We start from the raw sequence: 57,671 nt of genomic DNA, 5'->3' as shown, positions 1-57,671 counted from the left end.
CCTAGTTTACGACCATGAGAAACACGACCACTGATACTGTAGTCACGCCCTAGCATGGTAGCACTAGAAGCCAAATCATTGGCCGCTAACGCATTTCGTATCTCAGTACTGCTTACTCGTAATTGGTTTAAGCAATAGCTCTGGGTGCTCACCACCTCAAAACCATACTTCTCGCCCGCTTCTTGAAGCATAGCGAAATTACCAGTACGACCCTTACCGAAGCAAAAATCGTCACCGACAACCAAGAATTTCACGCCAAGCTTATCAACCAAAAGGTCTTTAATGAACGCTTCCGCAGACAAGCTTGCAAAATACTGATTAAAATTCACACACAATAAACGACTAATATCTAGCTTACTCAGTTGCACGTATTTATCTCGTAAGCGAGTTAAACGTGCTGGTGCTTTACCTTTGGCAAACAACTCCATAGGTTGCGGCTCAAACGTCATGACAACAGAAGGGAGCCCTAATGCTGCAGCTTGTTTAGAAACCTGACTCAGAACCTCTTGATGCCCTAAATGAACACCATCGAAGTTACCTATGGTTAATACACAGCCATGATGCTGTGCTTTAATATTGTGTATACCTCGGATCAGTTCCATTGTGATCAGCTAAAACCTGTTATTTGCATCATTTATTGTGTGAAACCGACGGATTATATACTAATCAGTATTAATCTGTCGCTGCTTTTAAATGTTTTACTCGGATACCTAAAACCAGTATCGACACAATATAAGCAAAGGCGCCAAGTGCGATCAACCCTGTTAGTGTCAACGCTCTTTGGTTAAAGCCCCAATCAAGCCACAATTGCATATTGTCTAACTGCCATAAAATCACGCCAACCATTACCGTACCTGAGATCAATAATTTAAGGCTAAACAACAAGGTAGTCTTGGTTAAACGATAAACACCCGCTAAATGCAAACCACGATAAAGCAGAGTCATGTTCACGAACGCAGACAACGCCGTTGCGATCGCCAAACCAACATAACCATAGAAATAAGCGAAGATTGCGTTGAACACCATGTTAGTCACCATCGCAATGATGCCGTACTTCACCGGTGTTTTGGTGTCTTGACGAGAGTAATAGCCAGGAGCCAACACTTTAATGAGCATGAAATTCAGCAAGCCTGAAGCGTACGCCACCAAAGACATGGAAGCCTGATTAACATCATGGGGAGAAAACTCACCGCGCATAAATAGCACCATCAGCATCGGTTTTGCTAACACGATAAGACCGAACATCGCAGGAATGCCTAGCAGCAGCACCATGCGCACACCCCAATCCATGGTATGAGCAAATCCTTCACCTTCAGAATCAACGTGCTTACGAGATAAAGCAGGAAGAATAACCGTCGCAATGGCAATACCAAACAAACCGAGTGGAAATTCCAATAGTCGATCCGAGTAATAGAGCCAACTGATAGAGCCCGTCGCTAGAAAGCTGGCAATAAAGGTATCGAACAACAAGTTGATTTGACTTACTGACACACCAAACAAAGCAGGGATCATTAGCGTGCGGATCTTAACCACGCCCGGATCTCTCCAACCCCACTTAGGCTTAACCAATACTCCTGCTTTGATCAAGAAAGGCATTTGGAACAGGAATTGAACTAAGCCTCCAAGAAAAACACCGATGGATAAACCAATTTCAGGCTGTTCTAAATTAGGAGCAAGAAACCAAGCACACGCAATGATCATTACGTTCAAGAACACAGGCGTAAATGACGAAACCGCAAATTTGCCCATGGTATTGAGGATTGCACCTGATAAGGCGACAAACGTAATGAACCATAAATAAGGAAAAGTAATTTTCAACATTAGGCTGGCGAGTTCAAATTTAGGCGCTGAGGGGCCGTCATTAAGCCAATCAATAAACCAACCCGCACCGAACATTGCGGTGATAACCCCAGAGCCTAATACCCCAAGCACCGTAACAATAGAAACCAACACCCCAAGTGTACCGGACACCTTTGCTATCAAGTCTCGAGTTTTATCTTTATCACCGGCGGCGTGATATTCCGTTAATACTGGTACAAAGGCTTGAGAAAAAGCGCCTTCGGCAAACAGGCGACGTAAAAAATTAGGAATTTTATTGGCGAAGAAAAATACGTCTGCACTTGCTCCTGCCCCCATTAAGTTTGCTACTACGACATCACGCACTAGCCCCAAGACACGGGAAACAAAAGTCATTACACTGACAATCAGCCCTGACTTTAATAGTCGTTTACTCACAGAAACCTCTGACACTGGTTGATTACTTTCAAGCAAGGATAAATACTATCCTATCCTTAGAAGCATAATTATTAGCATTGGTCTAAAAATGCTGTTAGAATCCCCGCCATCTTAACCGCGATGACCTTTCCATACCAAAATTTGTTTGGCTGAGATTGGTTTTTGCACAAATCATTTGACAATTAAGCGCCTATGAGGGATAGTCCTCGCCCTTAAATTGTCACCGAACTAAGTTTTTGGGAGTTAGACCTTGGCAAACAGTAAATCTGCTAAGAAGCGCGCTATCCAAGCTGAGAAACGTCGCCAGCACAATGCTAGCCGTCGTTCTATGATGCGCACTTACATGAAAAAAACTATTGCAGCTATTGAAGCTGGCAATAAAGAAGCTGCAACTGCTGCTCTTGTAGAAGTTACACCTCTTCTAGACCGTATGGCGACTAAAGGCCTTATTCATAAGAATAAAGCTGCACGTCATAAGTCTCGTTTCGCTGCTGCAATCAAAGCTCTTTAATAGAAATTTGATTACAACGCAAAACGAAAAAAACCGGCCTCGGCCGGTTTTTTTATATCTGAAATTTAGCGAACACATCTCGAAGTCTTACTAATAGCTGTCTAAGCCTTGTTAATAACTGCCTAAGCCTAGCTAATAATGGTTCTTAAGCCTCACTAATAAATAGCGACACTTCCTTGTGCCTATCTTATTTCTGATAGGAAATGAGCTAATCCACCAGCAATAAGCTACTTGCAGTACATACCATGCAGTAGGTTAATCATCGCTTTTACTTCTTCACTGCTCAATGTGTAATACACCGTCTGAGCTTCTTTACGAGTTTCGACTAAGCCATCTCTTCTCAACCAAGCAAGATGTTGAGATAACGCTGATTGACTCAATTCCAACTTGCCACATAACTCTCCGACCGACAGTTCTGTACCATGCAATAAGCACAAGATCTGTAAACGTCGCTCGTTGGCCATGGCTTTGAGTAGAATAACGGCCTGCGCCGAGTTCTTCTCCATCTCTTTTAAGTTCATAGTCTGGCTCCCAACGACTTATTACGCCAACTACGGGCTATCAGTATTTACGGCATATTGCTTGGGTATGATAATCGATATCAATTCATTAACAAACTAACTCATTCGAACAATTTACTAAAATCTGCGTCACATACATTTTTTACTGCTGGATGTTGAATCATCCTTTCCGCAAATATGACGTAGTACTCTTCTTTTAACTCTTCAATATCACACAAAAGTTGCAAAGAGGTGTCTTCTTCCACTTCAGACATATAAAGAGTAGGAGCAAGAAAAATGGCATCATGGTGATAACGCGCAAAAGCTTTCATCAAAGCAACATCATCAAACTCGCCCAAAATGTCGGGTTTTAAACCCTGCCTATCAAACCACTGCAGTACTTTTCGTCCCATAGAAGTTCGACTTCCGGGGATCAAAAGCTTCCTTTGTTCTAACACAGCAGGAAAACTAATCCCTTCTACTTTGCCAGAACAGAAGAAGCTCATTCCGCTCTCACCCAGTTTCTTACTAAAAAGGCCTGGGCTTTGGCTTGAATCAACGGGACAGTCGGAAAGAATCATATCGAGTTTATGTTGAGAGAGTTGTTCGAGTAGCATTTCATGGGTCGACTCAAAACAGCGTAAATGAATGCTGTTATCGGGCGGGATAGTCGACATCAATATCTTACTGACCAATCTTTTGGACAGAGCATCCGCAACGCCAACATCAAACAGAATATTGGAATGCTGGCTATAATTCACGATATCCAGCATTTCATAACTCAGGCCAAACATGCGATCGGCGTACTTGAAGACCAACTGGCCAAGCTCGGTAGGCTCAACACTGCGCCCGTTACGCTTTGTTAACTTGCCATCCATACGTTCTTCTAACGCCTTGATCTGGCCTGTTACCGTTTGTGGCGTTAGAAACAGAGCTTCTGCGGCTTTAGTAACAGAGCCTTGTTTGCAAACCATCCAGAAGTAATAAAGATGGTTATAGTTGAGATGCGACATAAGTGCGCCGTAGTAAAAGAGTAGATAACCTTTTATATCAAATATGACACCTTCGCTCAACAAACTCGGAAAAACCTAACCTAAATGGCTATTACCACTTACTTTTTCGAAGTGTGTGATTTCATAATGTAATATTTGAGCGATTATTTTCAATTTTTTTCTAACTTTTAAGATCTATATCACCTATAGAAATACCATTAAAAATCAAATAAAAACATACACTTAAAATATCCACATTAGCTATAGGAATATTTAAAGAGTAAATCATCACAAAAAAGTCTTACGTAAACCAAAATGTAATATTACTGAAATATTTCCCCTCTAACATCACGCTCAGATTAAACAAACAGACCAAACACAGACTTAAACGGTCCAATGGAGAAAACATTATGAACCAAGCTACTACTGCAGCAGCGCCTATCTCGAGCACAACTCGTTGGCTACGCTGGGCTAACTTGGCATTCATGCTTTACCTACTATTACTTTCAGTTTCAATGGTTGGTACAGGCTTCAAATGGGCAACAGGCGAGCAAGCAAAGGTTCTTTTCGAATTTGCTTCACACCCAGTTGCAGGCTTAATGATTGGTTTAGTGGCAACAGCACTTATTCAATCATCAAGTACAGTTACTTCAATTATCGTTGGCCTTGTGGCAGGTGGTTTACCTGTTGAGCTAGCAATCCCTATGATCATGGGTGCAAACATTGGTACTACAGTAACCAATACGCTAGTTAGCCTTGGTCATGTTCGTTGTAAAGATGAGTTCAAACGTGCATTCGCAAGTGCGACGATTCACGACTTCTTTAACCTATTAGCCGTTGCTATCTTCCTACCACTAGAGATGGCGTTTGGTATTCTAGAGAAAATTTCTCACTGGTTAGTATCACCGATGCTAGCAACAGGTGATATGAGCATGGGTGGACTAAACTTCATCAAGCCAATCACTAAGCCTGTAGTCAGTGCGATTAAAGAGCCACTATCAACATTTGGCGACACTGTTGGCGGTATCATGCTTATCGTTCTGGGTATCGCGACTATCTTCGTAGCTATCACCGTAATGGGTAAGCTAATGAAGAGCCTAATGGTTGGCCGTGCTCGTGAAATTCTAAAGAACGCAATCGGTCGTGGTCCTATCCACGGTATCGCTTCTGGCTCTATCGTTACTATCCTTGTTCAGTCTTCTTCAACGACAACAAGCTTGATGGTTCCACTAGTAGGCTCAGGTGTTCTTAAAGTACGTGACGTTTACCCATTCACTCTGGGTGCAAACATCGGTACGTGTATTACCGCTCTATTAGCAGCAACAGCAGTATCTGGTGAGTTCGCAGTATTCGCACTTCAGATTGCTCTAGTACACTTGGTGTTCAACATCATGGCAACGGTATTTATCTTCGGTATTCCGTTCCTACGTGAACTTCCAGTGAAAGCAGCTGATATCATTTCTGACATGGCTGTGAAAAACAAAGCTGTAGTGGCTGGTTACCTTATTGCGGTATTCCTTGTACTGCCGGGTAGCGTGTTAGCACTGACTGCTTAATAGCAAAACAAACATCGTTTATAGCAAAGCCCGCAACCTAGGTTGCGGGCTTTTTCTTTTCTGTACTGCAGATACGGGATGCGAGTGAACGAGTAGCGAAGAGCCAGAAGCAGATTAGAGATACGAGAAAGCGAGTAACGAAAAACACGAACTGTGATAATCGTATTTGGTATATCGCCGACTCAAACCTAGATATGTTTTTCGTATTCCTAATTTCATTTACTCGCTTATACTCTTAGCTCTTCGCATCTCGTATCCCGTTTACTCGTATCTAGCTACCCTACTTACCTTGCTCATTACGCAGGTACATAATGGCAACCATGCTAAAGCCGATAAACTGCCATAAGTACTGCCCATCGCTTGCACCTGTCATAGTTTGCGTAAATGCCATACAACTTGTCACGAACAGAGAGGAAAAAGCGGCATAGAGTAACCACGGGCGTTCTTTACCTGCCATGAATTCACCTGCGACCACCGAGCGAAGTACCAATAAAAAGGGTAAACATTGCAGTGCGATTAGAACTGGAAACATAAAATCAAACGTTGGGCTAAGTAGAATATGGCCAACTTGGCTCTTATCCCAAGTGCCGACAATATAGCCTTTCCAGCCAGCCCAAGTGTCACCTGAATAAGCGGTATCGGGTGTAATGAAGCCAAGTAGCACGCCCATCACTTTATCGATAAAGCCATTCTTGAACCAAAAGACGAATAAGAAGATCTGAATTGGAATGATCTGAAAAGCCAACTTCTTCAACATGTGTGTACCCCAAATATTAAATGATTTGGTTACCAGTATGTGGAAGTCGACCTTTTTACTTTTGATGCAAGGCAATAGAGTTTGAGTCCAAACAAAAACTAAACACTGAATACGCTAATTAAGATAGACAAATATCACCGAATACCGTTGCCATCAGCTGTCACTCACACTTTCACTGAAAGCATATGTTATGGTTTAGGAAAGGTTTGTTTTTTATAAAGATTCAATAAGATCAAACAGTTGACCGGTATGCTCTTTTTTTACTTCGGTATAGCGTTGATAGTTGTATTGCGAACCTTTTGGGTTGTCCGACAGCTTATCAGCCACACTAAGCAAATAGAAACTGATAGGGCTCGGTGTGCTTTCAGCAGCGTAAGAGAGATAAGGGAAAGCTTGATTGGCATGTTGATTGATTAACAGTGCAAGACCCAAAGTAAGATTAGCGATATCACAACGCGGGTTCATCTCGAAGGCTTGCTTTGCCAATAGCAGTGCTTGTTCACGATCTTCTTGCTCATGACTTTGTAAATAAGCCAAAGATTGCGAATACGACAGTAAAGCATTAACCAGATAATTATCTCGCCCTTGTTGTTGAATCGTATCCAACTGAAATGCTATTTCCTCAAATGGCTGACCACCTTTACCTTGGTAGAACAACGATATCCCCTCAGAAATAACACTCCAATCATCGTAGTTATCAATAGAAGTCACTCGATGGCTTGCCACTCCGTACTCTGCATTCATTGGCGCAATAATGGCTTTGATCTCGAGAATGACATCTCCAATAGCGTCAAAGAAATTATCTTGGCTAAAGGTCTTTTCCACTTTCTGACTTTGATTCGGTTGGCGATTGTTTTGCACAAGTACGCTCAGTACATAACCGTCGTCCTTCTGTTTCAGCCAACTTTTAAGTTCAACACCCTTGTTAGCAAGTGATTGCTTACTCTGCTTCGAAAGCTGAGAGAAATGGTAACCCGATAAGTTTTTAGCCGAATTCAGTCCATAGAAAAGATAGTTGTATACGCTTTCCGACATCTCATATTCATTCGTAGAATCGAGTGTTATGTCATGGATATAAACGGGAATTACATCACTTTGATGAGCGGCAATAGCCACAGTATCATTGGTTGGGACGTTGATTTGCCATACCCAAGTTGCTATCAAGCCAACCGAAAGTACTGCAGTTGTAATTAGGGCGATGGTTTTCTTTTTGGACTTAGTAACAAGAGTTTTAGGTTGGGAGGCGTTCTCGACGGGAATTGTCTCGACGAGAATTGATTCGACACTCGGCTGAGTCACCTCAACATCAAACAGATAACCTTGCTTAGGAATAGTCTCAATAATGCGATACGGACGTGACTTATCCTGAAGCTGACTGCGCAGTAAGCTGATGACCTGTCTGACCAAGTTGTCAGACACTTGAGTTCTTTGCCACACATCAGCGGCTATCTGCTGAGTGCTCACTACTTGCCCGCGATTTTCGATGAAATAACTGAGTAACTTTGCCTGTAATGGCTCTAAATGAATCGCTTCACTATCAACCACCAACTGATTTTTTTCAGGGTAGAAAGCAATAGGAAAGTCGTGTTGCAATACAAAGCAATGCGAGCGAGTCATAGTAATTCTGTAGTTAGAAAAGACCACACAAGATTATTGGTTTTACAAATAGTAAGCAAGCCAAGCATAACAAATAAAAAAGGCTGCACAGAGGCAGCCTTTCAATCAAACAAAGCGAATTAGATTAAACCGAGAACGGGTACTTAATCGCTTCGTGGCATTCGTAACCTTCAACCCAGAAATCATCCATCGTTACCCACGTTTCTAAATCTTCTAGAGACTTAATTTCAGGATTGATATGGAATGTAGGGCCAGCTAGAGGCTCACGCTTCAACTGAATATCACGCATTGGTGCAAGTTGATCTTCATAGATATGAGCGTTAACAAGCTTGTGGTAAGCCACACCCGCTTTCTTGCCGGTGATCTGCGCCATGATAGCGAGGAACACATATACTTGAACCATATTGAAATTCAGGCCTAAAGGTACGTCACAAGAGCGCTGAGTACTGTTTAGGTACAGAGTGTCACCAAGCAGAGAGAAGTGGTGACTGTACATACACGGACGCAAACAACCCATGTGGAACTCGCCTGGGTTGTAGAAGTTTAAGATCTCGCCACGGTCATCAATACCGTTCGTTAGATCATCAACAATCTTCTTCAGTTGGTCGATATGACCACCATCAGGTTTCGCCCATGCACGTCCTTGAACGCCGTAAACACGGCCCATGTCGTCTTCACCCTTACGGTAAGGGTTATTCAGCCATGCTTCGTTCAGGTTCGAATTCGCATCCCAAGTTTTAGTCCCTAGCTTGCGAAAATCTTCAGCATTATCGTAACCACGGATATAGCCAAGCAGTTCAGCAACTGCCGCTTTCCAAAAGCTTTTACGCGTTGTTACCAGTGGGAATTGGTTATTACCAACATCATATTCAAGGTCAGCATTGATCACAGTTAGGCAGCGCTTGCCCGTGCGTTCATTTTCAATCCAAGTACCGTCATCAACGATACGCTGACAGAGATCTAAATACTGTTTCACACCAATTCCTTACTTCGTTTGTTGTGGTAATTCGTCTTTGTAGTGACCGCGTTTGTATGCCCAAACCATCATCAGCACACCGATGATAACCATTGGCAGTGACAGGATTTGTCCCATCGAGATAAATCCGCCGAACAAGCCAAGATGAGCATCTGGTTCACGTACGTATTCTACTAAGAAACGGAATGTACCATATCCTGCTAGGAATAATCCTGATACAGAACCAAGAGGACGTGGCTTTTTGATAAACCAGTTCAAGATAAAGAACAGCACAATACCTTCAAGCGCCATTTCATAAAGCTGAGATGGGTGACGAGGAAGTGGCCCACCATTCGGGAACACGATAGCCCATGGCACATCAGTCACTCGGCCCCAAAGCTCACTGTTCATGAAGTTACCTAAACGACCCATGCCCAAACCAAATGGAACCAATGGCGCGATCATGTCAGCAACACCAAAGAAGGTTCGACCGTTCTTTTTCGCATACCAGAACATCGCAGTGATAACACCAAGCAAACCACCGTGGAAAGACATACCGCCGGTCCATACCTTAAAGAGGTACAGTGGGTCTGCTAAGAAAAGGTCAAAATTGTAGAAAAGCACATAGCCAATACGACCACCAAGCACCACACCAAGGAAGCCAGCAAACAGCAGATCTGATACTTGCTCTCGAGTCCAACCACTATCAGGTTGATCAGCTCGGCGGTTTGCTAACCAAAGCGCAAACATAAAACCGACTAGGTACATTAGGCCATACCAACGAACTGAGATTGGTCCTAGTTCAATAAGAACAGGATCGATATTTGGGAATTCGATAAAACCCTGAGACATACTTGGCTCTCTATCTAAATAATAAACAATGGGTTAGCTACTTCACTGAAGTTAAGCGACTCAGTAAAACAACCAACGGAGAAATACACTACAGCAGCATCATCGATGCTATAAACATTAAAAATACCGCAAAGAATTTTTTCAACACTGGCGTTGGCAGTTGAGTCGCCAACTTAGCGCCAATTCGAGTGGTCAACACTGAGGTGCAAGATATCGCAACCAGAGCGGGTAGATACACGTAACCTAAACTGAAAGCGGGTAAATCGTTAACCGATGAACCATGCCAAATAAATCCAAGCATTCCTGAAATCGCAATGACACAACCGCATACTGAAGAAGAACCGACGGCTTTGCGCATTTCCACACCGTGATGATTCAGGAAAGGTACAGATAAAGAGCCTCCACCGATACCGGCTAAGCTCGATACCACACCAATTCCGCCGCCATACATCATCGTCTTCACCGAACTAGGCATTACTTTTTGGCTTGTTGAACGAATCGATAGCAGCATTTGCAACGCCAGTACCAAGACAATCATACCAAACACCTTCGGCAGATATTGCGCGGGAATAACGTCTGCGATGAAAGAACCTAGGAAGCCACCGACCACCACTCCAGGCATCAGCCACTTCACAACAAAGATCTCGACATTGCCGAGCTTTAGGTGATTAATCGCAGAAGATCCTGACGTAACAATAATGGTTGATAATGAAGTCGCTAACGCCATCTGCATTGCAAACTCTTGAGGAATACCCGCTTTAGGAAGTAAAAACAGTAAGGCTGGCACCACCAGCAAACCACCACCAATGCCCAGTAAACCCGCTAAAACACCAACAACAGCACCAAGGCCTGCTAACAAGCCAATGAGTTCGTATGACACGTTAAATCCTATTTTTTACCCGCTCGAATGAAGCCTGTAAACTCACGCTCTTCGAAATAGTTGAGCATCATACTATAGATGTCACTTCCATACGGTTTTGATAGCGCCTCATTTGCCAAATCTTGCAGTTCACTAAGCTTAGATTGACGAATCAAATACTTAGTCCTTGCGACATTTGAGGTATTCATACTTAACGTCTCATACCCTAATCCAATCAAGAGCAAAGCGCCCATTGGATCACCCGCAAGCTCTCCACATATACACACAGGCAATTGATATTGCTTACAAGTATCATGGATGTGTTTCAATGCCATGATCACTGCAGGGTGCATGGATTCATAGACATCAGAGACGCGGGAATTGTTCCGATCAACCGCCAATAAATATTGAGTTAAATCATTGGTGCCCACCGAAACGAAATCAACTTTATCCGCAATCAGCGGAAGAAGGTAAAGCATGGATGGCACTTCAATCATGATACCGATACGCGGCATACGAACTCGATTGTCGAGCTCATGCACTTCATCGTAGGCTTGCTCGATGAGTTGAACAGTATCATCCAGTTCTTGAGTGCTAGAGATCATTGGCAACAAGATACTCAAGTTCTGGCTATCACAACTCGCACGTAACATCGCACGCAATTGGATAATAAAGATGTCAGGGTGATCGAGTGTAAAACGAATACCACGCCAGCCTAGGAATGGATTGTCTTCTTCTATTGGGAAGTAAGGTAACGCCTTATCTCCACCGATATCGAGTGTACGCATCACAACTTGCTTTTCAGGGTAACTCGCGAGCACAGATCGATACTGCTTGAACTGTTCGTCTTCTGACGGGAATCTCTGCTGCAACAAGAAAGAGATTTCTGTTCGATACAGACCTACGCCATCCACCCCTTGGTTGATCGCAATATTGGTATCGGCACTTAAACCCGCATTAAGCAAGATCTCGACTTGTCGGTCATCTTGGGTTTTTGCCGGTAAGTACAATTCTCGGTTAACCATAGAGGAGAGCTCACTCTCTTCTAGAATTAGCCCTTGGTATTCGCTCAGTAGGCTCTGAGTCGGCTCAATAAAGATCTCACCGCTGTAACCATCAACAATCGCTTGTTTGCCATTGGCTTGAGCTAAGTTGAGATTTACCCCCATTACCGAGGGAATGCCTAACGCACGAGATAAAATAGCCGCGTGCGAGTTCGCCGCCCCTTCCAAGGAAACGACAGCTAATAACTTCTCTTTTGGAATCGACGCTAAGACTGAAGCCGTTAACTCACGCACCACCAAGACAATCGGTTTATCTAGCGTCCGCAGCTCATGCTCTGAGTTATGAAGGAAATAAAGCAGCCTTTGACCCAGCTCGCGAATGTCTTGCGCCCTCTCTCGAAGGTAGACATCAGACATACGGGCAAAGCGGTTAGAGTAGCTCTCAACAACCTGTCTTAATGCCCAATCGGCCTTATCGCCTTTTTGAATTTGGCTTTTCAGGTCCTTACGCAACATAGGGTCGTTGAGTAAGTGGGTAAACAAGTCAAAGATCGCCAGCGCATCTTTGTTGATTTCACTGTCTAGGCGCTTTCGCATGCGCTTGAAATCGTTGAGGGCATTTTCGACCGCAACCGCCAACAACTCATGTTCTCTTTCAACATTGAGCGTCGATGCCGGGTAAACATCGGTTAATTCAGGCTGGGTGTTGTCCCACCATAAATCACCGATAGCGACACCGGATGATGCAGCAATACCTTTAATCGCGGGCAGCTTTTGTTGTTCAAGAAGCCAATGGCCTTGAGTTTGGGCATGCGCCACAATAACCGCAAGTTGAGCAGAGAGAGTGACAAGGAAAGACTCTTCCATTTCACTGAATAAACGAGGAGATTTCTGTTGAATAACCAAAACGCCAAGCACTTGCTTGCGATGGATAATCGGCGTGCCTAGAAAAGAGTGGTAAACACTTTCTCCTAGTTCTGGAAAAAACTTATAAGCTGGGTGAGCAGATGCTTGTGCAAGGTTAATAGGTTCAGCACTTCTTTTGACAAGGCCAACTAAGCCTTCGTCAAAACCAATGTGAATACTATTCCCTTCAAAGATCAGGCCTTGAGTTGCCATCAACTCAAGGCGCTGCATATCATTATTCGCTAGATACACGGTGCAGCACTCTGTCTGCATCGCACTGCATGTCTCTTTCACCAAAATATCAAGAGCCGTCGACACATCTTCAACTCTTGATACGTGTTCAACTATTTCCCTTAGTTGGCTGAGCATGCTTAACCTCTACGCAATTTGCGTTTTCCTTTTGTTTTTCGCTCTTTAAACGGCATTGCTAAAGATGCGAATTCTTTCATCGCTCGACGGTAAACATCTCGCTTAAAAGAAACAACTTGTCGAACTGGGTACCAGTAACTCACCCAACGCCAACCATCAAACTCAGGTGTACTTCCACGCTGCATATTGATATGCGATTCATCGCAATCTAAGCGCAAAAGGAACCACTTCTGTTTTTGTCCAATACAGACAGGTTTCGAATCCCACCGAACCAGTCGTTTGGGTAGCTTATAGCGTAACCAATGACGACTTGTCGCGACGATTTTTACATCCTTTTTTGTAAGGCCAACCTCTTCATACAACTCACGGTACATTGCCTGTTCCGGAGTTTCACCTTCATCTATTCCCCCTTGAGGGAATTGCCATGAATGTTGCCCGTATCGTTTAGCCCAGAAGACCTGACCATGGTTGTTACAGATTACAATACCAACATTTAATCGGTAACCATCGCCATCTATCACTGGCCAACCTCTATCTAAATTTTTAATTACACTGATTTTTCCACATATCCCCAATTGGAGCAAACTTAGTGACGTGACAAGCGCTATATTTATGAATATTAACTAAGAATATGGATAAGTTTTGCTCAAAACCTAGTTACCCACACAAGAGTGAGACATAGACCACATTTATTCACCTTTTCTGTGAATAACTATGTGAAGAATTACCCGCAATCGTTTTTTTTAATCCATACATTCATCAACACCGAAAGTAGCCCTCTCGCCATTAACAATAAAAAACACTTAAAATCATTAACTTAAAAATAAAATCATAAAATAAACAATCTTCAAAAACCAAAAGATCTTTTCAAAATCAAACATGGTTAAAGATCAACCACTCCGCTGCTTATCCACACTGATGGGTCAAAGATTCATTTTGAACCCCATTTAGCAAGCATTTTATCCACCACAAACCCCTGTTTATTTATACACTAAATTAATATTTCAATTAATTACCTTCATGACCTGTGGATAACCATGAGTTTGATCCCTTTCATAGCAATGAGATCATTTCTTAACCAGTCAGCATTTGGTGATAACTTCTGATAAAATCATTTTTTTGATCATGCCTTTTATTATGAAACCAGAACCACAAACACAACAAGAGCTCTTAGACAGAGCGTATGCTATCGCCGGAATGACATTCAAAGAGCTCGCAGATGAAGCTGAGATGATCATGCCAAACGATCTTAAGCGCGATAAAGGCTGGGTTGGACAACTATTAGAATGGCATTTGGGTGCAGCAGCAGGCAGTAAACCAGAGCAAGATTTTGCTAAGTTAGGGATCGAGCTAAAAAGTATTCCTATTGGTTATTCTGGCAAGCCTTTAGAAACAACCTTTGTCTGCGTAGCACCGCTAATGGGAGTACAAGGATTAACATGGGAAACCAGTCACGTCCGAAACAAGCTGTCTAAAGTGTTATGGATCCCCGTAGAAGGTGAGCGAGAGATCCCGCTAGCAGAAAGACATGTCGGATCCCCATTACTCTGGACGCCAACCCAAGCAGAAGACGAAATCTTAAAAAGAGATTGGGAAGAGCTCATGGAATTGATCGTGTTAGGCAATGTTGAGCAGATCACAGCAAGACACGGAGAAGCATTGCACTTACGACCAAAAGCAGCGAACAGCCGAGTGTTAACAGAAGCGTATGGTGCGAGTGGAAAACCTATCAAGACCAAACCTCGTGGTTTCTATCTACGAACCCAGTTCACCCATAACTTGCTCACAACACACTACGCATAAATAGTTCACAGCCACTGTGCCTAGCGATTAATCCTTGTTTCACCAATGACTAACGCAATGGATGGCATGGGTTGTCGTGTGTTACAGAGGCGTTCTAATGCGACTTTAGAGCTAGCTCTATATCACAGTAGCTTTGGCTTGGTTCATTACCAAACTCGTCATACGCATTGTGCAAACGCAGGTATGCCTTTTCAAAGCCCAGCCGGAGCAACTCCTCTTTCACTTGATCCAAGGATCCAAAGTGAAGCGGTTCTCCGTCTTGCTTAACGGGTTCCAGCTTGTGTTTATATTCTACCGCCAATAGATATTCCGAGATATCGGAACACCCTATAACGTACACTTTAGGTGTTTGATAAGAGTCTTTATGCTCTCCATGTAACCACATGTCTAATTGATGCTTTTGCATAGCCTGCCTCCATTGCTACATAAAGCTTAGTAGAACTCTTTTCCTTTACTAGATAACGACTTAAAAAATCATACATAACGGCTTAAAAAAGCAAAAAAGAGAAGCAAGTGCTTCTCTTTTTTGGCCAGTTCTAGTTCAAAAGCTTGTGCTTTCGACGCCATAACCATCGCTGATCTTTATCTTGTGGGGTGAAAGGCGCTATCACCCCACAAGATTACGTCGGTATTCGCGCGCTTAAGACTCGACGAAGATGACGAACTCGACGTTCAATCGTGACTACTTCAGGTTCAGAAAAACCAATTGGTCGACCATCGGCTTCAAGGCCAATATCTCTCAATAAGTGGGTATTGTTCCATGGTAGATCATATGAACTACGACGAACTTTTCGTTGCCATTCACGTTCTTCACGACGAAGGTCTGCACGGATAAGGACTGTTGCTAGTTTTAAATAGACTGAGTGACGCATAATAATTCTCCAGTTGTGGAATAAACTGAGGAAAAATAGCGTTCTAGATAGTATGAGGGCTTCTCACTTAGCTGCTATTTTTCCGCAGCCAAATAAGGGTACGGATCTATTAGTTAGGTTTATCTTGGGTGTTTCGATCGGCCATGGCTGATGCTTGTGACATAACAGTCACCATGTCAGTACACGGATCAAACGACGCGCAAATATGCTGTATAAAATCGAAATGTTTCATTTGCGCCTCCAAACTAACTAAAAAATCCAAAAAGAAATGGGGTAGTAAAAGCAGACAAGTCTTTGTTAAAACGCTGCTTTCACGGTTAAAGTCTAACCAAGTGAGTATATTATTCAACCGATAATTAATTAACAATTTCAAAACAAATGATTCACCCAAAATATTGGTTGCATATCACTTTATATATAACATATTCACTATGATTATATAAAATCACAGAATATCTCTCTTAACGACCTAACATCCAATAGCTCAATCTATCAGCCAGCAACTGCTAACTGGAAGATATAGCGATGAGTAACAAAAAAAGCCACGCATGATGTGTGGCTCTTAGATTGACACTAACCGGATAAAATCGATTCATTGAGAGTACTAAACAACACCTTCAGAAATCAGGCTATGTTTGTTCAGTAATCGGTACATGGTTGCGCGCGAAACTCCAAGTTCCTTAGCAGCCAACGATACTTGACCACCATAAGATTCCAGAACAATCAGCAACGCATCTCGCTCTGAACGCTCACGGATACTTTTGAGGCTACGGCGCTCATCATTTTGCTTAGGTAAATCCAGCTGATGATCGTCAATGATCACCGAATCCGACATCAACACAACGCGTTTGATTTGGTTCATCAATTCACGGACATTGCCCGGCCAGTGATAACGATTCATCGATCGAAGCGCTTCGTCAGAGAAGCTCTTAGCTTGAGCATTAAACTCTTTTGAATACTGACGTAAGAAATGATTGGCCAACACTGAGATATCACTAACCCGCTCTTTTAAGCTCGGAACCTGAATTCGTAGAACATTGATGTAGTGGTAAAGCTCTTCATTGAAGTCACCCTCAATCAATGCCTTTTCAATATCAGAAGAGTTAGCCGCCAGAATACGAACATCCACCGATTTTGACCCAGTCTCCGTCTCTACCTTGCCTTCTTGCAAGAAGCGCAACAAATTCAACTGTTGATTGCGGGGCATCGCTAACACATCATTGAGCAATATCGTGCCACCATCAGCCTCTTCCAACATACAAGGTGCAGCACCAAGCTGAGCTGAAATGCCGAAGACTTCAGACTCAATTCTCATCTCAGACAGAGCTCGGCAGTTGACCGTTAAAAATGGCTTTTGCGCGCGCGAAGAATTTTGATGAATAGAGCGTGCAATCGTCTCTTTGCCTGCCCCACTCTCGCCATAAATTAAGATGCTGACATCAGTCGGCCCAATACGCTTTACTTGGTCTCTTAGGCGCTTTACTGCAACCGAGTCGCCCAACAAGCCCATATTGTTGTTAATGCCGTAGTTTGGCCATACTTTCTGCTCAAGCTTAAGCATACCAAGCTGGTGACCAATGGTACTCAGTAGCTGCGCATCTGGAATGGGTGCCGTGAAAAAGTCGATACAGAAGTTAACGATAAACTGGCAAATAGTATCGGAGCTTAATTGCGATTCACGGATAAAGGCGAGCCATCTAACCTGCTTATTGTTACTCACCAAGTTTGCAATGCCATTTAGGCTGAACTCATCATGGCTAAGGTCCACAATACCAATGCATGGGCCTATGTCGGCAATCAATGCATCGGCTTTTCGTAAATCTGCACACTGGGTACACTGCCAACCCACTTGTTCTAATACAGATAACCAGGGTTCGTACGCACCACCAACGACGATAAGAGAACCTGGTAAGGAATCCATCTTAAATTGAGTTCCCATCCTTCTTCCTTATTCTATTTTTATTTAAATCAGGCTAATACGAGTCACTGCTTCATCGTTCGACAAAAATGCCGCGAGATCGTATTCAGCGCAGAGACGTATAGTAGTGAGACTATCTTAGATTTTTTGTCTCAATAGTAAGACTATGTCAGAAATAATGATTTTTCGAATCAAGAGTGCGGTACAGGCAAGGTTTTGGACACTTAGAAACAGAAAAAGCCACCCGAAGGTGGCTTTTAAATTGAATCGGCTGTTACGGCCTGTCAGCGAAAATTACGCTTGAGGACGCATTGCCGGGAACAAGATCACGTCACGAATTGTGTGCGTGTTAGTAAATAGCATCGCTAGGCGATCGATACCAATACCTTGACCCGCTGTTGGCGGTAGGCCGTGCTCTAGTGCAGTAATGTAGTCTGCATCGTAGTACATAGCTTCGTCATCACCCGCGTCTTTTGCGTTAACTTGCGCTTTAAAACGCTCGTCTTGGTCTTGTGCATCGTTAAGCTCAGAGAAACCGTTCGCTACTTCACGGCCACCGATGAAGAACTCAAAGCGGTCTGTGAAGAATGGGTTGCTGTCGCTACGACGAGCCAGTGGAGAGATGTCCGCTGGGTAGCCAGTGATGAACGTTGGTTGAATTAGCTGAGGCTCAGCCGTTTCACCAAAGATCTCTTCAAGAAGCTGACCACATGTCCAGAACTTCTCAACGTACAGACCCACTTCTTCTGCAATTTTAACCATCAATTCTCTGTTCTGAAGATCGTCTTCAGTCAGAGCTTGAATGTTTGCATTTTCAGGTGTGTAGTGTTTGATTGCATCGAACATGCTCATGCGAGCGTAAGTGCCACCGAACTCAACCGTTTCGTCGCCGTAAGGCATAGAAGTCGAACCAAGAACGTCCATCGCTGCTGTGCTTAGCATCTCTTCTGTTAGATCCATTAGATCTTTGTAGTCAGAGTACGCTTGGTAGAATTCCATCATTGTGAATTCTGGGTTGTGACGTGGAGAAAGACCTTCGTTACGGAAGTTACGGTTGATCTCGAATACACGGTCAAAACCACCAACTACTAGACGCTTAAGGTAAAGCTCAGGTGCAACACGTAGGTACATGTCGATGTCTAGTGCATTGTGATGAGTGATGAATGGACGTGCTGTTGCACCGCCTGGGATCACGTGCATCATTGGCGTTTCAACTTCTAGGTAGCCTTTTGAGCTCATGAAGTTACGGATTGAAGACACAAGCTTAGAACGCACGATGAATGTGTTACGAGAGTCTTCGTTCACGATTAGGTCAACGTAACGCTGACGGTAACGCATCTCTTGGTCAGTTAGACCGTGGAACTTCTCTGGCAGAGGACGAAGTGCTTTCGTTAGCAATTCAAACTCTTCCATGTTCACGTAAAGGTCGCCTTTACCAGACTTGTGAAGCGCACCTTTAACACCGATGATGTCACCGATATCTAGGCCTTGGTACTTCTCTTTTAGTACTTTTTGAACGTCTTTCGCTGCGTATGCTTGGATACGACCAGAAGTTTCTTGAATCGCAAGGAATGGACCACGCTTCGCCATAATACGACCAGCGATCGCAACGATGTGGTTAAGCTCTTCTAGCTCTTCCTTAGTCTTCTCACCGAATTCCGCTTGAAGGTCGCCAGCTAGGTGCTCACGACGGAAGTCATTTGGGTGACCGTTAGCTTTGCAGTTCAGGCGGATGTGATCCAGCTTGCTGCGGCGCTCAGCGATTAGTTTGTTCTCTTCAGGTGAAGAAGCTTCTTGTGCGTTTTCGTTTTGAACAGCATCAGTCATTAGAGATGTACCCTGCTTTTATAATTTGGACAGCTATATTTTTTCAAATATAGGCATTTTTACCAATATTATTGGTAAAGCTTAATAGTTGGTAAAGCTTACAGACCTGATTTCAGGCTAGCTTCAATAAACTTGTCTAAGTCACCGTCAAGAACCGCTTGAGTGTTACGGTTTTCGATGCCGGTGCGCAAATCTTTGATACGAGAATCATCCAGTACGTAAGAGCGGATTTGACTGCCCCAACCGATGTCTGATTTCGTCTCTTCGCTCGCTTGTTTTTCAGCATTTTGTTTTTGAATCTCAAGTTCAAAAAGCTTAGCACGTAGCTGCTTCATCGCTTGATCTTTGTTCTTATGCTGCGAACGGTCATTCTGACATTGAACCACTGTGTTGGTTGGAACGTGAGTAATACGTACCGCCGATTCAGTGGTGTTTACGTGCTGACCACCAGCACCAGAGGCACGGTATACGTCAATACGTAAGTCAGAAGGATTAATGTCGATCGTAATGTTGTCATCAATCTCTGGGTAGATAAACGCAGATGCAAATGAAGTATGACGACGGCCACTTGAATCAAATGGTGACTTACGAACTAGACGGTGAACACCGGTCTCTGTACGTAACCAACCATAAGCGTACTCACCAGAAATACGTACCGTTGCGCCTTTAAGGCCAGCAACATCACCATCAGACACTTCGATAACTTCGGTCTTGAAGCCTTTCGAATCTGCCCAACGTAAGTACATGCGCAACATCATTGAAGTCCAGTCTTGAGCTTCTGTACCGCCCGAGCCTGACTGTAAATCGATGTAGCAATCTGATGCGTCGTGATCGCCAGCAAACATACGACGGAATTCCAGTTTTTCTAGCTTAGCTTCTAGCTCAGTCAGTTCTGGTTCAATTTCGTCAAACGTTTCTTGGTCTTCTTCTTCAACCGCAAGCTCTAATAGACCTTCAACATCCTCAACACCTTGGTCAAGTTGGTCGATCGTTTCTACTACCGCTTCCAATGCAGAACGTTCTTTACCTAGCGCTTGAGCACGCTCAGGTTCGTTCCATACATCCGGTTGTTCTAATTCTGCGTTTACTTCTTCTAGACGCTCTTTCTTAGCGTCATAGTCAAAGGTACCCCCTCAGGATATTTGTGCGTTCAGACACATCCTGCAGACGGTTTTTAATAGGATTGATTTCAAACATTTTAGCTCATCATTTATGAGTAGAATTTAACCGAAGAATTGTACTCAAAAGTGTGACGGAGATACAGAATTTTTTAGAGTGGAAAGCCAAGATTCAATAACTTAGTGGGATATAAATTTGACAGGCTAAAAAAAGACGTAGGATTTATAAGGGAAAGAAAGAAAACAAGCCCTGTTTTTGAACAGAGCTTGTTGAGTTGGGAGCTAAATGATGAACATTATTCAGTGAAGATAACGCTATTTGGCTTCAACTAATTCGCTTCAATATGGTCAATCATCAACTGCAAAGATTGGTTGCCACGAAACTCGTTGATATCCAGCTTAAATGCAAGATTGACCGTTTTCACTGACGCATCAGGCCAGCGACGTAAATCAACGTTGAAGGCAATACCATCGATCATTACATTGGTTGGATGGCCTTTGTATAAAGGTTCTAGCATTAATTTAAGGTGTTTCTCACCCACCAATTTTTGATGCAGTACTTTGAACTCACCGTCGAAGATGGGTTCTGGGAACGCTTGCCCCCAAGGACCACCTGAACGCAATGTTTCAGCGGTGTGCATTGAGAACTCTTCAGGTAACAGTTCACCATCAGACAAGATGATGCCCTTCAGCGCCGTCTCACCGAGCTCTTTGCGCACAACATCATCAAACATCTTGCTGAATCGCTCGAAGTCTTTTTCCATAATGGTCAAACCGGCCGCCATCGCATGGCCACCAAACTTCAAGATCAAGCCTGGGTTTTGAGTATCAATTCGGTCGAGCGCATCGCGCATGTGCAAACCCGGAATCGAGCGGCATGAACCTTTAATACTGCCTTCACCACCATCAGCAAATGCGATCACTGGGCGGTGGTATTTGTCTTTGATACGCGAAGCCAAAATACCAATCACACCTTGGTGCCAATCACGTTGGAACAGGGCTAAACCGGAAGGCAGATCATCTTTACCAAACTCAAGGCGCTCACAAAAAGCCATCGCTTCTTGTTTCATGCCCTCTTCGATCTCTTTACGTGTCTGGTTCAAGCCATCTAACTCGCTGGCCATTCGACGCGCGGCGTGAATGTTATTGCTCATCAACAACTCAACACCAAACGACATATCATCCAATCGACCTGCCGCATTGATACGCGGGCCAAGTGCAAAACCAAAATCAGAGGCGACCAAACGCTTAGCGTCTCGCTTAGCAATTTCAATCAAGGCCTGAATACCCGGGCGCGCTTTGCCTGCACGGATACGCTGTAAACCTTGATGAACCAAAATACGGTTATTTTCATCGAGTGGTACCACATCAGCAACGGTACCTAACGCAACCAAATCGATCAGTTCCATCAACTTAGGTTCTGTCATGCCATGTTGTGCGAACCAGCCCAATTTACGCATATGAACACACAGCGCCATCATCAGGTAAAACGCCACACCCACACCCGCTAATGCTTTTGAAGGAAATGCACAGCTTTCTAGGTTGGGGTTAACCATCGCATCAGCGATTGGCAGTTCATTACCCGGCAAGTGATGATCGGTAACCAACACATCAAGGCCTTGCTCTTTAGCGAAGCGAACACCGTCAATCGAAGAGACACCGTTGTCCACGGTCATGATCACTTCGGCACCAATCTCAATCGCTTGTTCAACAACCTCTGGGCTCAAGCCGTAACCATCTTCAAAGCGGTTTGGTACTAAGTAATCGACATTCGAACTGCCCAGCATACGCAGTGCCAACACCGACAAAGCTGAACTGGTTGCGCCATCAGCATCAAAATCACCGACAACAATAATGCGTTTTTGAAGCTTAATCGCATTGAAAAGCAGTTCAACCGCGGCATCGATACCGCCCAGTTTTTGATAGGAGTGTAAGCCTTTCGCAGCCGTCTCCAGTTGCTCTGCACTGTCGATTCCGCGACTCACATAAATGCGCTTTAACAAGTCAGGTAAGTGAGCAGGTAAAACTGAAGTATCGACCTCAGGGCGGCGTTGGATCTCTATCATATAAAAATGGGCCCGATATCAATCAGGCCACTCCTTAAATCAAAAACATGGGGGAATTAAAACAACGAGCGATGAGGTTAGATAACTTTCAAAGAGTCTCATCGCTCTGAACAAATCATACGTTCTAAACCAAACTGATTTGCTCGGAATAAAGCTTACTGCTCTAAACGCTGAAGAAGTTGAGCAGGCGGTAAGTAACCACTCACCAACTCACCACTTGCTAGCACGATAGCAGGTGTACCATTAATACCAAGCTCACGGCCTAGTTGATACTGCTTCGCTATGATTTGCTTCTGCTCGCTAAGGTCTTTGCCCGCTGCTGGCATTTTACGTTCTGCTTTAGCGCTGTGCATCGCTGCTTTTGGATCGTCAGAAGCCCAGATTGCTGCCATTTGGTCGGCAACTTGTCCGGTCGCACCTTGGCGTGGGTAAGCCATGTAACGAACGGTAATACCCAGATCGTTATAGCCTTGCATTTGGCTGTGTAGACGAACACAGTAGCCACACGTAATGTCAGTAAACACCGTCACAACGTACTTTTCGTTATCGGCTTTATATTCGATAACCGTATCTGACAATGCCGCGACCTTTTCAGCATTCAGCGGAGCTTGACGCTCGGCCAACACATCGCTGAACTTACCGTTGTCATCCAAAGAGTAAAGAGTGCCCGCTAGAAAGTGATCGCCCTTTGGAGAAGAGAAGATAATGCCGCTGTTGGTTTGAATTTCTAACAGGCCATCGATATCTGAAGGAACAATCTTCTCTACCTTAATACCGATTTTTTCAAAGCGCTTCGTTAACGCGGCTGTATCAACAGCTTGCGTTGAAGCAGCTTCTACGGCTGTTGATGTTTGTTCTACTTTCGCTTCCGATGCATTACATGCAGTAATCATGAGAGGAAGCGCTAATAGAGGAAGACGGCGTAATACGCTCATTAAGTTCACCTTAAAAATAAATGGATTTAAGCACGTGGGTGATGCTGAGCGTGAATTTGCTTCAGCCTTTCAGTCGCCACGTGAGTATAAATTTGGGTTGTCGATAAGTCACTATGCCCAAGCAACATCTGTACGACCCTGAGATCTGCGCCATAGTTCAGTAAATGCGTTGCAAAAGCATGCCTTAATACGTGTGGCGACAATAATTCCGTGTCGATACCCGCTATCACCGAGTAATGCTTGATACGATACCAGAACGTTTGACGGGTCATTTGCTTCGCTCGTTTACTTGGAAAAACCACATCCGAACTATTATCACCCAACAATTGTGGGCGACCTTGCTCGATAAATGTCTCTATCCAATCCACCGCATTTTCGCCCATTGGTACTAAGCGCTCTTTGCCACCTTTACCAATAACACGCACCACGCCTTGTCTTAGGCTGATGTTTTCCATGGTCAGGCTAACGAGCTCTGTCACACGAAGTCCAGTTGCATAGAGTAACTCAAGCATCGCTTTATCGCGAAGCTCAATAGGGTCGTTTGGATCTGGCGCTTCAAGCAGCGAATCCACTTGCTCTTCACTTAGGTCTTTCGGTAAGCGCTTCGGCAGTTTCGGGCTGATCAACAGCGCACTAGGATCGTCAGCTCTTACTTTCTCGCGATGTAAATATTGGAACAAACGACGAATGGCAGACAACATGCGTGCACGAGAAGTCTGCTTGAAATCGGCATCGGCTAACCAACCTTGATAATCTTGCAACCCTGACAGGCTAATAAAATCGAGGCGATAATTGTGCTTTTCCATCCACGTCAGAAGCTTGGATAAATCCGTACGATAAGAGACGAGTGTATTCTCTGATAACCCTCTCTCCATCCACATAGCATCTAAAAACTGTTCAACTAGACCGTGGTCTGCGCTCTGCCCTTGAGGCGACTGCATAGTGTTACTCACAATATTGGAAACTGTTTTGAGAGTATGTCAGAGCAAATATGAATGCCATAAAAATTACGACTTGAGCGGATAATCGCTGCAATCGAAGTCGATTTATGGTTAGAATTCGCCATCTGAAATTAAAATCGAACGTTTGCTATGAAAATTGGATTATTTTACGGCTCAACCACCTGCTATACCGAAATGGCAGCAGAGAAAATTCGCGGCATTATTGGTGAAGACCTAGTTGATATCCATAACGTGAAAGAAACCCCTCTTTCTTTTATGGCGGACTACGACCTTTTATTGCTTGGTATCTCAACGTGGGATTTCGGTGAAATTCAAGAAGACTGGAATGAGTTGTGGGAAGACATCGCAACCACGCCAATGAAAGGCAAGGTTGTGGCTCTGTTTGGTCTAGGAGATCAAGAAGGCTACGGTGAGTGGTTCTTAGATGCGATGGGACTATTGCATGATGAACTGAAAACCGCAGGCGCTGAGTTTGTCGGCTTCTGGCCAAACGATGACAGCTACGAATTCGAAGCATCTAAAGCGTTAACGGAAGACAAATCTCAATTTGTTGGTTTAGCTCTGGATGAAGATTCACAGTACGAACTCAGCGACGAACGCATCGCAACTTGGGTAGAGCAAGTACTCGTCGAGTACAGCGAAAAGCTTTAAGTTCTGCAGCCTTAGAGTTCAGAGCTAAGAACTAAGAACTAAGAGCTTCAGGCAGAAATAACATCATCGATTAGATACAAAAAGGCCTCATTACTGCGAAGTAATGAGGCCTTTTCTATTCAACTTTGTATTGAATACGGACTAACGATCTAATCTCAACGGAAGATTAAATCGTCTCTTCCGCCATCTCTTGTTCTGTTGATTTACCAACAAAGAACATACAGATGATTGCAGCAGCAGTTGGAAGTAACCAACCCATACCAATCTCAAACAATGGCAGCATCTTAAGTGCAGACACATCTACACCCGCTACTTTAGCGCCATCAATAAGAGCAAACAGCAATGACACTAATACCACCACGCGGTAAGCCGCTTTTGGATTAGGGAAACGACTACGCAAGAACGTCAGTGCGACTAGAGCGATAGCTACTGGGTAAAGCGCAAACAATACTGGTACAGACAGAGAAATCAGCTGAGAAAGACCAACGTTCGCTACGGTTGCACAAGCTACACCATTGATGATTACCCAAGTCTTGTAAGACAGCGGCGTTAGCGAGCTGAAGTAATCAGAACATGCTGATACAAGGCCAATCGCCGTTGTTAGACACGCCAATAGAACGATCACAGAAAGTACTAGCTGACCAGAAGGGCCAAACAACGATTGAACGTATAGGCTTAAGATTGCGCCGCCATTGTCCGCACCCGCTGCAACTGTTGCACTTGTTGCGCCAAGGAAGAACAAAGAGATGTAAACAAACGCTAGACCAGCAGCTGCAATGCAACCTGCGCTGATCAGATACTTAGTCGTCGCTGCACGGTCAGTAATGCCCTTGCTACGAATCGCGTCAACAATCAGCATACCAAACATCAAAGAAGCAAAAGTATCCATGGTGTTGTAGCCTTCAAGGAAGCCTTTGGTCATTGGCTGAGTGATGTACTCACCGTGAGCCGCAAGAATATCGCCTTGAGGATTAACGAATACAGCGATCGCCAGTACAACCAAACCAACGAATAGTGCAGGTGTTAGGACCTTACCAATCACGTCGATAAGCTTACCTTGCGACCATGAGAAGAACATCGCTACCACAAAAAATGCAATCGAAAAAAGAGTGAGGTGAGCTTGAGAGGCATCGATGAAGAACGGTTTCACCGCCATCTCATAAGCAACAAGACCGGTACGAGGCGCAGCAAATGCAGGACCGATAATGATGAAGATCAGCACAGCCATGATAGTTGCAGCTTGCTTAGGAAGGTCTTTAGTTAGATGACCCCAAGAGCCGCCCGCCACTGCAACTGCGACGATAGTGATTAACGGCAGACCAACGGCGGTCAGCAGGAAACCAGACATCGCTGGAAGAAAGTGGTCACCAGCCAATTGGCCAGCAAGAGGTGGGAAGATGATGTTACCCGCACCTAAGAAAAACGCAAAAAGCATAAAGCCCAATGCCATTATATCTGTTAGTTTTAGACTCTGTTTCACAGATAATCCTTAATTATATTTATGAATTTATGTTGTGTTTACATGAATGTTACAGCTCAAGGCTGCCAATCAATCTATAAAATAGTCGCGCATAATGACGAAACGCTCGCCTAGCTGCAAGTCACCATAAAAAAACACCATATAAATTTGTATATACGAACAAAAAGCAGTGGATTCCACTGGATATAGAAAAATAGCCATAATTATAAACTAACCATAATTCACAACAATAGTTCTCCAAGCAGAACATTGATTCATACAAATGATTAACATTAGAGCTAATCACTTAAAATATCTCGATACTCAGAACATTCATGAAAGACAAAACCATAGAAACCAAAAGCTTCGATTTCAAAAAATTCTCTATTTACGGGGGACAGAGCGGTATGCCTGTCAGTACCGATGGAGTGCTACTCGGTGCATGGGTTAACCTTGCGGAAAAAGAGTCGGTACTTGATATAGGGACAGGAACAGGATTATTAGCTTTGATGTCGGCTCAACGTTTCGAAGGTGCCTTAATCTCGGCCATTGATATTGATCAGCACGCGATCCATGCCGCGACTATCAATATTGAACAGTCGCCTTGGCAAGATCGTATTCGCCTTCACCAAGGCAGTATTCTAACGGCCGCATTTCCTCAAGCATTTGATGCCATCGTTTGTAATCCCCCTTATTTCAATTCAGGCGAGCAGGCACAGCAAAGTCAAAGGGCCACCGCTAGACACACAACAAGTTTGGATCATCTTGAACTCGCCAAACGCTGTTTCGAACTCACAACAGAGAGTGCAACCGCAAGCTTCATACTCCCAACGCCAGAAGGAGAAGGCTTCATCAAACTTGCCGAGCAATGTGGTTGGTACCTAACAAAACGCCTTGATGTGAAAACAACCGACAAAAAACCGCCAAGCAGAATCCTGTTTGAACTCTCTAAAGATCCTGCTTGTGAGCGAGATCTTCAGTGTGAATCGCTTACAATCCATGGTGATGGCGGTTATAGCGAGGCATTTATTGCACTTACTAAAGATTTTTATCTCAAGATGTAGCAAATACCATGTGATCCTAATCACTAATGCTTCTATAATGTCCGACTACTCTTTTTTATCGTCTGCTGTTAGAAGCAGAAACATTTATTGCTTGTGGAGAAACAACAGTGATCAGAACCTTTGCAGAACTCGATCTAAACCAAGAGCTGCTTAAAGCAATTGACGAAATGGGCTACGAACGCCCTACACAGATACAAGCTGAAGCTATCCCACAAGCGTTAGATGGAAGAGACGTTTTGGCTTCTGCGCCAACAGGTACCGGTAAAACAGCTTCATTTGTACTGCCAGCACTGCAATACCTATTGGACTTCCCACGTAAGAAGTCAGGTCCTGCACGTATGCTTATCCTGACGCCAACGCGTGAACTAGCAATGCAGATCACCGAGCAAGCTCGTGAACTCGCGAAGTACACCAGCCTGAACATCTTTACGATCACTGGCGGCGTGATGTACCAAGAACACGCTGACATCTTAAGTACGACTCAAGATATCGTGGTAGCAACACCAGGTCGTCTGATGGAATACATTGAAGGTGAGCGTTTCGATTGTCGTGCGATTGAATGGTTAGTTCTGGATGAAGCAGACCGCATGCTAGATATGGGCTTTGGCCCGGTTGTGGACCGTTTATCAGCAGAGTGTCGCTGGCGTAAACAAACTTTACTGTTCTCGGCAACGCTAGAAGGTAAAGGTATTGAAGGCTTCACTGAAGATCTTCTGAAAAACCCAGCAGAGATCGATGCGAAATCATCATTGCGTGAACGTAAGAAGATCACTCAATGGTATCACCGCGCCGATTCAGCTAAGCACAAGCTTGATATCCTAAAACATATCATCACGGAGCAAGCTGAACGCAGCATTATCTTCTTGAAGACTCGTGACCGCCTAGGTGACCTACGAGCTCAACTAGAAAGCGCACAGATCCCGTGTGTATGGATCCAAGGTGAAATGCCTCAAGATCGTCGTAACAACGCGATTTCTCGTTTCCGCGATGGTTCTATCAACGTACTGCTGGCAACTGACGTCGCAGCTCGTGGTATCGACCTTCCAGATGTAAGCCACGTTATTAACTACGACATGCCGCGTACAGCAGATGTCTACCTACACCGTATCGGCCGTACGGCTCGTGCAGGTAAGAAAGGTAACGCGGTTTCTATCATTGAAGCGCACGATCAGCTAATGATTGAGCGTGTTGCTCGTTACACTGAAGATGCGATCAAAGAACGCTTCATCGAAGGCATGCGCCCTACGCATAAGAAAGCCGCGGTAACGAAGAAGAAGAAACCGAAGAAAGAAGATAAGAAAGCGGTAGCGAAGCAAAAAATTGCTAAGAAAAAGAAAATCGCTAAGAAAAAGAAAGCCGTTAAGAACAAGTAATCTCGACGCCTTTCAATGATTCAATAAAAAGCCCCATGCAATTATCTGCATGGGGCTTTTCTTTGTCTGGTTTATTATTGCCTGGCTTGTTATCAGGCTAAATAACTCGGTCTCTAATTTAATTACAGGCTAAAGCCAAAGTAACTAATTAGCCAAGGGCTACTAGTTTTGCTCTTCACGCTTGAAGACTAACTCTTTCGCATTCGACTCTTCTTCAACGAAGTAGTAACCCGCGGTATCAAACTTGGTCAGTGCTTCCACTGAATCGATTTTGTTCTCAATAATGTAGCGAGCCATCATGCCACGCGCTTTCTTCGCGTAAAAGCTGATCACCTTGTACTGGCCATTCTTGCAGTCTTTAAAAACTGGCGTGATGATTTGACCATCAAGGCTCTTCGGCTTCACCGCTTTAAAGTATTCGTTCGATGCTAGGTTGATCAACACATTATCGCCTTGAGCATTCAACGCTTCATTCAGCTTGTCTGTGATGATGTTGCCCCAGAACTGGTACAAGTTAGTGCCACGCTCATTGGCTAAGCGTGTACCCATCTCTAGACGGTAAGGCTGCATCAAATCCAATGGCTTCAACAACCCATATAGGCCAGAAAGCATGCGCAGGTGATTCTGTGCGTAGTCAAAATCATCGTCCGATAATGATTCAGCATCTAAGCCTGTGTAGACGTCGCCTTTGAACGCCAAAATAGCTTGGCGAGCATTCTCTTGGGTAAAGGTCTCGCTCCATTGCTCAAAGCGCGCTACGTTCAGCCCAGCAATCTTATCGCTTACCTTCATCAGTGCTGATACATCAGCAGGTGTCAGCTTACGACACACTTCAATAAGCTCTGCAGAGTGTTCAACAAACTCTGGCTGGCTGAAGCGCTCAGTCGCTAATGGTGATTCGTAATCTAATGTCTTGGCTGGAGAAACGACAACTAACATAACTTTACCCTAATCGGTTATCTAACTGGATGCAGCTAGAGTATAGAAAAAACATCAACTTGTCTTTATGACTCTTCCTATTACTTTGATAGACAGATCTAGCTGTAAGTCGCTCACAAAGAAGAATCACTTACAAAGAAAAGGTCGCAGACAAAGTAAAAATTACTCACCAAGAAAAATCGCAGACAGATATAAATCGTAGACAAAGAAAAAGGCTAAGGTCGAAACCTTAGCCTTTCTAATGATTTTAGGATGAGTGATGAATCACTCCAACAAGATTACTTCTTCTTGTTGTTAACCCAAATACCATCTTCCAATTGAGCTTTAAGCTCTGGGAAATCATCCGCATCGAACGTGGGTACTTTACCCGCGTCTAATTGACGGTTGTAGTCTTTCGCTAGCTTAATCACGATACCCGATAGCAAGATGATCGCTACCAAGTTAACAATCGCCATTAGGCCCATCGATACGTCAGCCAATGCCCATACCGTTGGTAGTGTCGCGAGAGAACCGAACATAACCATACCCAGTACAACAATACGGAACAGCACTAGGCCCTTCTTGTTGTTGTGCTCTAGGAAGATAAGGTTCGTTTCAGCGTACGAGTAGTTTGCAATGATTGAAGTGAAAGCGAAGAAGAAAATCGCTACCGCAACAAAGATGCCGCCCCATTCGCCAACTTGTGCTGTTAGTGCACGTTGCGTTAGTTCGATACCCGTCACTTCACCGTGTGGTACATACTCACCAGACATCAGGATGATTGCTACTGTTGCTGAACAGATAACAATGGTATCCATGAACACGCCTAGCATTTGCACATAACCTTGTGATGCTGGGTGCGGTGGGTAAGGCGTAGCAGAAGCTGCTGCGTTTGGCGCAGAACCCATACCCGCTTCGTTCGAGAACAAACCACGTTTGATGCCGTTAATCATCGCTTGTGCGATTGCGTAACCTAGGCCACCCGCTGCTGCTTCTTGCAGACCGAATGCACTCTTGAAGATAAGAGCCAGAACTTCAGGCACTTTCTCAATGTTCATTAGCATCACGTAGATAGCGATAGCTAAGTACGCCAGCGCCATAACTGGAACAATGATTTCTGCAGTGCGAGCAATCTTACGGATACCACCGAAGATAACGAATGCAGAGATAATCACGATACCAACACCAACGTAGCCACGCTCAAAGTCGAATGCCGTGTTCATTGCACTTGCAATCGCGTTCGCTTGAACCGCATTGAAGACTAGACCGAATGCGATGATTAGGAAGATAGAGAATAGAACCCCCATCCAACGCATACCTAGACCTTTCTCCATGTAGTATGCAGGACCGCCACGGTAGTTACCGTCGTTATCACGTGTTTTGTATAGCTGTGCAAGTGTGCTTTCTGCAAACGATGTTGCCATACCTAGCATGGCGATTAGCCACATCCAGAAGATAGCACCAGGGCCACCAGCGGTAAGAGCAACAGCAACACCTGCCATGTTACCTGTACCTACACGAGCAGCGAGACTAGTACAAAGAGCTTGGAAAGAAGAGATACCAGCACTGTCTGCTTTACGGCTGTTTCTAAGAACAGAGAACATGTGGCCGAAATGGCGGAATTGAATGAAGCCTAGTCGTACAGTGAAGTAGATACCCACACCAACGAGTAAGTAAACTAAGATAGATCCCCAAAGGAGATCGTTCATCAAATTGATTAAGTCTGTCACGTGAACCTCGTAATTGAGTTTAAGCACTGATCTTGCTTCCGAGCCTTCCTCTAAATCGCCAATGCCAGTGTCAATGTTGTATCGGCATTCGTTTTATATTTATTTGTTGCGATCTAGATTGTAAATGTCGCTTCATGCATCCATTTTACGTATCAGTGTATTTTTTGACGGGCGGATAATGCAGTGAGATGACCTAAAAATCAATATGCAAACTAATTAATATTTAAATGACATTTCACTAATAACACACCTTTTGTTAACACAATTTTCAACAATCAGGCCTAATAAAAGTCACATTATCGGGACATAATATCAACAATGGCCAGCGCCTTGGTTTAACAAGAATGACATTCGATAAAAATAGCACCAGCCTAGGTTTTACAAGGTATAGTGAAGATCTGTGATTTTTTCTATGGCGATTAAATCCCTCTCCCTCATCATACAATACGCAGCTGTATGCATTGTCGTTAAAGTACTATTCCTTTCGCACAATGAATTAACATTAAAACACGGATAATTTAATCGTTTACGTCAGTCTGTTTGCTTGTTTTTTATACAGAAAATAAAGAGCAATGTGTGAGCATGCATAGGAAATGCAAACAAAACCTTCATAGATTTGAAACAAATGAGAAACAAATCAAGGTTATTGTAGAACCAAATATGGTATCTAATAGTCTGTAAAGACTAGCCCACGGATGGAGATATAGCTTATGGACAACTTTCAATTTGATGAAATATCAGAACTAGAATTACCACGCGCTACTACCAAGACTCGCTCAAAACCACTTAAACGAAAATGGCGAGAAATCGAGGCGATCAACGACCGTCGACAGCTTGAGAAAGAGCTCAGAGAGATGAACCTTGGACTCGATTTTAGCTTAGACGATATTAAGCTTTAATCAGAACAACAAATAAATAGAATGATAAAGGCACCTAAACGGTGCCTTTATTTTTTGTGAGAGCCAATCCATTCACTACACACATTCGCCTTCACTTTGGCGAACTCGAGCAGCTAATTGCTTATATTGGTCCGCGATGGTTTGGCCGAATACAGGGTCATCTTCAGGCAGTTGCCATTGCGATTCGACCTCTTGCCAATCTTGCACCGTAAACGCGTCCACAATCTTAGGAATAATGAACCTCTCCTCCAGTTCCATATGCTTTTTCTGAACAGAGACAAAACCCTCTAATTGTTCAATGAAAAACTGCTGAGGAACAACCGCATCTTGCAGGATCATGTCGACCAAACCTAAAAAGTCAGCCGTTTTCTCAGAAAGCAGTTGATGCTCTAATTCCAAGTCTTCAATCACTTGGTCACTGCCATACTGCTTGAGATAGTAGCGGTAGATAATGTCTTCTTTAGGGTGATGCACCTTATCTGAATGGTTCATCAAGTAATGAACCACCTCAGCGATCAAGCTATAGTTAATGTCACGCTCTTGCTTCAGGCACTCTAATTTATTTTTGAGAATCGCGAGCAAACGAGCCATATAGCCGTGCTCTCTTCTTATCCTTTCAATCATCATAGTATTGCACTCCATTACACCTACTATTTATAAGTGTATATGAAGATGGCAATTTGTGGTTTGACCCTGCTCAGAAAATCATCAATCTACAGTGTCAGTGGTAATGTCCAATCGATAGGCTGTTGATTAATAGAAGAGAGTCGCTCGTTAGTCATAGAGAAATGCTGACAACCGAAGAAACCACGGCGTGCTGATAATGGTGATGGATGAGGTGCGACCAACACATGATGTTTGTCTGCATCAATGGCTTGGCCTTTCTTCTGGGCGTGCGCGCCCCACAGTAAGAAGATGATCGGCTCAGAACGCTGATTTAGCTCAGCAATGATGGTATCGGTAAAGGTTTCCCAACCACACTTGGCATGTGAGTGTGCTTTTGCCTCTTCTACGGTTAGTACCGTATTCAACATTAACACCCCTTGAGATGCCCAAGTATCAAGGTAACCATGACTAGGGATTTCAAAGCCCTCTATATCTTGTGCAAGTTCTTTGTACATATTACGCAGAGACGGTGGGATTTTAACGCCAGGTAGCACAGAGAATGCTAAGCCATGAGCTTGGTTAGCGCCGTGATAAGGGTCTTGCCCAAGGATAACCACGCGTACAGACTCAAAGGGCGTCATATCGAAAGCACTGAACACCTGCTCTTGAGGAGGGTAAATGATTTTCCCACTATTACGTTGTTGTTCGACAAAAGCGAGAACACTCTGAAAGTAGGCTTTCTCACGTTCATCATTAATAATGGATTCCCAAGTCTTTGGTGCGCTCATCGTTTTACTTCCCCAATCATCAAGGTTTCTAGGTTTCGCCAGACAAAAAAATAGCTGTATCGGCTAACGGTCCTAAATAAGGCTCTAGTTATACCTCATACAGCTATCAATAAACATGATGTGTAGGGTTCACTTGTTGATGAATCATAATAATCAGTTCAAGTTGTGTTTATCTCGATTAACCACTTTTTTGCGGTGTACGATAATGGCCGTGACTATGCACATGACGGTTTGGTGTCGGTAAACGACTGGCGACAGCTACAGTTGAAGTTGAAGTTGAAGTTGAAGTTTGGGCTTGTGAATACATAAAGGCACCTCCTCTAAGACATCGTGAACTACATATTCACTTTAATACTATGAAAGAAAGGTGCCAATTTTTAGGAATAGCAGGAAATTAATTATTCCCTCTATTATTACGCTTCTTCGCTAACTAGCGTTGCTGAGCGATGAAACATTCTAAGTTGTTGAATTTCCTCTTTCCAGATCGTCGAATCAATGGTTTCCAAGATAAGAGGGATACCATTAAAGCGAGAATCTGAGCCAATATATTCAAAACAATCCCAGCCAATCTCACCTTTTCCTAAAGAATGGTGTCTATCAACTCGGCTTGCGAACTCAGCTTTTGAATCATTGATGTGCATTGCTCTTAGATAGTGCATGCCCACAATGCGATCGAACTCTGCAAAAGTATGCTCACACGCTTCTTTTGTTCGTAGGTCGTAACCGGCAGTAAAGGTATGGCAGGTATCTAAACACACGCCAACGCGTGACTTATCTTCTACTTGGTCGATGATCTCTGCTAGGTGCTCAAACTTCCAGCCAAGGTTCGTGCCCTGCCCTGAGGTATTCTCAATCACCGCAATCACATCAGGCACCGCTTGGTGAGCCAAGTTGATCGACTCAGCGATCTTGGCCAAACATTCGCTTTCTGAGATTTTCTTTAAATGACTCCCAGGATGAAAATTCAAAAGCGTCAGTCCAAGTTGATTACAGCGCTCCATTTCATCAATAAAAGCTGCACGCGATTTCTCTAGCTTCTCTTCTTCTGGTGCTCCTAAGTTAATAAGGTAGGAATCATGAGGAAGAATGTGCTCAGCGCTAAAACCTAACATTTTGCAGTTGGCTTTAAAGGCGCTGATGGTTTTGGCTTCTAGCGGTTTTGCTGCCCACTGTCTTTGGTTTTTAGTAAACAGCGCAAAAGCATTGGCACCGATCTCTCTTGCGCGCATTGGAGCCTGATCAACACCGCCTGCAGCAGACACATGAGCGCCAATAAACTTAATATTGGTTTGAGGTTTTGAAGATGAATTATTGTTTGTCATTAAATCACTTTACACTTTCAGAATGCTTAATAAATAAAGGGTCGTATCGTTTGTAGTTCAATAAAAACACAACAAATGTAGTAAACTTACAACAAATAAGACTGTTAAATATTTTTTATACTTTAAAATATTTTGTAATTACTTTGTTTTCAAAGGTTTTATTGATTTACCTCAATATAATTACCTTTGTAAAAATATGGTTTTTGGTTGTTTTTTGACTTAAATCAATGTTAACCTTACTAATATTAGGTATATATTACCCAGCTCAATAAAAATCGAAAGTTAACACCATAATCAAACCACATTCAGTGGACTAGGAGATAGTTATGATCCAAGGTATTCAAATTACTAAAGCAGCAAACGATGACCTACTAAACTCAATCTGGCTACTAGATAGCGAGAAGAATGAAGCTCGTTGTGTTGTTGCTACTTCAGGTTTCGAAGCTGACCAAGTTATCTCAGCTGCAGACCTAGGCGAGTACGAAAGCCGTGAAGTTGCAATCGAAGCAGCACCACGCATCGAAGGTGGTCAACACCTAAACGTTAACGTTCTTAAGCGTGAAACGCTAGAAGATGCTGTTGCTCACCCAGAGAACTACCCACAGCTAACTATCCGTGTATCGGGTTACGCTGTACGTTTCAACTCTCTAACTACTGAACAGCAACGTGACGTTATCGCACGTACGTTCACTGAGTCTCTATAATCTCAGCAAAGTAGAGCGTTAAAGATTTAAAAAGCTTGGTCAGAAATGGCCAAGCTTTTTTAGTTTTAGTGTTATCAACTTATTGTCGCTAACTTCTTATCCCTAACTATCTCACGCAAAATCAACCAAATATCTCAACTCCATATCAGCCAACTGAGAATTGACTAAGTACTACCACCAATTAAATCTGGCTATGGCGCGTTTCGTTGAGAAGGATCTTTGGTGAAGGCTTTCGCTAAAGCAGTTGGATCGACATTTTCTCTTTGCAACGCTGCCCCTTGCGCCCACCACATCAACTGATGGAAGGTGCGGTTCATGTACTCATCCCATTGTGCTTGTTCTGACTCTTGAACAACACAGCCCTCTTCATCAAACACTTCTTGTGCTTTAGGCAGATGAATCATCGCAGAAACCGGCAAACAACCTAACTCTGATAGGAAGGTTCGCATCGAAACGGATGCTCTTGCCCCGCCCCATTGACCCGCAGAGTAAGTCACAATCGCACTCGGTTTATATGAAAATAGCGAGCTGCCAAAATGGTTGAGAATATTAGCTAGTGCTGGGCTCATCGAATGATTGTATTCCGGGCTAACCATCACATAGCCGTCAGCCTTTGCGATCTTGTCGGCTAATTCTGCAAGATGTGCTGGCACCTTAGAACGATGATACGAAAACTCAGGCTTAAACACATCGCCAAAATCGTAATTCAGAGGGTCGATGATTTCGACCGTATGCTCAGAATGTTTATCCACCAGTAACTTTTCACACGCTTTGCTGACTCTCATCCCTAATCGAGCAGGCCTTGGTGGTGTGCTCTCACGTACAGAGCCAAGAAAAATCAAAAAATTCATACTACCCCTTTTATTAAACTTTGGTTCAGTCAGTTCAGTTACCGAGCTTGAGCCAGCCCCATCAAGCTGAAGAAAATACTGCATTAGAGATTACTTCTAAAAATCATTCAGGCAATAAAAAAGGTGAATGATTGCTCATTCACCTTTATCTCAACGACCTAAATTATACAGGTCTGCACTTCTAGGTTCTGTCAGATTAAGCAGGTTGAACTCGACGAAGTACCACTTTCAAAGCTTCAAAATCATTATCTAGGTCTTCAGACAACAACTCCATCACCGCGTGCTTAGCCAGCGGGCCAGGAAGTTCAATGTCAGTACCTAAGATGTCATCAACCACTTCTTTGAATTTAGCCGGGTGTGCCGTACATAAGAACAGGCCTGTCTCGTTCTCTTGCAGCTGCTCTTCCAATAGACGGTAAGCAATCGCACCATGAGGTTCACACAGGTAGCCTTGAGCTTTTAGGTCGCGTACTGATTCAGCACTCTGCTCATCAGATACTTTCCCTTTACCCAAAGTATCCAGTCCCCAACCTTTCAGTTGGCAAAGCTCTTCGATACGTGGCCAGTTGTTTGGTTGGCTAACATCCATCGCGTTCGATGTTGTCGCAACCGTTGGTTTTGGATCCCATTGGCCCGTTTCTAGGTAACGAGGAACCGTGTCATTTTCATTGGTTGCTGCTATGAAGCGTTTAACTGGTAAGCCTAGCGCTTTCGCTAATAGGCCTGCTGTTAGGTTACCAAAGTTACCACTTGGTACTGAGATAACTAGATTTTCACGTTGCTCTTTGGTTAGCTGAGAAGCCGCTTCAAAGTAGTAACAAATCTGAGCCATCAAACGGCTGATGTTGATTGAGTTTGCTGAGTTCAAGCCAATCTCTTTACGTAATTCAGCGTCGTCAAACGCGTCTTTTACGAGTGCCTGACACGCATCAAAATCGCCATCAATTGCGATAGTGTGGATGTTCTTACCTAGCGTACAGAATAGCTTTTCTTGCAGTGGGCTGATCTTACCTTTCGGGTAAAGGATCACAACATTGATGTCTTCCATGCCGTAAAAAGCATGCGCAACCGCAGCGCCAGTATCACCCGATGTAGCCGTTAAGATAGTGATTTGACCGCCATCAGAAACCGCGGCTAAAGATTGAGCCATAAAACGGCCACCGAAATCTTTAAATGCTAACGTTGGACCGTGAAACAGTTCAAGAGCGTAAACACCGTCTTTCACTTGGTTGATCGGAGCTGGGAATTGGAATGCCGCATCCACTAGTTGATCAATCTGTTCTTTTGGTAATTCATCACCAATGAGAGCAGAAAGAATCTTTGAACTACGAGGGACAAAGTCCTCTGCAAGTAGTGCATCGATGTCATCGAACTTAGGCAGCTCTGATGGGAAAAATAGACCTTGGTTACGGCCTAGACCTTGACGAACGGCTTGGCCAAAAGAGACTTGCTCATCGTTTTCTTTGATGTTGTACAGCTTCATAACTCACTTCCTGTAACGATCGAACCTTGCTTATCTAAGCGACAAACGTGGACGAATCCTTCTTCATTTTGTACGTAATTTTGTTCTAACCAGCGTGCAACACGCTCGGCGACATCTTGTTCTTTGCAAATGCTAAATAGCGTAGGGCCACTACCAGAGATTCCGGTTGCTAATGCTCCTGCTGACGTTGCATATTTGCGTGCATCAGCAAACCCTGGAAGCAGTTTCTCACGATATGGTTCAGCAATCACGTCTTTGATCATCTTAGCTGCGAGCTCTGGCTGACCAGAGTGACAAGCATGAATAAAGCCCGCTAAATGGCGACCATGGGCAATCACATCTTGACGGCGATACTGAGAAGGCAAGATCTCTCGCGCTTCAGCCGTTGAAACCTTGATGCCAGGGTAAGCCATTACCCAATACCAATCGTCAAAACATGGAACCTCTTGGCTAATAATGCCTAATTCTTCAAGCATAAGCTGCACACCGCCAAGGTAACATGGCGCAACGTTATCGTAATGTATGCCGCCTGAAATTTTACCTTCCATTTCACCCATCAGAGCAAGCAGTTCAGTTTCATTCAACGGCTGACCATGAAAACGGTTCAAGGCATCAAGCGCCGCGACAATTGAACATGCACTTGATCCTAAACCAGAGCCGATAGGCATGTTCTTTTCTAGCGTCATCTCTAGAGGCTTAACTGAGATACCTTTCTTGTCTAACTCGCGAGAGAACACAACCCAGCAGTCGTAAACAATATTTTCTTTGGTTTCAGTTGGCAGCTTAGAAACAAAGCTGCCTGCTGTTTTTAGCGAGAATGGTTCATCACCGGCTTTAACCATTACTCGGTCACCAAGCAATGTGCCATCCACTGGAGACACAGCGGCCCCCAGCACATCAAAACCTACACTGACATTGCCGATTGATGCAGGAGCATAAACGACAACATCCATATCACTTGAACTCATTCCTAAACTCCTAATTTCCAACCAAGAGTACGCATCACATCAGAGAATACGCCTGCTGCTGTAACTTCAGTACCTGCACCGTAGCCACGCAGAACGAGTGGGATTGGCTGGTAGTAACGGCTGTAGAATGCCAGAGCGTTCTCGCCATCTTTAATCTTAAACATTGGGTCATCGCCATCAACAGCTGCGATACGAACTTTACATTTACCTTCAGCGATCTCACCAACATAACGAAGTACTTTGCCTTCTTCTGCTGCGATAGCTGACTGCTCTTTGAAGTATGCATCCGCTTCTGGCAAGCGAGCCATGAACTCATCAACCGTACCTGAATCATCAAAACCCGGTGGCAATGCTTGATCAACTTCAACATCTTCAAGCTCAAGTGCCATACCTGCTTCACGAGCAAGAATAAGCAGCTTACGCGCGACATCCATACCAGACAGATCATCACGAGGATCGGGTTCAGTAAAGCCGTTATCTTTAGCAATGTTGGTTGCTTGGCTGAGTGTCATACCTTCATCAAGCTTGCCGAAGATGTAAGACAGTGAACCAGAAAGAATGCCGTTGAACTTCTCAAGCTCATCACCCGCAGAGATTAGGTTCTGTAGGTTTTCGATTACCGGTAGACCTGCGCCTACTGTTGTCTCGTACATCAACTTACGACGAGAGTTACGTGCCACTTCACGAAGCTGATGGTAGTAAGCCATGCTTGCCGTGTTGGCTTTTTTGTTTGGTGTTACAACGTGGAAACCAGCCGCTAGGAAATCTGCGTATTGTCCGGCAATACCTTCGCTAGACGTACAATCAACCAACACAGGGTTGATGATGTGGTTACGTTGAACAAGTGCCGCTAAACGCGCTAGGCTAAACTCTTCTGTCGCGCTCGACATACGATCACGCCACTGTTCTAGCGGTAGACCGTCGCTGTCTAGCAACAAACCTTTGCTGTTTGCTAGGCCACATACGCGAATCACGATGCCTTTTTCAGCCAGTTTGCCTTGTTGACGTTGGATCTGGTCAACAAGCTCACCACCGACACCGCCAACACCAACGACGAAGACGTCAAGGAAGTGCTTAGAGTTGAATAGGTTTTCGTGACACGCTTTGATTGCTTCTGAGATTTTATCTTCAGGGATAACCGCAGAGATAGCACGCTCTGAAGAGCCTTGAGCAATAGCAACAATGTTAACGTTCACTTCAGCTAAAGAAGAGAAGAACTGAGAAGCAACGCCACGTGATGTACGCATACCGTCCCCCACCAGCGTCACAATCGCAACATCATCCATGAACTCAACTGGCTCTAATAGGCCATCTTTAAGCTCAAGTTCAAACGCGTCTGACAACACTTGCTTCGCTTTCACTTTGTCAGCCGATTCAATACAGAAGCTGATGCTGTATTCTGAAGAAGATTGAGTAATAAGGACAATAGAAACGCCTGCAGAAGACATCGCGCCGAATACACGACTCGCCATGCCTACCATGCCCTTCATGCCCGGGCCTGATACGTTAACCATGGTTAGGTCACTTAGCGTAGTGATGCCTTTGATCGCTAGGTTATCTTCGCCAGTGTCTTGGCCAATCAAAGTACCTGCACCCTGTGGGTTGAAGCTGTTTTTGATTAGGCAAGGAATATGGAATTGTGCGATAGGTGCGATTGTTTTCGGGTGTAGAACTGAAGCACCGAAGTAAGAAAGCTCCATCGCTTCTTGGTAGCTAAGTGATTTAAGCAGACGGGCATCATCCACTAAGCGTGGGTCACAGTTGTAAACACCATCGACGTCAGTCCAGATTTCACAACAGTCAGCACGCAGACACGCTGCCAATACAGCCGCAGAATAGTCTGAACCATTACGACCTAGTGTGACTAGCTCGCCTTTTTCATTACCCGCTGTAAAACCAGGCATGATGTTAACGTGGCCTTGTGGAAGTGGCGATTGACGGAAGTTCTGTGTAGAAATGTCCACATCAACCATCGCTTCAAGGTGGTCACCTTTAGCATAGAGGTATTCCACAGGGTCAATCAGGCTTGCTGGCTGACCTTTCGCTTCTAATACCGCTTTCATTAACTGAATCGAGATTCGCTCGCCTTTACTGATGATGCGAGCATTAACATGGTTCGGGCACATGCCCAGTAAGTTAATACCATTCACGAACTGCTTAAGTTGAGCAAGAGAGGTATCGACCTGCTCTTGAAACGCAGCGCCATCAACTGAAGGCAATACCGCTTGAATCTCTGTAAACAATGCAGCAAATGATGATTCGATCTCGGAAATCTGTACGTCTGCTTCACCATTTTTTAGTGCTGCTTCAATAACAGCAACCAGCTTATTCGTTGTTTTTCCTGGAGCCGATAGTACAACGGCTAGCTCTTCTTGCTGGGCATTATTAGCGATGATATCTGCTGCTCGTAAAAAACGATCTGCATCAGCTAATGATGAACCTCCAAACTTTAAAACGCGCATCCCTTTCTCCATAAGTCATAAAAATGGTACAAAAAAAGGCCTGTATCTTGTTGGATACAGGCCTTTTTTTTAAAATCCGTTACTTAGCAGCCTGCCCCAACAATGTTAATGTCGGTAATAATAATGGTGGTGGTCATTACTAGGTGGCTTACGTGCTGCATATCAAATTCTCTGCTTGTGCTTTACTCTACGTGTATCAATTTTTACCACTAGACGTCAATGAAAAGTTGCGTTTTTTTTACATTCACACCGTTTTTCAGAGCAAACCGTCATTTAAGGGATAAAACGCCCTGCATCAGCCTGCCATTCAGAGACTGGATTAACTCACCAAACAAGCAAGGGTGAGCAGTTGCATATATAGTCATAACAAAATGCTATATCGATAGTGCAGCGAACGTACAAATTCTGTGCTTTAATTGAACGATAACGTTCGAAGAACAATAATAATGACATCAGGGGTGGGAAGTGAAGAGATTACTTATTCTTTTAGTTTTTGCTGTGCCTGCTGTTTGTTCTGCGGATGACTTACCTATATTAAGCGGTTTACCTCTGCTCCCAAGCCAGATAGATAGCTCTTCTCATAAGTTTTTTATCTCAACCCAAAACGCCTCTAGTGAAAGCTTCGATACGTGGAAAGTAGACAGCGGCTATTCCTACAGTCTATTTGCTGATGTCGACCTTTATGTAGGGGCACGTATTAACAGTGATTCTCTCAAATACGAAAGTGGTTTCTTGAGTGGGGTGAGCTATCAATTCTCTGAACGCATCTCTTTCAACAGCTCTCTGCATACATATAAAGACGAGACAGAAGATAACGATAAGTCAGTGGCTGCCGAAGTATCGAGCCGTGTCCAGCTAACAGACAATTTAGATATGCATGCCACCCTTGATTATGAAGAGTGGCAACGCGGTGTTGAAGTGGGATTGGGCTTTCGCTTTTAATCCAGCAATTAGGATTCCATCAATAACTCAGTTGAGATTAAGACACCGTTCCAGTCAGCATAAATATAATCACCCTGTTGAATCAGTTGATTATGTACCGTGAGCGTGACATTAACCTGCCCAACACCGTGCTTCTCAGTTTTAAATGGAGAGGCTCCGAGAGCTTGAATACCAAGATCCATCTGCGCCATCATCGCCACATCTCGAACCGCACCATTCACAATGACGCCTTCCCAACCATTTTCTATGGCCAGAATCGCCAATTGATCGCCAAGTAACGCTTTTTGACACGAGCCATTACCGTCTACGACAAGTACTTTGCCGCAGCCATCGGTCTCTAAAACCTCACGAACCTTGGAATTATCGTGATAACAACGAACTGTTACAATTTTTCCCCAGAACGCACCACGTTGGCCGAAGTTCTGTAATGGCATGTTCAGTAAGGTGACTTTGCTTTCAAACTCGTCACACAAATCAGGTGTTATATCGTGCATATATCCTCCGTGAGTAAGGCGTTGCCGTCTAATGCGGGTGTGCCTCTATGCTTTTATATGTTGTTAGAATTAATCCTTTGTTTTCATTGTTCTATGCTCAATTTAATACTGAATTAAAGTTGATTGCGCATATTTATCTACTAGACTCTAAGGACAGCTTTCAGCTTCCTTGGTTCAAAATCTGGTCTTTAGCAAGCGAGATGTGAGAACTATCTCGAATAATCATTCTAGTTTTGCTGCTAAATAATCACCATAACATTGGTTAAGTTGTAGCCATACTATTAAAGTTTGTTGCGATACGGCAATTGATGTAAATCAACAAAGTGAATGGAATTAACATTCTCGCGTTGTTAGCATGCTGTTAACATTATAGAATCCACTGCAATCACTAACAGAATGATTGAAAGGCGTACTGGATCTACGTTATTGGGCAATACTTCAAGGAAGGCAGATAGCTGGAAGTAAGTGTTTTTTTGAAAACTTTAAGTTATCATCAAAATTACATTACCTGTATGTTATGTTTTTGCCTAGAATTTATTCTATTAGCACAGTTTCGTCACAAATTTAGGTACCGCCAAATGCAAACCCCGCAGATTCTTATCGTTGAAGATGAGCAAGTAACTCGTAACACTCTAAAGAGTATTTTTGAAGCAGAGGGATATGCTGTTTTTGAGGCTAGCGACGGTGAAGAGATGCACCAAGTGCTATCTGACAACCAAGTTAACCTTGTAATTATGGACATCAACCTTCCTGGTAAGAATGGCCTACTACTTGCGCGTGAACTGCGTGAGCAAGCAAATGTAGCGCTTATGTTCTTAACGGGTCGTGATAATGAAGTTGATAAGATCCTTGGCCTAGAGATCGGCGCTGATGACTACATCACTAAGCCTTTCAACCCTCGTGAACTGACTATTCGTGCACGTAACCTTCTTAACCGTTCAATGAGCACAAGCTCTGTTCAAGAAGAAAAACGTAGCGTTGAGAAGTACGAGTTCAACGGTTGGGTACTAGACATCAACAGTCGTTCTCTGGTTAGCCCAGATGGCGAAGGCTACAAGCTACCTCGTTCAGAGTTCCGTGCTCTACTTCACTTCTGTGAGAACCCAGGTAAGATCCAAACACGTGCTGACCTTCTTAAGAAGATGACTGGCCGTGAGCTTAAGCCACACGATCGTACTGTAGACGTAACAATTCGTCGTATTCGTAAGCACTTTGAATCAGTTTCTGGTACGCCAGAAATCATCGCAACGATTCACGGTGAAGGCTACCGCTTTTGTGGTGACCTAGAAGACTAATTCGATTCGCGTTTCTAGTGGTTTAGCACTTGGTGTTTTTAACAGTAGAAGCGCAATCAATAGTTATTAAAAAGGGAGAATGCCAACGCATTCTCCCTTTTTTATTGTTCATTGTTCGCTAAGGTTTTAGTAAACCGTATCAACCTTAACGTCTTTCTCGACTAACCACTTCACGGTTTCGCCATCTTTCAGTTCAACCGCAACATCAACAGGCTTGTCACTGTCGATCTCTAGCTGCCATACAAAAGCGACTTCCCACTGAGTTTCACTGTGTGTTCTTAAATCAAGATCGTCAGCTGTCACCAACAGAGTATCTGCACCCTGCTTGACCGTAACACTCTCAACCGCAAGTGTTGCTGGCAGTTCTGAAGTCGATTCTAGGTAAATGGCACCATGCAGAGTCTTATCTTGAGTCTCTCCAATCGTTGGCATCTTGTTCAGCCAAAGGTTGCTTTTCATTGTGACTGTCGCTGCAGATACTTCTACTTGGTTACCTTGCTGCCATTCTACTTGTGGTGCAGAACAACCCGCTAATGCCACAACGCATGCGGCGAATGCTAATTTTTTCATTATTCTTCTACCTTTGATTTAACCAACTCTTTAAGACTTCAATGTCATTCTGGTATTCGTTATTAATTTCATCGACCCAATCTGAAATATTCTCCCACCAAGCAGGCATATCTGGTGATTGAGCTTTCTGAGCAACTTGCTGGATACGTTTCAAGCCAATTGAACCTGCGGCACCTTTGATCTTGTGCGCTTCAGAAACGATGCTCGCTTGATCTTTTGCGACCATGTTGGAGTTCAATATTTCCATATACTCCGGCATCATATCTTCAAACATCACGATGCTATCCAAAACCGGTTTCGGCCCAACAATGTCAACATAAGACTCTAGCATATCAATATCAAGCAAAGTGGTGTCAATCGAAGAAACAACCGGTTTAATAACCTCTACTTTTTCTATCACTTCAGGTTTGTTCTCAATAAATTTGGATATCACGTCTTGGATGGCTTTCACCGACAGCGGTTTGCTGATCGCTTCATCCATTCCTTTTTGTAGATACTCTTGTTTATTGTTTAAAACATTGGCCGTTAAGGCGACTAAAGGAGGCAGCTTGCTGTATTTCTCTCGATAGTACTGAGCAATATCGAAACCTGTCATATCTGGTAGTTGGATATCCAACAACACCAAATCATAGTCTTCAGGGTGGAAAACGATTTGTGCCTCTTGCCCTGTCATCACCACCGTGACTTCATGGCCTAAGCTTTCAAGCAGAGAGCGAGCAACCGTAATGTTGAGTTCAATATCTTCGACCATGAAGATCTTAAGGTTCGACTGCTTTCTTGGTGTCTTAATCAGAGCCTGAGTATCGTGATTGACTGGAACTCGAATAGAAACCGTAAAGGTACTGCCGAAGCCCTCTTCACTGGTAACGTCAATATCGCCGTCCATCATATTGATCAGCTGCTTCGATACCGCAAGACCAATACCCGTGCCCACCGCATGCAGATTGTCAGAGCCAGACTTCACCTGATAGTACATCGCGAAAATTTTATCGACTTCGCTTTCAGGTATACCGATTCCCGTATCTTCGACTTCCATAGTGATGTCGGCAAAGTCACCATCGATATCAGCACTGACCGTCATCACTACACCACCATCTTTGGTGAACTTCATGGCATTGCTGACCAAGTTCCACAGCACTTGTCTTAGGCGTGTGCCATCAACTTTAACTGAGGTGGGCAAGTCAGATAATCTTTCAAGATCGAATCGTAAGCCTTTTTGTTCTGCCATCAGAGCGGAGATACTCTCCATCTCGGCAACGAAGTCTTCGAAGTTGATCGGAGTTGGGAGCAACTCTAGCTTACGGCGATCAAACTTATCCATATCGATAATATCGTTAAAGATATTACCCAGCGTCACCGCACTCACCTTAATGGTTTGCATGTGTTTACGCTGTTCAGTGGTCAACTGGCTGTCCAACAACATACGGCTCAAGCCGATGATGCCATTGAGTGGTGTTCTTAGTTCATGACTAATCGTTGAGATAAAAGTGGTCTTGTCGCGACTGGCTTTCTCTAGTGATTCTTGGTGCTCTTTACGTTCCGTAATATCACGACCAAAACCCACTAAGCCCAGATGGCGGCCATCTTTACTGTAGAAAGGCACTTTACGTAGCTCGAAGTAGCTCTTACGACCATCAGGGTATTCCAACCATTGGTCATAGGTCAGAGCTTGATTATCGGCAAAAACTTTCTTATCGGTTTCAATAACCTGTTGAGCGATCTCTTTGCTATAGACATCCCAAGGCGTTAAACCCACCAAGTCTTTCTCAGTTTTCCCCGTCAACTCTTCAACCGCACGGTTACAACCGGAGAAAACACCATCTTCATTACGATAATAAATCAGGTCGGGAGAAGCATCGATAAATGAGCGCAGCAGTGCGGTACGTTCAGCCAATTCAAGCTGAGTACGTTCACGTTGAAACACCTCGTTCTCAAGGTCGTGCATCGCTTCGGCACGTGCTTCTTCTGCTTTTTCGCGCTCTTCAATTTCTTGATTCAGCTTTTCAATATTAAGCTGGAGCTTGTTGTTGAGTTCTTGGTCACGCTCACGCATGTCGCCAAGTTTAGAAACTAACTTAGCCAACCTTTGACGAGATTCTTCAAGTTGGTCAACAACCACAGAAAGGAAATACACCGCCCAAGGGGTAATCACCAGGCCAAAGAAAACGGAACGGACAATGTCGATATCATCAACATTACCTTTGAGTGCTAGGGTGATCCCAACTTGCACTACAACAGCGAGGGCAACAAGCGCTAGGGCGAGTAAGATAGAAAAGCGGACAATCCCCAGTTTTACGAGTAGATCGACGTAATACTGGGCAAGATTTTTCATGGGTTTCATTTAGCGCTCCATGCGATAAGACTAGCAACATTCTACCCTGTTTGGTGATAGGAGGTAAGCTAGCTACATCACATGCAGCAAGAGAGTCGTAGCAATATTGCCGTTAACCAATCAAAATTAGAGAGGTTAACGAAAGGAAGGAATTAACAGAGTTAGCGTATCGAAGATGGATGGACACTTGATTGATTTCGGCCATCAGACTTCGCTTGATAGAGGCGCTATCTGCCAGTGCAACAGCCGACTCCATTTCATCATTCGGTGTCGGTATGTAAGAGATGATGCCGATACTTACGGTTACGAGTTCAGAAACTGCCGAGTCTTCATGTTCGATACCAAGCTTTTGCACTTCATCATGAATACGCTTTGCCACCAGCAGAGCACCCTCAGCGGTCGTATTCGGCAGAATAAAGCCAAACTCTTCACCGCCGTAGCGCGCCACACAATCCGATGAACGATTCAGCACTTGCTTAAATGCTTGAGAAACCTGAACGAGTGCATCATCACCTTGTTGGTGACCATAAAAGTCGTTGTAGCCTTTAAAGAAATCGATATCACACAGCATAATGGTCAGTGGCAATTTCTCTCGCACATGGTAGTGCCACAGGGTCGACAACTGCTCATCGAAACGACGGCGGTTAGAGACTTGAGTCAAGCTGTCCATGAAGCTCAAACGTTCAAGTTCAAGGTTCGCTTCTTCAAGCTTCTGCTCCGCTAAATAACGTTCGGTGATGTCACGTGCCATGATCAAAACACCATTGGTACTCGAAGCCGGATCCCTAAACGGTGATTTGACCACGTCATACCAAGTAAACTCACCATCACTGGAAACTACCTTGTCGATATAACGCAGCGATTTACCTTGATGAAGCACTTGCTGATCCGTATCAGAAAGACGCAAATACATGCTGTTAGGCACCACATCTTGTAAGCGCTTACCCACTAAATCCGACACTTCAGAGATACCAAGCGCCGCCACAAACGGCTTATTACACGCTTGATACACCATGTTTTCATTGAAGATACCAATGGAGTCAGGGCTTGCTTCTAAGATGTTTTGTAAGATGGTGTCACGCTGAGCAAGAGCCACTTCGGTATCTTTACGCCTTTCCATCTCACCACGTAGTTTCTGCTGCATGTCATGCCAATCAGTCACGTCATGACTAATAGAAAGCGTTCCTATGGTTTCACCATCTTGAGACAGTAAAACACTTTGATATGTTTCGAGCAGGCAGCTTTTGCCATCTTGATCCGTGGTCCAAGAGCGCTCACTCACACGCCCTTTCAACGCGCCACCAGAAACACTCAAGGTGCCTTCTTCTGGGCGGCCATGCCAAAACTTCTTAAAAGATCGGTTACTCGCGACCAATTCACCCTTTGGATCTTTCACGTAGATCAACTCAGATAAAGAGTCTAAGGCGGTACGCGAGACATTTAACTCACGCACTTCTTGGGAATATTCTTCGTCGGTATTTTTATAAGGGGATGCATGGATCATCCACGCGCTTTTACTTCTAAAAACGATCCGACGACCAACCAAATTCACTTTGAAGAATTCGAACTCTGAAAGCGCCCAAAGCGAAAGCTGTTCAAACGCTCGCGAGTTACGATGATTGGTCAGATAATGACGAAAGCTATTCTCACTCTCGATGGTGGGGAAGCGAAAATTGATACCAATTTGACGAATGCCGAGCAACTGCATCGCTTGACGATTGGCATATAAAATTTCGCCACTTCGGATGTCGACAAAGTAGAGTGGTGATGGCGTAGCAAGTAGAAGTTTTTCTATATGTAACTGATAACGAGAATAAAGGTGCCAGCAGATGAGACCAATGAGCAACATGATCACGATATAAATACCGTACCCATACGCCCTGTCCCACAACCAAGTCATAACCAGTTCCATTTACTCTCAATCTATACCATCAATTCTGTGAGGGAAATGTTACCACTAATTATAGGGATTATCTGCTGTTACCTACTTTCTACTCAAATCTATCAATTACCGCTGTTTAATACAGGCAATGTGTACTCAAATGCAGCGCCCGTTTCAATGCCTTGAGCGCCCGTCTTGTCTAACGAACGGCCAATTTCTGTCATCGCTAACCATCGGTTTTCACACCATAAAGGAGAGAGCAGTGTTGGACGTCGTGCGGCAGAAGAAACTCGGTGATAGACCACATGAGCAGGCGTGCGTTGGATAATTGCACTGGCGATATCAATGTACTCCTCCAAGGTTGGTGCCTCGAGCTTGCCAGCTTTCCACGCCTTAGCCATGGTGCTGCCCTCTACAATATGCAGTCCATGCAGTTTGATACCATCGGTGCCAACGGCGAGTACCTTGTTTAAAGTTTCAAGATTATCGGCTTTGGTCTCCTTCGGCAGGCCAACAATAAGGTGGGTACACACCTTGATCCCTAAAGCACGTGCACGTTGGGTGATCGTTTCATACACCGCAAAATCATGACCACGATTAATCCGCTTCAATGTTTTGTCGTTTGCGGTTTGTAAGCCTAGCTCAAGCCATATTTCATAGCCTTGCTCCACATAACCCGCCAGCAATTCCAACACCGAATCTGGAACACAATCAGGTCTTGTTCCGACACACAAACCAACAATGTCAGCACCTGGTGCTCTAAGCGCTTCTTCATACATATTCTTGAGCACTTGTACTTCAGCATAAGTGCTGGTGTAAGCCTGAAAGTAAGCAAGATACTTTTTGGCTCGGGCAATTTCACCCGCACGATCTTTTAGCTGATCAGCAATACTTTGAATTTGAGTTTGTTCGTCGGCAAAGGAAGCGACATTACAGAAAGTACACCCACCACGGCCGATTGTTCCGTCGCGGTTTGGGCAGCTAAAGCCACCGTGCAGTGTCAGTTTATGAACCTTTTCGCCATAACGGCGCTGAAGGTCTTGGCCGATAGTATTAACCAACTCGTGTAATTGCATATTTTGAAAGTGCTCAAGTAAATAAGAATGAATATCAGTCTATTTCTGAAAAAAAATTACATCCCTGCAAAATTCAACCAATTAGTTTACTCAAGGCCTTTTGCGAGCAACCTATCAAATATCAATAAACATGCAAAAAATCGGCTCTATTTGCCTAATGTTGCACATTTGTTAGACATTAAATTCAAAATAAAACGAAAAAAATGGTCTACATGGGTCAACTTTCATTGCAATTCGCCTAGACAAAATTGTAGGATACTTACACATATTGGCTATTTTTGTGTATTTACTTACAACGAAAACTTGTTAATAAGTCGGTGATATCCATATCCCACCTATATAATCCACTAGTTTGTGGCTAAAAATAAACGGATATCACTAAGGATTGTTTTTCTCGCAATACTTTTCCTGCGAGATACGGAAAGGATTCAAACCGCCAGCATAGGCAGGTTTAGACCCATAAATATAAAAGGACAAGGCTAACTTTATACAAATAAGTTGCGCCTAGATTTAACTGGAAGGATGTATCTATGGTAGATCAAGAGCAGAACTCACAGGGTCTGTATACTCCTGAACTGGAGCATGACGCTTGTGGTATCGGTTTTGTTGCGCATCTAAAGAATCGCAAATCTCATGATGTAGTAACTCAAGCACTCGATATGCTTGCACGTATGGAACACCGTGGCGGCCAAGGCTGCGATCCGTGTTCTGGTGATGGTGCAGGTATCCTGCTACAGAAGCCGCACGAATTCTTACTAGAAGAAGCCGTTAAGCTTGGAATTAAACTGCCATCTTTTGAAAAATATGGTGTTGGTGTTGTACTTTTCCCTAAAGATGAACACAAACGTGCACAGTGCCGCGATATTTTAGAGCGCAATGCACAACGCCTTGAGTTAGAAGTTATCGGCTACCGTGAACTTCCAACTGATAATTCAATGATTGGTGCTGACCCACTAAGCACTGAACCTCAATTTGAACACGTATTTATCTCTGGCGGCCCTGGTACTACACCAGAAGAGCTTGAACGCAAACTGTATGTTCTACGTAACTACACGGTTCGTGTATGCCTAGAAAGTGTGTCAAACATTGGTGATGACTTCTACATCAACTCTATGTCTTACAAGACATTGGTGTACAAAGGTCAGCTAACAACAGAACAAGTTCCTCAGTACTTCCTAGATCTGCAAAACCCAACCATGGTGACAGCTCTAGCACTTGTACACTCTCGTTTTTCTACCAATACATTCCCACGTTGGCGTCTAGCTCAGCCTTTCCGTTACATTGCACATAATGGCGAAATCAACACGGTTCGCGGCAATCTAAACTGGATGAAAGCGCGTGAAGCGATCCTTGAATCGGATCTGTTCACTCAAGCTGAAATCGACATGCTACTGCCTATCTGTCAGGAAGGTAGTTCGGATTCATCAAACTTCGATATGGCACTTGAGCTTCTAGTTCTGTCTGGTCGTACTCTGCCACACGCATTGATGATGATGATCCCAGAAGCATGGCAAGAAAACAAAAACATGGACCCAACTCGTCGCGCGTTCTACCAGTACCACGCGAACGTAATGGAACCATGGGATGGCCCAGCTTCTGTCTGCTTCACTGATGGTGTTCAAGTAGGTGCAACGCTTGACCGTAATGGTCTACGCCCTTCTCGCTACACAGTGACCAAAGACGACTTCCTAGTAATGGCGTCTGAATCTGGCGTAGTAGAAATCGCGCCAGAAAACGTTGAATACCGTGGTCGTCTACAGCCTGGTCGTATCTTCGTTGCTGACCTTGAGCAAGGCCGCATCATTTCTGATGAAGAAGTGAAAGACGGCATCGCTAAATCGCAACCCTACGAAAAATGGGTTGAAGAGAATCTTCTGAGCTTGAAAAAGCTACCGGATGCGAGCAACGAATTTAACCAACCTTCTCCAGAGAAACTGCTACACAAACAACAATCGTTTGGTGTGAGCTCTGAAGAAGTAAACGAAATCATTCTCCCTCTTGCAAAAACAGGCTACGAGCCACTTTCTGCAATGGGTGCTGACTGGCCGCTAGCGATTCTTTCTCACCAATCGCAGCACCTTTCAAACTACTTTAAGCAGTTGTTTGCACAAGTAACTAACCCGCCAATCGACCCGATTCGTGAGCGTATGGTTATGTCTCTGAACACTTACCTAGGTAAAGATCAGAACTTACTTGCTGAAACACCTGAACACTGTCAAAAAGTAGAACTTGAGTCTCCTGTTCTTTCTAACTCAGAGTTAGAGAAACTGCGTGCAATCGATAACGAGCACCTTCAATCGAAGACTCTGGATATCGTATTCCAAGCAAATGGCGACCAAGGTAAGTTAGAGCGAGCACTTAAACGTATCTGCCAATATGCGGAAGATGCGGTTATTGATGGTTACTCTATCATTCTACTGACTGACCGTGCGGTTAACTCGAACCACGCAGCTATCCCAGCAATGCTGGCGGTTGGCGCTGTTCACCACCACCTGATCCGTAAAGGTTTACGTGCTAAGTGTGACATCGTGGTTGAAACAGGTGACGCGCGTGAAACGCACCACTTCGCAACCTTAATCGGTTACGGTGCAAACGCAGTTAACCCATACCTAGTTATCGAAACGATTGTTGAACTGCAACGTACTAAGAAGCTAGATCCAAACGTTCACCCACGTGAGTTATTCGATAACTACCGTAAAGGTGTTAACGGCGGTCTACTGAAGATCTTCTCGAAGATGGGTATCTCTACGCTGCAATCTTACCACGGTGCTCAAATTTTTGAAGCTCTTGGTATCAGTAAATCAGTGGTTGAAAAATACTTCACAGGTACGGTTTCTCGTATCCAAGGTCTAACGATCGATGATATCGCACGCGAAGTTCTAGTACGTCACCGTGTTGGTTACCCAGCTCGTGAAATCCCAGCACAGATTCTTGATGTTGGTGGTGTTTACCAGTGGAAACAACGTGGTGAGAAACACTTATTCAACCCAGAAACGATTTCTCTACTTCAAGAATCAACGCGTAACAAAGATTATGGTCAATTCAAAAAGTACGCGAACGCCGTTGATGCTCAAGGCGACAACGCAGCAACACTGCGTAGCCAACTTGATTTCATCAAGAACCCAGCAGGCTCTATTCCTCTAGCAGAAGTAGAACCTATTGAGAAAATCCTTAAGCGTTTCGCTACGGGTGCAATGAGCTTTGGTTCAATCTCACATGAGGCTCACTCAACACTGGCTGTTGCAATGAACCGCATTGGCGCGAAATCAAACTCAGGTGAAGGTGGTGAAGATCCAGCACGTTTCGAACGCAAAGAAAACGGTGACTGGGAACGTTCAGCAATCAAACAGGTGGCTTCTGGTCGCTTTGGTGTAACGTCTTACTACCTATCTAACGCTGATGAGCTTCAAATCAAGATGGCTCAAGGTGCGAAACCTGGCGAAGGTGGTCAACTACCTGGTGATAAGGTTGATGATTGGATCGGTGCAACACGTCACTCGACTCCGGGCGTAGGTCTTATTTCTCCACCGCCACACCACGATATCTACTCAATCGAAGATTTGGCTCAGCTGATCTACGATCTGAAAAACGCGAACCGTAATGGCCGTGTCAACGTGAAGCTAGTATCAGAAGCTGGCGTAGGTACGATTGCATCAGGTGTAGCGAAAGCGAAAGCTGACGTAGTACTTATCGCAGGTTTTGATGGTGGTACGGGTGCATCTCCGATGTCTTCTATCCGTCACACAGGTCTGCCTTGGGAGCTGGGTCTAGCGGAAACTCACCAAACACTGCTGAAAAACGGCCTACGTAACCGTATTGTGGTTCAGTCTGATGGTCAGATGAAAACACCACGTGACCTTGCAGTCGCAACGTTACTTGGCGCTGAAGAATGGGGCGTAGCAACAGCAGCTCTAGTTGTTGAAGGCTGTATCATGATGCGTAAGTGTCACAAGAATACATGTCCTGTTGGTATCGCAACACAGAACAAAACTCTTCGTGAGCGTTTCGACGGCCGCGTAGAAGACGTAGTAACGTTCTTCCAATACATGGCTGAAGGTCTACGTGAAGTAATGGCTGAACTTGGCTTCCGCTCTATCGATGAGATGGTTGGTCAATCGCACAAACTTAAAGTTCGTGATGACATCGGTCACTGGAAGTACAAAAACCTAGATCTAACACCAGTACTGCACATTGAGCAGGCTCGTGCAGAAGATGGTATCTACAACCAGACAACACAAAATCATAATCTTGAAGACGTTCTAGACCGTAAGTTGATTCAGGCTGCAATCCCAGCGCTTGAGAAAGGTGAAGCAGTTACCGCTCAATTCCCTATCATCAACACGGACCGTTCAGCAGGCACGATGCTGTCGAACGAAATCTCGAAGGTTTACAAAGACCAAGGTTTACCGCAACCAATGAACGTTAAGTTCCATGGTAGTGCAGGTCAATCGTTCGGTGCGTTCCTTGCGAAAGGCGTTAAGTTCGAAGTAGAAGGCGACGCGAACGATTACTGGGGTAAAGGTCTGTCTGGCGGTACTTTGGTACTGTACCCGGATGCGAAATCTACTATCGTAGCGGAAGATAATATCGTGGTGGGTAACGTATGTTTCTACGGCGCGACTTCAGGTGAATCTTTCATTCGCGGTATGGCTGGCGAACGTTTCTGTGTTCGTAACTCTGGTGCGAAGGTTGTTGTTGAGGGTGTTGGTGACCACGGTTGTGAATACATGACAGGTGGCGCGGCAATTATCCTTGGTTCAACAGGCCGTAACTTTGCTGCAGGTATGAGTGGCGGTGTCGCTTATGTTTGGGATAAAGCAGGCGACTTCGAAACCAAGCTTAACGCAGAACTTGTCGACCTAGATCCAATTGAACAAGAAGATAAAGATCTTCTACTAGATATGCTAACTAAGCATGTTGAATTCACAGGAAGTGAAGTTGCTCAGTCTTTCCTAGACAACTTTGAAGCAAGTGTTGCATCACTGATTAAAGTAATGCCACGTGACTACAAAGCGGTTCTTCAAAAGCGTAAAGCTGAAGCACAACAGGCACAAACGGAAGAAGTGGAGGCAGTATAATGGGTAAGCCTACTGGATTTTTAGAACACGGTCGTGAGCTTCCAAAGAAGCTCGACCCGTCAGTTCGAATTGAAGACAACAAAGAGTTCGTACTTAACGAAGAGTTTGGTGAAAAGATCAATACTCAAGCCTCTCGTTGTATGGACTGTGGCGTACCTTTCTGTCACAGCGGTTGTCCAATTGGTAACATCATCCCAGAATTCAATGATGCGGTTTACCGTGACAGCTGGGAAGAAGCTTGGAACATTCTAAGCTCTACCAATAACTTCCCTGAATTTACAGGTCGTGTGTGTCCTGCTCCTTGTGAAAGTGCTTGTGTTCTTGGTATCAACCAAGACCCAATCACTATCTGTAATATCGAGAAAACAATTGTAGAAACTGCGTACCGTGAAGGGTACGCAAAGCCTAAAATACCTCGTTCACGTACAGGTAAAACAGTTGCCGTTATCGGTTCAGGCCCTGCAGGTCTAGCCGCTGCTGAGCAACTAAACAGTGCCGGTCACTCTGTGACGGTATTTGAGCGTGACGAGAAAGTGGGTGGCCTACTGCGTTTCGGTATCCCAGATTTCAAACTGGGTATGGACGTGATTGATCGTAAGATCAACCTAATGGCTGAAGCTGGCGTTGAGTTTAAAGTAAACCAACACATCGGTGTTGATGTTAATGCTCAACAGCTACGCCAAGAATTTGATGTGGTATTGCTAACGGGTGGTTCTACGGTTCCACGTGACTTGCCAATCCCAGGTCGTGAGCTGAAAGGCGTTCACTTTGCCATGGAATTCCTTGGTCAAAACAACCGCCGTGCCAACGACTTAGACCTGAAAACAGAAGAGCTTCACGCTAAAGATAAGCACATTGTGGTTATCGGTGGTGGTGATACGGGTTCTGACTGTGTGGGCACATCAAACCGTCATAAAGCAGCAAGCATTACTCAGGTTGAGATCATGCCGATCCCACCAGAGCAACGCCCTGCCAATATGCCTTGGCCTCAATACCCAATGATCATGAAGACCACCACTTCTCACGAAGAAGGTTGTGAACGTCATTGGAACATCCTGACTAAAGAGTTCATCTCTGACGATAACGGTAATGTAACCGGACTTCGCATTGCTGACATCGTTTGGCAAGATGCGAAACCAGGTGAACGTCCAGGTTTTGATGAAGTCGCGAACTCTGAACGTGTTATCCCTTGTGATATGGCATTCCTAGCGATGGGCTTCTTACACCCAGAACCAACAGGTGTACTGGCTCAGCTAGACATTAAACTGGACGAGCGCGGCAACGTGGCTTCTGAAGGTTATGCGACGAACCAGAAGGGCGTTTTCGCTGCTGGTGATATGCGTACTGGCCAGTCTTTGGTTGTACGTTGTATTAATGAAGGTCGTGAATGTGCAATTGCCATTGATGACTTCTTAATGGGTAACTCAAACTTAGAAGCGAAAGCTGATTCACTCATGCTTTCCGCATAATATTTCTCGGGCTAATGTCGTTGACGTTAGCCTAGGGAAAAAGCAACACCCTTCCTAACTTTTATATTTGGCTAGCACTCGATGCTAGCCTTTTTTCTATCTGGTCTTTCACTCTTTCTCAATCACTCCTGCTGCACATGTTAAATTTCGTTAACATCTAGCTTTTATATCTCATTGATCTTCATCGACTATTTTAGATTATTACGTGGCTAATCGCGTTTACACATGATAATTAACCATGAACTTGACCTTAAACACAATTAGCTATACGTTGTAAAGCTGATGAAAATAAAACCAATCAGTTTTGTTAACACAGCCAATAACGTTTTAGCTAGCTAAAAACAAACTATCAGTTTATATAAGAACAAGTTCATAAAAAAATAACAAGTACATGAATAGTTAGTCATTTACTGTCTGGATGACAGCGAAGCAAAAGGGAGAATTGCAATGGCTCTATATGATCCTAGTCTTGAAAAAGACAACTGTGGATTTGGTTTAATAGCGCAAATGGAAGGCCAACCTAGTCATAAGTTGGTACGAACTGCTATTTCAGCCCTCGATCGCATGACACACCGTGGTGGTATCGCCGCGGATGGTAAAACAGGAGATGGCTGTGGCTTATTGCTACAGAAGCCAGACTC

The 57,671-nt window shown here is 44.2% G+C and carries 48 protein-coding genes, 1 pseudogene and 1 other annotated feature (2 of these 50 only partly in view); of the genes and pseudogenes, 14 read left to right on the top strand and 35 right to left on the bottom strand.

The annotated features are described in order from the left end of the window. Window positions 1-602 carry the 5' portion of a bifunctional riboflavin kinase/FAD synthetase gene (gene ribF, locus BCT49_RS07375; protein ID WP_016799151.1) on the bottom strand. 334 nt of this gene lie to the left of the window's left edge, so only the first 602 of its 936 coding nucleotides appear in the window; its start codon is at window positions 600-602; the stop codon falls past the left edge of the window. Window positions 603-672: 70 nt separating this feature from the next. After that, on the bottom strand, window positions 673-2,235 hold the full coding sequence (gene murJ / locus BCT49_RS07370; protein WP_339375376.1) for a murein biosynthesis integral membrane protein MurJ: 1,563 nt from the start codon (window positions 2,233-2,235) through the stop codon (window positions 673-675). A gap of 250 nt (window positions 2,236-2,485) precedes the next feature. Between murJ and rpsT the strand changes: the two genes are divergently transcribed. Further along, entirely contained in the window at window positions 2,486-2,746 is a 261-nt protein-coding gene (gene rpsT / locus BCT49_RS07365; protein WP_012603273.1) for a 30S ribosomal protein S20, read from the top strand. Window positions 2,747-2,973: 227 nt separating this feature from the next. Here the strand turns inward: rpsT and BCT49_RS07360 are convergent, their stop codons facing one another. Next, on the bottom strand, window positions 2,974-3,267 hold the full coding sequence (locus tag BCT49_RS07360) for an ArsR/SmtB family transcription factor (protein ID WP_009848443.1): 294 nt from the start codon (window positions 3,265-3,267) through the stop codon (window positions 2,974-2,976). Between the two features lie 101 nt (window positions 3,268-3,368). Beyond that, window positions 3,369-4,259 (bottom strand): transcriptional activator NhaR, encoded by an 891-nt coding sequence (gene nhaR, locus BCT49_RS07355; protein ID WP_017106778.1) that lies wholly within the window; start codon window positions 4,257-4,259, stop codon window positions 3,369-3,371. 389 nt (window positions 4,260-4,648) lie between these two features. On the opposite strand from nhaR, the gene BCT49_RS07350 reads away from it, so the two are divergent. Next, window positions 4,649-5,794: a Na/Pi symporter gene (locus tag BCT49_RS07350; RefSeq protein WP_102434701.1), complete on the top strand. Its 1,146-nt coding sequence runs from the start codon at window positions 4,649-4,651 to the stop codon at window positions 5,792-5,794. 280 nt (window positions 5,795-6,074) lie between these two features. Here the strand turns inward: BCT49_RS07350 and BCT49_RS07345 are convergent, their stop codons facing one another. From BCT49_RS07345 to rppH, 7 genes are all read right to left on the bottom strand, one after another. After that, complete coding sequence (locus tag BCT49_RS07345; protein ID WP_102434700.1) at window positions 6,075-6,551, bottom strand: hypothetical protein; 477 nt, start codon at window positions 6,549-6,551, stop codon at window positions 6,075-6,077. A gap of 213 nt (window positions 6,552-6,764) precedes the next feature. Continuing rightward, the gene (locus BCT49_RS07340) at window positions 6,765-8,168 is read right to left on the bottom strand and encodes a winged helix-turn-helix domain-containing protein (RefSeq protein WP_102434699.1); all 1,404 of its coding nucleotides are present in this window, start codon (window positions 8,166-8,168) and stop codon (window positions 6,765-6,767) included. 124 nt (window positions 8,169-8,292) lie between these two features. Beyond that, a complete protein-coding gene (locus BCT49_RS07335; RefSeq protein ID WP_017056122.1) occupies window positions 8,293-9,144 on the bottom strand; it encodes a thymidylate synthase in 852 nt (283 codons plus the stop codon). A gap of 9 nt (window positions 9,145-9,153) precedes the next feature. Further along, complete coding sequence (lgt, locus tag BCT49_RS07330) at window positions 9,154-9,975, bottom strand: prolipoprotein diacylglyceryl transferase (protein WP_010434825.1); 822 nt, start codon at window positions 9,973-9,975, stop codon at window positions 9,154-9,156. An 88-nt stretch (window positions 9,976-10,063) separates the two neighbouring features. Further along, the gene (locus BCT49_RS07325; RefSeq protein WP_102434698.1) at window positions 10,064-10,855 is read right to left on the bottom strand and encodes a sulfite exporter TauE/SafE family protein; all 792 of its coding nucleotides are present in this window, start codon (window positions 10,853-10,855) and stop codon (window positions 10,064-10,066) included. Window positions 10,856-10,863: 8 nt separating this feature from the next. Next, the gene (ptsP, locus tag BCT49_RS07320; protein WP_102434697.1) at window positions 10,864-13,113 is read right to left on the bottom strand and encodes a phosphoenolpyruvate--protein phosphotransferase; all 2,250 of its coding nucleotides are present in this window, start codon (window positions 13,111-13,113) and stop codon (window positions 10,864-10,866) included. A gap of 2 nt (window positions 13,114-13,115) precedes the next feature. Next, entirely contained in the window at window positions 13,116-13,634 is a 519-nt protein-coding gene (gene rppH / locus BCT49_RS07315) for an RNA pyrophosphohydrolase (protein ID WP_009848435.1), read from the bottom strand. 616 nt (window positions 13,635-14,250) lie between these two features. Here rppH and mutH point away from each other — a divergent pair. Then, window positions 14,251-14,916, top strand: coding sequence for a DNA mismatch repair endonuclease MutH (mutH, locus tag BCT49_RS07310; protein ID WP_050546301.1), 666 nt, complete (start codon window positions 14,251-14,253; stop codon window positions 14,914-14,916). A gap of 94 nt (window positions 14,917-15,010) precedes the next feature. Here the strand turns inward: mutH and BCT49_RS07305 are convergent, their stop codons facing one another. The 8 genes from BCT49_RS07305 to xerD form a co-directional block, all read right to left on the bottom strand. After that, window positions 15,011-15,322: a DUF6482 family protein gene (locus tag BCT49_RS07305; protein WP_086712439.1), complete on the bottom strand. Its 312-nt coding sequence runs from the start codon at window positions 15,320-15,322 to the stop codon at window positions 15,011-15,013. A 214-nt stretch (window positions 15,323-15,536) separates the two neighbouring features. Beyond that, window positions 15,537-15,788: a hypothetical protein gene (locus tag BCT49_RS07300; protein ID WP_004735015.1), complete on the bottom strand. Its 252-nt coding sequence runs from the start codon at window positions 15,786-15,788 to the stop codon at window positions 15,537-15,539. Between the two features lie 604 nt (window positions 15,789-16,392). Next, window positions 16,393-17,727: a cyclic-di-GMP-binding transcriptional regulator VpsR gene (gene vpsR / locus BCT49_RS07290; protein ID WP_102434696.1), complete on the bottom strand. Its 1,335-nt coding sequence runs from the start codon at window positions 17,725-17,727 to the stop codon at window positions 16,393-16,395. A 273-nt stretch (window positions 17,728-18,000) separates the two neighbouring features. Further along, window positions 18,001-19,533: a lysine--tRNA ligase gene (gene lysS / locus BCT49_RS07285; RefSeq protein ID WP_017110548.1), complete on the bottom strand. Its 1,533-nt coding sequence runs from the start codon at window positions 19,531-19,533 to the stop codon at window positions 18,001-18,003. Between the two features lie 98 nt (window positions 19,534-19,631). Then, window positions 19,632-20,730, bottom strand: a protein-coding gene (gene prfB / locus BCT49_RS07280; protein WP_102434695.1) for a peptide chain release factor 2 whose coding sequence is annotated in 2 segments (ribosomal slippage) — window positions 19,632-20,654 and window positions 20,656-20,730 — 1,098 coding nt in all. Because the reading frame shifts where the segments join, the coding sequence is not laid out codon by codon here. Between the two features lie 250 nt (window positions 20,731-20,980). Continuing rightward, complete coding sequence (gene recJ / locus BCT49_RS07275) at window positions 20,981-22,717, bottom strand: single-stranded-DNA-specific exonuclease RecJ (protein ID WP_102434694.1); 1,737 nt, start codon at window positions 22,715-22,717, stop codon at window positions 20,981-20,983. Window positions 22,718-22,872: 155 nt separating this feature from the next. Further along, window positions 22,873-23,652 (bottom strand): thioredoxin fold domain-containing protein, encoded by a 780-nt coding sequence (locus tag BCT49_RS07270; RefSeq protein ID WP_102434693.1) that lies wholly within the window; start codon window positions 23,650-23,652, stop codon window positions 22,873-22,875. 26 nt (window positions 23,653-23,678) lie between these two features. Then, on the bottom strand, window positions 23,679-24,593 hold the full coding sequence (gene xerD, locus BCT49_RS07265) for a site-specific tyrosine recombinase XerD (RefSeq protein WP_065105633.1): 915 nt from the start codon (window positions 24,591-24,593) through the stop codon (window positions 23,679-23,681). A gap of 150 nt (window positions 24,594-24,743) precedes the next feature. Between xerD and fldB the strand changes: the two genes are divergently transcribed. Further along, the gene (gene fldB / locus BCT49_RS07260) at window positions 24,744-25,265 is read left to right on the top strand and encodes a flavodoxin FldB (protein WP_004735008.1); all 522 of its coding nucleotides are present in this window, start codon (window positions 24,744-24,746) and stop codon (window positions 25,263-25,265) included. 166 nt (window positions 25,266-25,431) lie between these two features. Here the strand turns inward: fldB and brnQ are convergent, their stop codons facing one another. Further along, window positions 25,432-26,745 carry a branched-chain amino acid transport system II carrier protein gene (gene brnQ, locus BCT49_RS07255; protein ID WP_102434692.1) on the bottom strand — a complete coding sequence of 438 codons (1,314 nt, stop codon included), beginning with the start codon at window positions 26,743-26,745 and terminating at the stop codon, window positions 25,432-25,434. 314 nt (window positions 26,746-27,059) lie between these two features. On the opposite strand from brnQ, the gene BCT49_RS07250 reads away from it, so the two are divergent. Both BCT49_RS07250 and srmB read left to right on the top strand, forming a co-directional pair. Continuing rightward, a complete protein-coding gene (locus BCT49_RS07250) occupies window positions 27,060-27,788 on the top strand; it encodes a tRNA1(Val) (adenine(37)-N6)-methyltransferase (RefSeq protein WP_102434691.1) in 729 nt (242 codons plus the stop codon). Between the two features lie 107 nt (window positions 27,789-27,895). Next, window positions 27,896-29,161: an ATP-dependent RNA helicase SrmB gene (gene srmB / locus BCT49_RS07245; RefSeq protein WP_009848422.1), complete on the top strand. Its 1,266-nt coding sequence runs from the start codon at window positions 27,896-27,898 to the stop codon at window positions 29,159-29,161. 162 nt (window positions 29,162-29,323) lie between these two features. On the opposite strand, the gene yaaA is transcribed toward srmB, so the two are convergent. Both yaaA and BCT49_RS07235 read right to left on the bottom strand, forming a co-directional pair. Further along, window positions 29,324-30,100 carry a peroxide stress protein YaaA gene (gene yaaA, locus BCT49_RS07240; protein ID WP_102340290.1) on the bottom strand — a complete coding sequence of 259 codons (777 nt, stop codon included), beginning with the start codon at window positions 30,098-30,100 and terminating at the stop codon, window positions 29,324-29,326. A 278-nt stretch (window positions 30,101-30,378) separates the two neighbouring features. Then, window positions 30,379-31,809: an alanine/glycine:cation symporter family protein gene (locus BCT49_RS07235; protein ID WP_102434724.1), complete on the bottom strand. Its 1,431-nt coding sequence runs from the start codon at window positions 31,807-31,809 to the stop codon at window positions 30,379-30,381. Between the two features lie 710 nt (window positions 31,810-32,519). On the opposite strand from BCT49_RS07235, the gene BCT49_RS07230 reads away from it, so the two are divergent. Then, window positions 32,520-32,708: a DUF3545 family protein gene (locus BCT49_RS07230; protein ID WP_102434690.1), complete on the top strand. Its 189-nt coding sequence runs from the start codon at window positions 32,520-32,522 to the stop codon at window positions 32,706-32,708. A gap of 75 nt (window positions 32,709-32,783) precedes the next feature. Here BCT49_RS07230 and BCT49_RS07225 read toward each other — a convergent pair whose 3' ends face one another. The 4 genes from BCT49_RS07225 to nfo form a co-directional block, all read right to left on the bottom strand. Then, window positions 32,784-33,335: a hemerythrin domain-containing protein gene (locus BCT49_RS07225; RefSeq protein WP_102434689.1), complete on the bottom strand. Its 552-nt coding sequence runs from the start codon at window positions 33,333-33,335 to the stop codon at window positions 32,784-32,786. An 86-nt stretch (window positions 33,336-33,421) separates the two neighbouring features. Then, a complete protein-coding gene (gene ung, locus BCT49_RS07220; protein ID WP_102434688.1) occupies window positions 33,422-34,102 on the bottom strand; it encodes a uracil-DNA glycosylase in 681 nt (226 codons plus the stop codon). 178 nt (window positions 34,103-34,280) lie between these two features. Then, window positions 34,281-34,409, bottom strand: a complete 129-nt coding sequence (locus tag BCT49_RS26270) for a hypothetical protein (RefSeq protein WP_277869410.1) — start codon at window positions 34,407-34,409, stop codon at window positions 34,281-34,283. Window positions 34,410-34,515: 106 nt separating this feature from the next. Beyond that, window positions 34,516-35,424: a deoxyribonuclease IV gene (nfo, locus tag BCT49_RS07215; protein ID WP_102434687.1), complete on the bottom strand. Its 909-nt coding sequence runs from the start codon at window positions 35,422-35,424 to the stop codon at window positions 34,516-34,518. Between the two features lie 326 nt (window positions 35,425-35,750). Here nfo and grcA point away from each other — a divergent pair, with 326 nt between their 5' ends. Further along, window positions 35,751-36,128, top strand: a complete 378-nt coding sequence (gene grcA, locus BCT49_RS07210; RefSeq protein WP_009848415.1) for an autonomous glycyl radical cofactor GrcA — start codon at window positions 35,751-35,753, stop codon at window positions 36,126-36,128. Between the two features lie 191 nt (window positions 36,129-36,319). On the opposite strand, the gene BCT49_RS07205 is transcribed toward grcA, so the two are convergent. From BCT49_RS07205 to thrA, 4 genes are all read right to left on the bottom strand, one after another. Beyond that, window positions 36,320-36,979 carry an NADPH-dependent FMN reductase gene (locus BCT49_RS07205; protein ID WP_102434723.1) on the bottom strand — a complete coding sequence of 220 codons (660 nt, stop codon included), beginning with the start codon at window positions 36,977-36,979 and terminating at the stop codon, window positions 36,320-36,322. A 196-nt stretch (window positions 36,980-37,175) separates the two neighbouring features. Then, window positions 37,176-38,462, bottom strand: a complete 1,287-nt coding sequence (gene thrC / locus BCT49_RS07200) for a threonine synthase (protein ID WP_102434686.1) — start codon at window positions 38,460-38,462, stop codon at window positions 37,176-37,178. Next, window positions 38,459-39,415, bottom strand: coding sequence for a homoserine kinase (thrB, locus tag BCT49_RS07195; protein WP_065105663.1), 957 nt, complete (start codon window positions 39,413-39,415; stop codon window positions 38,459-38,461). The genes thrC and thrB overlap by 4 nt, the downstream gene beginning before the upstream one ends. Window positions 39,416-39,432: 17 nt before the next feature. Continuing rightward, window positions 39,433-41,892, bottom strand: coding sequence for a bifunctional aspartate kinase/homoserine dehydrogenase I (gene thrA, locus BCT49_RS07190; protein ID WP_102434685.1), 2,460 nt, complete (start codon window positions 41,890-41,892; stop codon window positions 39,433-39,435). Between the two features lie 29 nt (window positions 41,893-41,921). Further along, window positions 41,922-42,040 (bottom strand) — a sequence feature (Thr leader region). Window positions 42,041-42,357: 317 nt separating this feature from the next. Between thrA and BCT49_RS07185 the strand changes: the two genes are divergently transcribed. Then, on the top strand, window positions 42,358-42,834 hold the full coding sequence (locus BCT49_RS07185; protein ID WP_017084785.1) for a hypothetical protein: 477 nt from the start codon (window positions 42,358-42,360) through the stop codon (window positions 42,832-42,834). A gap of 8 nt (window positions 42,835-42,842) precedes the next feature. Here the strand turns inward: BCT49_RS07185 and BCT49_RS07180 are convergent, their stop codons facing one another. Next, window positions 42,843-43,328: a putative 4-hydroxy-4-methyl-2-oxoglutarate aldolase gene (locus BCT49_RS07180; RefSeq protein ID WP_102434684.1), complete on the bottom strand. Its 486-nt coding sequence runs from the start codon at window positions 43,326-43,328 to the stop codon at window positions 42,843-42,845. Between the two features lie 47 nt (window positions 43,329-43,375). Between BCT49_RS07180 and BCT49_RS26120 the strand changes: the two genes are divergently transcribed. Both BCT49_RS26120 and arcA read left to right on the top strand, forming a co-directional pair. Further along, the gene (locus BCT49_RS26120) at window positions 43,376-43,534 is read left to right on the top strand and encodes a ribonuclease activity regulator protein RraA (RefSeq protein WP_102434683.1); all 159 of its coding nucleotides are present in this window, start codon (window positions 43,376-43,378) and stop codon (window positions 43,532-43,534) included. A 372-nt stretch (window positions 43,535-43,906) separates the two neighbouring features. After that, entirely contained in the window at window positions 43,907-44,623 is a 717-nt protein-coding gene (gene arcA, locus BCT49_RS07170) for a two-component system response regulator ArcA (protein WP_004741534.1), read from the top strand. A 126-nt stretch (window positions 44,624-44,749) separates the two neighbouring features. Here arcA and BCT49_RS07165 read toward each other — a convergent pair whose 3' ends face one another. From BCT49_RS07165 to BCT49_RS07150, 4 genes and pseudogenes are all read right to left on the bottom strand, one after another. After that, window positions 44,750-45,193 (bottom strand): hypothetical protein, encoded by a 444-nt coding sequence (locus BCT49_RS07165; protein WP_102434682.1) that lies wholly within the window; start codon window positions 45,191-45,193, stop codon window positions 44,750-44,752. Between the two features lie 7 nt (window positions 45,194-45,200). Beyond that, window positions 45,201-47,534: an aerobic respiration two-component sensor histidine kinase ArcB gene (gene arcB / locus BCT49_RS07160; protein ID WP_102434681.1), complete on the bottom strand. Its 2,334-nt coding sequence runs from the start codon at window positions 47,532-47,534 to the stop codon at window positions 45,201-45,203. A gap of 152 nt (window positions 47,535-47,686) precedes the next feature. After that, a pseudogene (locus BCT49_RS07155) lies at window positions 47,687-49,437 on the bottom strand (diguanylate cyclase domain-containing protein). Window positions 49,438-49,529: 92 nt separating this feature from the next. After that, on the bottom strand, window positions 49,530-50,483 hold the full coding sequence (locus tag BCT49_RS07150) for a TIGR01212 family radical SAM protein (protein WP_099167415.1): 954 nt from the start codon (window positions 50,481-50,483) through the stop codon (window positions 49,530-49,532). A gap of 530 nt (window positions 50,484-51,013) precedes the next feature. Between BCT49_RS07150 and gltB (BCT49_RS07145) the strand changes: the two genes are divergently transcribed. The 3 genes from gltB (BCT49_RS07145) to gltB (BCT49_RS07135) all read left to right on the top strand — a co-directional run. Beyond that, window positions 51,014-55,561, top strand: a complete 4,548-nt coding sequence (gltB, locus tag BCT49_RS07145; RefSeq protein ID WP_102344557.1) for a glutamate synthase large subunit — start codon at window positions 51,014-51,016, stop codon at window positions 55,559-55,561. Then, on the top strand, window positions 55,561-57,030 hold the full coding sequence (locus BCT49_RS07140) for a glutamate synthase subunit beta (protein ID WP_102434680.1): 1,470 nt from the start codon (window positions 55,561-55,563) through the stop codon (window positions 57,028-57,030). Before gltB (BCT49_RS07145) ends, BCT49_RS07140 begins: the two co-directional genes overlap by 1 nt. A 447-nt stretch (window positions 57,031-57,477) precedes the next feature. After that, window positions 57,478-57,671: the 5' portion of a glutamate synthase large subunit gene (gltB, locus tag BCT49_RS07135; RefSeq protein WP_102434679.1), read on the top strand. Its footprint extends 4,270 nt past the window's final position; only the first 194 of its 4,464 coding nucleotides appear in the window; it begins with the start codon at window positions 57,478-57,480; the stop codon falls past the right edge of the window.

It is taken from the genome of Vibrio lentus (genome assembly GCF_002875945.1).
GTDB lineage: Bacteria > Pseudomonadota > Gammaproteobacteria > Enterobacterales > Vibrionaceae > Vibrio > Vibrio apostichopi.
This window is presented reverse-complemented; position numbering and strand designations above follow the sequence as displayed.

Excerpts from the sequence above, each read along its gene's own strand:
- BCT49_RS07360 (WP_009848443.1), bottom strand. The coding sequence starts at position 3,267 with ATGAACTTAAAAGAGATGGAGAAGAACTCGGCGCAGGCCGTTATTCTA.
- nhaR (WP_017106778.1), bottom strand. The coding sequence starts at position 4,259 with ATGTCGCATCTCAACTATAACCATCTTTATTACTTCTGGATGGTTTGC.
- BCT49_RS07350 (WP_102434701.1), top strand. The coding sequence starts at position 4,649 with ATGAACCAAGCTACTACTGCAGCAGCGCCTATCTCGAGCACAACTCGT.
- BCT49_RS07345 (WP_102434700.1), bottom strand. The coding sequence starts at position 6,551 with ATGTTGAAGAAGTTGGCTTTTCAGATCATTCCAATTCAGATCTTCTTA.
- BCT49_RS07340 (WP_102434699.1), bottom strand. The coding sequence starts at position 8,168 with ATGACTCGCTCGCATTGCTTTGTATTGCAACACGACTTTCCTATTGCT.
- lgt (WP_010434825.1), bottom strand. The coding sequence starts at position 9,975 with ATGTCTCAGGGTTTTATCGAATTCCCAAATATCGATCCTGTTCTTATT.
- ptsP (WP_102434697.1), bottom strand. The coding sequence starts at position 13,113 with ATGCTCAGCCAACTAAGGGAAATAGTTGAACACGTATCAAGAGTTGAA.
- mutH (WP_050546301.1), top strand. The coding sequence starts at position 14,251 with ATGAAACCAGAACCACAAACACAACAAGAGCTCTTAGACAGAGCGTAT.
- BCT49_RS07305 (WP_086712439.1), bottom strand. The coding sequence starts at position 15,322 with ATGCAAAAGCATCAATTAGACATGTGGTTACATGGAGAGCATAAAGAC.
- BCT49_RS07300 (WP_004735015.1), bottom strand. The coding sequence starts at position 15,788 with ATGCGTCACTCAGTCTATTTAAAACTAGCAACAGTCCTTATCCGTGCA.
- vpsR (WP_102434696.1), bottom strand. The coding sequence starts at position 17,727 with ATGGGAACTCAATTTAAGATGGATTCCTTACCAGGTTCTCTTATCGTC.
- lysS (WP_017110548.1), bottom strand. The coding sequence starts at position 19,533 with ATGACTGATGCTGTTCAAAACGAAAACGCACAAGAAGCTTCTTCACCT.
- recJ (WP_102434694.1), bottom strand. The coding sequence starts at position 22,717 with ATGATAGAGATCCAACGCCGCCCTGAGGTCGATACTTCAGTTTTACCT.
- BCT49_RS07270 (WP_102434693.1), bottom strand. The coding sequence starts at position 23,652 with ATGAGCGTATTACGCCGTCTTCCTCTATTAGCGCTTCCTCTCATGATT.
- xerD (WP_065105633.1), bottom strand. The coding sequence starts at position 24,593 with ATGCAGTCGCCTCAAGGGCAGAGCGCAGACCACGGTCTAGTTGAACAG.
- fldB (WP_004735008.1), top strand. The coding sequence starts at position 24,744 with ATGAAAATTGGATTATTTTACGGCTCAACCACCTGCTATACCGAAATG.
- BCT49_RS07250 (WP_102434691.1), top strand. The coding sequence starts at position 27,060 with ATGAAAGACAAAACCATAGAAACCAAAAGCTTCGATTTCAAAAAATTC.
- yaaA (WP_102340290.1), bottom strand. The coding sequence starts at position 30,100 with ATGTTAGTTGTCGTTTCTCCAGCCAAGACATTAGATTACGAATCACCA.
- BCT49_RS07230 (WP_102434690.1), top strand. The coding sequence starts at position 32,520 with ATGGACAACTTTCAATTTGATGAAATATCAGAACTAGAATTACCACGC.
- BCT49_RS07225 (WP_102434689.1), bottom strand. The coding sequence starts at position 33,335 with ATGATGATTGAAAGGATAAGAAGAGAGCACGGCTATATGGCTCGTTTG.
- ung (WP_102434688.1), bottom strand. The coding sequence starts at position 34,102 with ATGAGCGCACCAAAGACTTGGGAATCCATTATTAATGATGAACGTGAG.
- BCT49_RS26270 (WP_277869410.1), bottom strand. The coding sequence starts at position 34,409 with ATGTATTCACAAGCCCAAACTTCAACTTCAACTTCAACTTCAACTGTA.
- nfo (WP_102434687.1), bottom strand. The coding sequence starts at position 35,424 with ATGACAAACAATAATTCATCTTCAAAACCTCAAACCAATATTAAGTTT.
- grcA (WP_009848415.1), top strand. The coding sequence starts at position 35,751 with ATGATCCAAGGTATTCAAATTACTAAAGCAGCAAACGATGACCTACTA.
- BCT49_RS07205 (WP_102434723.1), bottom strand. The coding sequence starts at position 36,979 with ATGAATTTTTTGATTTTTCTTGGCTCTGTACGTGAGAGCACACCACCA.
- thrC (WP_102434686.1), bottom strand. The coding sequence starts at position 38,462 with ATGAAGCTGTACAACATCAAAGAAAACGATGAGCAAGTCTCTTTTGGC.
- thrB (WP_065105663.1), bottom strand. The coding sequence starts at position 39,415 with ATGGATGTTGTCGTTTATGCTCCTGCATCAATCGGCAATGTCAGTGTA.
- thrA (WP_102434685.1), bottom strand. The coding sequence starts at position 41,892 with ATGCGCGTTTTAAAGTTTGGAGGTTCATCATTAGCTGATGCAGATCGT.
- BCT49_RS07180 (WP_102434684.1), bottom strand. The coding sequence starts at position 43,328 with ATGCACGATATAACACCTGATTTGTGTGACGAGTTTGAAAGCAAAGTC.
- BCT49_RS26120 (WP_102434683.1), top strand. The coding sequence starts at position 43,376 with ATGCTTTTATATGTTGTTAGAATTAATCCTTTGTTTTCATTGTTCTAT.
- arcA (WP_004741534.1), top strand. The coding sequence starts at position 43,907 with ATGCAAACCCCGCAGATTCTTATCGTTGAAGATGAGCAAGTAACTCGT.
- BCT49_RS07165 (WP_102434682.1), bottom strand. The coding sequence starts at position 45,193 with ATGAAAAAATTAGCATTCGCCGCATGCGTTGTGGCATTAGCGGGTTGT.
- arcB (WP_102434681.1), bottom strand. The coding sequence starts at position 47,534 with ATGAAACCCATGAAAAATCTTGCCCAGTATTACGTCGATCTACTCGTA.
- BCT49_RS07150 (WP_099167415.1), bottom strand. The coding sequence starts at position 50,483 with ATGCAATTACACGAGTTGGTTAATACTATCGGCCAAGACCTTCAGCGC.
- gltB (WP_102344557.1), top strand. The coding sequence starts at position 51,014 with ATGGTAGATCAAGAGCAGAACTCACAGGGTCTGTATACTCCTGAACTG.
- BCT49_RS07140 (WP_102434680.1), top strand. The coding sequence starts at position 55,561 with ATGGGTAAGCCTACTGGATTTTTAGAACACGGTCGTGAGCTTCCAAAG.